This window comes from Parabacteroides sp. AM58-2XD (assembly GCF_003463685.1).
Taxonomy (GTDB): domain Bacteria; phylum Bacteroidota; class Bacteroidia; order Bacteroidales; family Tannerellaceae; genus Parabacteroides; species Parabacteroides segnis.
In genome coordinates this window covers 1-49,756 of sequence record NZ_QSDP01000047.1, presented here as the reverse complement: position 1 = coordinate 49,756, position 49,756 = coordinate 1, and the positions used below count along the sequence as shown (strand labels likewise).

Genomic DNA, 49,756 nt, shown 5'->3' with positions numbered 1-49,756 from the left:
ACCAACCATAATAACTTCATTTCTTTCATTTAACAAAAAAGTATGCAACATTGTATTTGACGGCAAATGAGAATTATTCACTGAAAATACATTCGCTTTATCTATAAATCATATATATCTGCGTTTTGTAATGGACTACCAACCATAATAACTTCATTTCTTTCATTTAACAAAAAAGTATGCAACATTGTATTTGACGGCAAATGAGAATTATTCACTGAAAATACATTCGCTTTATCTATAAATACCGGATAATAGAAAGTATTTGTTTTAAGCATAAACTCAACCATATCCAATTCTTCTCGTTTAGGTGCGAAAATAAAATAATATTTCATTTTCGCACCATATATATTCGTCGTACTTATTATCCTATTCCATAAATACAACTCATTCAATGCACAAGGAGAACAAACTGTTGAATCGGTATAAATAATCAACTTCATTTTACTGTCATCAAAATTTTCCAAAACAGTATCCTTACCATTCATCAAACACTCCATATTACCCAAAGGCAATTGCACAGGACTTGATTGCATCAATTCTAAATCCTTATTCAATGCTTTTTTATTGCCACAAGACAAAATTGAAAACATAATCAAAGATGATAAAAATACCCATTTACCCATTGTTACATTTTTTATTCCCATCATTTAACATGGCTTATAACAAGAACCGGATTTGAATCCGACGTTATATCCGGAAACTGTTTTTGGAGCGCTGTAAAAGAGAGGATAAAACCCGGATAAAGGACACCAATAAAAGAATTATTCCCGCAAAACTGAGACTTCACATACATATCAATATCATCGACAATTTCGCTTTCTTCTGTTACCAGCCAATGTTTTCCTGTATTCTTATCATAAAATACCAACATATTTTTCTTCATGTCTGTTACCGTCAACGACATCAAGGATTCTGTCTCCACATAATCATTTTTCGTATAAACAAGCCCTTTATGTTTATCAAAATCCAACACAGGTTCAGACCGGAGATCTTCAGGTATGACCCGATCCGTCTTTATCTTATATTTCACCGACATGGAATTTGCCGTGATATGATAAATACGGTCAAAATCCTCCGTGCCCATCAAACCGACCGTGGCATCATCAATCCGGCGAAAATACTTCGGATAAAGCCTCCATAAAGAAATTTATCGTCTATGGTTACCAACTGTTCCTTGAATCTTCCTTCCTTATCGGCCCGCCACACCCCCCGGCGATTACCCTTCATAAAATCGGGTGTATAAAACAGATATTCGCCATTATCCAATACCGCAAAATCTCGTATGATATCATCAACCTGGATACTCCTTAAATAAGTACCCTCCTTGGAATAGACCTGTATACGTTTCGATGAATTATCGTAAAGGCTTATTTCTTCATTTGATGGATTGACATCAAATCCTTGAAGCGTTATATATTCGGTTGGTCCGGGACCCTTTTGAGAGATACTATTAAGTATATGGCCGGTTTCATCCATTACATAAAGCATGTTTTGTTGGCTATCCAATATATAATAGCGATGATTATGATATCTGATATCCCCTATCATGCCGATTAACACATCATCCGAACGGATGGGGAAATAAGTAACTGAATCAAACACTTCCGACAGGACAAGAGGAGTGTTTTCACCTCCTCCCTCAAAACCTGCCTCTAAGATAATTGTGCCAGCATCTTCCTTTACATCTTTCGTGCCACTACAAGCAGTAAATAAAAATAGGACAAATAATAATATTGTTGATTTTCCCATTACAACCCATTTTATTCATCATATGAATTTCTCACCACTCTCCTTGCACATTCAGAATTCTCTAACAGGAAATTACAGGCATCCATATCCGTTCCATTTACACAACAGATCATTGATTTCCAATTACCTGACACAAACACTGATGGCTTTTCAGAAACAGCCAATCCACCAGATACATCTGAATTATACCAGACTGTAGCCGACTTAAAGTTTTTGTAAAAACCCTTTCCAAGTTCACCACTTGCAAGAGCTTCCAAATTTTTCTTCATCAAAGAAGAAGAGTTAACTATTCCTGACTGTTGAGAAAACTGATAACCATTTAATATAGCTACACCAACTAATGTCACTAAGGACATAACAACTTTCAATTTCGCATTCATGATATATTGATTTTTTAATTCATTTATAAAGAGGACTTATTCATACAAACCCCTTACTTAGGTTATTTTAATTAACATTGTTTAAGACACACCTACATGAGATATGAAAACAATCTTGACATCTTTCTCCCGATTTCTTTTTTTCCTAAAAATCCCCTATATTTACCAAAACATCTTTTTAACCCTCCGGCATGGTTCCTTCCCCATCCGTCCGGCACAGGTATGCCACCGCGATGAAACAAGCAACCTAAGGTAACGGCACAAGCATGCCATTCCGCCGAGACAAGAATCACAAATAAACAGAACCAACTACTCTCCCGACAATACAAAATAGAATGAAGAAAAAAAAGAGAATCAAACGAAGAAACATACAAACATTCAAATCTTACTTAATATTTTTAGAAGCACACAACGACCGCAACGAATTGTTGCACGAAACAGCCGAGTTCTTGCTCGAGAATAAATCGTTGACGAAACGCGAAAAGGCATTCAAACACCACTTCTTCGCCCTCTATGCACTCGAACTGGCAGGGGCTTGCGGATGCAGCGAAGTGTTACCCGACCATTTGCGCATCGACAATCCGGCGAAGACACAGTTTCTGATCGAACTAATGAGCGCACTGCGGCGGTACGGGATATTAGGCAACATGACCATCAAACAATTGGCCAGGATACTGAGCTGTATCCTTTGTTCGGAATACAGCACAGACGGCATGGCAAATCGACTGAAGGAAGTCCATCCGGATTATGAGTTCGTGCACAATGCCATCAAACAACTGATAACCGACATGAAAAAAAAAGATTCTGCCAAATAAAAATACTCACCCCGGGAGAGTGGTTTGTCCGTTTTAAACTCCATTTTTGCACAACCCTATATCATCCATATCACATAACCTGCTGTAAAAAAGCTATTAAGACCAGCAAAAACAAGGAAGACGTTCTTCTACCAACGACTCGTATCTTTACTGAAAAATTAGAAAAACATCTTACTCTCTTATATATATTCTTATATAATAATGAAAAGGCGTCTCAAAAAGTGTCTTAAACCTGTCTCACCGGGACTTTTTTATTCTTATAAGAAGCTGAAAAGCAGATATATAGAAAGAGAAAAGGCCGTCCAGAAACTGTCTTAAAGCGTGTCTACTAATATTTGTTAACAGTAATTTTAAAATAACAGACTTATGCAAAACATTGACAATCCAAAACAAAACCTGTTTCGATGGGGATTTCTCAAAGTTCCTAACGCCATCCTGAGCAAAAAGTATGCCGACACGCCATACTCCCGAATGTACGGAGAATTATATACCTGCCTCTTGTACCATGCCAATCGACACGACGAAGAAAATACCGTCAACTCGTACACAATCTACGGCAAACGGGGCGAATGGATCACAACCTACCGCACTATCGAAGAGAAAACACAAATCTCACGCTCACGGCTTAAAACGCTGTTGGACAACATGGAGGCAGATGGTGTGATCTCTGTCCGACGGATGCGATATTTCACCATCATCACCATTACCGGCTACGATGACTGGATGAAGGTACCCACCGCCGGCAGCAATCCACCACCGGCAACACCTGCTCGGCAGCACCTGCCGGAACATCGCAAAGAGAATTTCAGACCGATTTACCAACGTTTCACTTAAATACAAACAACGATCATGACAAAAGAAACAATCAACAAACAGCAACTACCCTCTCCCCTTGATGCTTACCCCGCAACAGTAGAAATGGAACGCGCCGTCGTCCTGGCCATCCTCGTGCAAGGCAATGCCATCGCCGACGTGGCCGAACGACTGCTACCCGACATGTTCACCCACCCCGATTACCGCCTAGTTTATCGCGCCATGACAGCCCTCTATGACCGCGAGGCAGACATCGACATGCTGAGCATCGAAAACGAAATGCGCCTGCTCGAACCCGAACAGACTGAAAAACTCGGCGGGCTGGGATTCATTGCCGACCATCTGCTGACGGTGCGCAATGCCTCGCACATCCGTACCTATGCCGCTGCCGTGGTGCGCTGCTGGGTACTACGTCGCCTGTGTGCCGACATGAAAGAACATGCGATCCAAGCACATGAACCGACAGTCGACGTAGTGTCGCTGCTCGGCAAAGTGCACAAGGGGGTACAGAAGCTGGAAGATTTCTTTGCCGTCAGCAGCACCACGCACGCTGCCGGCGAAGTGAGCCGCCGCATCCTTGACCTGATTTACGACGAGCAAGCCCAACGGGCCAAGGGCGAAATGCAGCAACTGACGACAGGCATCGATGAATTTGATCGCCATCTGGGTGGGCTCTTTCGAGGCGAACTGTTGGTGCTGGCAGGCCGTCCCTCGATGGGAAAACGGCATTGGCACTGCATACGGCACTAGCGGTGGCACGCAAAGGGAAACGGGTATGCTTCTTCAGCCTCGAGATGACGGAACGCCAGTTGGTGAGCCGCCTGCTCTGCATGCTGAGTGGAGTGGAACCGGACAAGCTCCGTTTCAAACAACTGGAGGCTACCGACCGGGAAAAACTGGAACGGGCAGCCGAAGAACTGGAACGACTGCCGCTGTTCATGAACTATTGCAGCGGCTGCACTTTCAAAGAGATCCGGGCGAAGACGATGGCGTTGCACCGACGCGCACCGCTCGACCTGATCATCGTGGATTACCTCAACTTGATACAGGTGAACCCGGCCGGACGAGGCGAGGTACGCGACACAATGGATCTGGCACTGGGGGACGTATGCCGCAAACTGAAGAACCTGATCATGGAGGCAAACGTGGCGGGCATCGTGCTGGCGCAACTGAACCGTAACTGTGAATCGCGCACCGACCATGTCCCGGTAATGAGCGACCTACGCAACTCAGGCGAGATCGAGCAGATAGCCGACAGCATCGCGTTCGTATACCGGCCGGAGCAATACCGAGAATATTACGATAAACAGACGAAGGAAGATATGCGAGGCGTGGGGCAACTCTTCGTCGCCAAAAATCGCAACGGAGCAACGGGCGAAGTACGCTTCCGCTACAACAACAGTTTGACACAGATTCTGCCTTACAAGAGGAACGCCTAGATACAAAAAAGAGGTCTATTCTCTCGAACTGACCTCTTCATAAACCTTAACTATGAAAAAATTTACGTTTTTGATTTCGCTAAATTTTTCTTGGTATAAAGATATGGTATATTTATTGAAGTACCAAATAAAAAAATTTTTTTTAACAATCATATAAAAATATACTGATATGAACACCGAACAATTGAAAGCCGCCAACCCGATAGAGCAGGTGGCGGCACGTTATACGACCCTATACCGGGCAGGTAGCAATTATAAAATACTATGCCCCTTCCACGACGACCATCATCCCTCGCTCATGCTCCACGTAGGCAAGCAGTTCTTCAAATGCCATGCTTGTGGGGCAGGCGGTGATGTGATCAAGCTGGTGATGGGATTGGAAAAGTGCAGTTTTACCAAAGCAGTAAGCATTATGAGCAGTAAAACTGTAACACACCCTCTACCCCCTCCCTTATCCCCCGACAAAAAGAGAAAGGATACTCCCGACACTAAATCGTCCCTTTCTCAAAATCACCAATTCAAAAACTTGCTTTTGCCCTACGCCTCCGGCCACTCGGAACTGTCCCCCACCTGGCTCGGCTTCGAGGTCGGGCTGGCACCGGCTTTCGTGCCTGATGCCTTCAAAGCGATGCGAAACCGCCTCATCTTCCCAATTTACGACGAGAAAGGGATACTGACAGGGTTCGGCGCACGCCGAATCGACAACGTCCCCCTTGACACGGCACACACCCAGTCTCCCAAATACATCAATTCGGCCAACAACGGACTGTTCGACAAAAGCCGGACCTTGTACGGAATCCACCGGGCGACGGAGGCAATCCGTCGGGAAGGTTTCGCATTTGTGGTGGAAGGTTATAAGGATGTGCTTGCCATGCACGCCGCCGGATTCTGCAACACGGTAGGGCTGTGCGGCACGGCGCTGGCCGACGGGCAGGCCGACATCCTTTCGCGCCATACCACCCGTCTTCATCTCCTGCTCGACGGTGACCGCCCCGGACAGAATGCCGCTGAAAAGATCGCCTCCGAACGGAAACGACTATTCAGCATACACTGTACCTCCATCCCCGGTGGCGAAGATCCCGACGAGTTGTTCCGACGCTTGGGGAAAGCAAGATTCCGCACCTATCTGCACCATCTAACGGCAACAAGCAGCTTAGCGGCACGCCGCTTGTTGGGCTATTGCCTCCTGCATCCGGCGATGGCATCTTTGCTCGAACAGATGCTCGAAGCGGACGACATGCGGTTTGCCGATAGCGATTACACTGATTTACTGCATTGCCTGGCCTTACAAGAGGAAGTTCCGGAAGAGTTGGAAGTGTTTGCCAGTTATCTGGAATCGTTACTGCCGGACTTATTCCCACCCCTGCCCGACCTGCCGGGCGTGCCGGAAGAGATGACGGAAGAAGGTACACGGGTTGTACCCGAGTCATGCTCCGGACACTCGTCACAGAGTATTACGAAGAAAAAATCATCAGTGAAGCCCGCCAATTGTGTCGGCAGGTACAATCGCATTCGACGGAACACCGCCCTACCCTCTTACACAACCTCCATAAACAACTCAACCGCCTCTCGCAAGTCACCTGCGAAGCAAAACGGACAGTGGCTGTGGATGAAAGATGGTTTTGACGGACAGAATCCAAACAACCACATACCTTCGCAAACCTCCGCCGACAATCGCAAACGGCCCATCCTTGCCGTGTCGTAGCTTTGTATCGTAATCATACAACAAACAACAAAGTTATTCACCATTAAAACTTATCTAATTATGGCAGTAAAGTATCGTTTGGTCCTGAAAAAGGACATGAGTAAAGATGCGGCAGAAGGTAGCAAACTATTTTATGCAGTAAGCAGCTCGACGGGCATGTGCGACACCAACCAGTTGTGTGAAATCATCGCCGACCGTTCGGCGGCTACTCCGGGCGATGTGAAACTGGTGCTTGACGGGGTAATCCATGTACTGAAACAGAAATTGCCGGAAGGGCAGACCGTACAGGTTGGCGACCTGGGCTATTTCCAAGCCTCACTGGGCAGCCAAGGGGCAGCAACGGAAAAAGAATTTTCCGCTAACCTGATCAAACGCCGCCGCATCCTGTTCCGCCCCGGCAAACTGCTGGTACAGCTTTCCGAAAACTTCAAGACGGAACGTTATGCCTCCGGCACAACGTCCGGCGAAAGCGGAAGCGGAAGCGACAGACCGGAGATCGAGTAGTCAAGGGACCCCCAGGTGATCGACTATGCAAGCCACTTGCTTGGGGGTCAACACCTTCCTTCCAGGTTTCCATCCGCAGTCTCTCAACCGGGAAGTCAATTCACTACTCAATTTGATCCAGCGGCGCAGCTGCACGGAAGCACATTCGGGCTTGCTGCCGGGGAAGTACAACAGGGCTAGCTCCTGATACCCCCACACACGTTCGAATTTCTCTTTTTCGTCAGTCATAACTCTTCGTCTTACTTGTTTAACAATGTATAAAGATATGCATTTACAAGTTAATAATCAAGGAATAATAAACTTAATTACATCCCCAAAAGATCATGACAAAACAAAATTTTATCAGCCTCTATCTTGCCGACGCCGATGTAGCCGGTAACAAATACCGCATTAACCCGGTCATTATCCTGGCACAAGCCGCCATCGAATCGGGCTGGGGCGAGAGCGTGCTTGCCAAAGAACACAACAACCTGTTCGGCATCACCGGCTATGGCAAGAAAAACGAATATTGGCACGGTGGCAAGGTGGAACTGAAAGAGGGCGGACTTTGTTTCCGCAAATACCGCTCGACACGTGAAAGCATTTTCGACTTCGCCCGCCTGATCCGTACCGCCTATCCCACAGCTGCCAACGTGAGCCATAAACCGGCATCGTATGCTTCCGAGATCGCTTACAGCCGTTATATCAGCGAAGTAAACGGCGACAACCGGGCGGCCTACCGCAAAATGCTGTGTAGCATCTCCACCAGTCTCCAACGGTTGATCGACCTGTACAGGACTAAACAATTCGACCAGAAATTCAACAACCCGGCAACCGGAAAACCGACTGTCAGGAACTTATTCAACACCCCTCAAATCCCCTAAAACGTATGTCAACACTCAAAATCATTTTCGATTTCCTCCTTTCCGTCGTGAAGGTTATCTTTCCCGGAAAACGCAACGGGAGGCACTGCCACCCGAATCACACCGTTCCTCACCCTCATCGCCCTAACCGCCCTACTCCTGAAGGAGACGGAAGTGGCTCTGGCAGCGGTGGGAGCAATCTTGTCGATGGTAAAGCCAGAGAAGCAAAAGACAGTACCGACGTCATCGAAATCCCTCCAGACGGAGACATCGACGACAGGCTGGCAGGATATACCCTGATTGCCACGGCTATCATCGGTTACCTGTGCAAGGTTTACTTATCAACAATCACATAAAAAGGCGATATACATTCAAAATTCGCACTATGGCACTCAGATCAGACAATTCAGTGTTCATCTGTCCGACCTGTGTGCCTTTGTTACATTATATACCAAGAAAATGATCATTGATCTTTTTATCCAGATGGCGGACAGCCTCGTTGACATGACCATTGGCCACTTCCGTGATAATGGCTCCCTCCTTTCCGGCGTATTGCCAGTGATGCGTCAAGACCTCTTTCAAGGGGACGAACTCACCGACACCGGCTGGAGTCACATTTTTGACTGTCACCGACCCGTTCTCATGGCATGAAGGTATTTTAATATCCGGATATTTCGATAAATTATCCTCTCCAATTCCGACGATATAGCTTTTACCATTACGAACCAACCAGCCTTCCAGTTTCGCCGGATACTTATTCACCTTTTCATGCCAATGCTCGGGAAGCATCTGTCCCGGCAGGAGAAAAAGATCTTGCAACATATAACCGTCATCCAATTCATTCGCATAACCGATACATGCTAATCCTAGCTCTGTATAACGGCCTGTCCCGTAATCGCTTACCCAAATCGATCCACGCGTCTTATCGGTAACGGGGTAATTGTAATATTTCATCAGAGTGATAACAGCGTCTTTGGCTGCTTCTTCATTAAACCGGCCATCGGCAGTGTAGAAATCATCATTATTGAAACTCAACGAGATTGATTCTGTTACTTCTTTTGATACCGGGTTTGCATCCTGTACTTTCGTAGCCGGCTGGTTACATGCAGCCAAAGCCATAAAAGCCAGTGAACATAAAAATAACTTTTTCATACGTATATTTATTATATTGATACTTACTCTATCGGAGTCGTACGGAAATTATAGGTGGATACGACATTGTCAGACGTACGGATGGTCAAGATGAAATCGTATGCTTTTCCTTTTTCAAACGTCATTTGATTGGTCAGTGTCATACCCGTTTTGCCGTAAGGAACAAGCGGTGATAACTTGGCTTGTCCGACAACCTTCCTTTTCCCATCCTGAAGTTGTTCCAATAACAAGAAAGCCTTTTGGGAAGCCACCTGACCGAAATTCTCAACCACGACATTGATACTCCGGCTATCCGACGCAAATACCGGCATCCGGGCAGAAAGGATAGGGTCATTATAGCTAACCCAAGGTAAACGGGCATATCCGAAAAGTAATTTGCCGGAAGTTGTTTTCCCTAACAACTTGGGCGCAAATTCTTCTGCGGTTATACCATTTCCTTTTGCATCGAAAGTAACGACCAGGTCTTTTCCTTCATTCTTCGTACTGAGCACTTTACAACCTTTACCATAATTCACCTCCGTAGATGCACCGAAACGAAGAGAGTTCAGGTCGATATCCGTTTGCGGATTAAATCCTTCTTCGGCAGCAATCTTAACACGAATAGTCTTTGTCTTCTCCGTAATCGGCTTCGTATCGAGAACAGTCAGCAATACACCCGGATTCAGGGGGATGCTGATATTTTTGGAACTGTGGTTATCGTTTGGCAAATCTTCGTTCTTCAATGTGTCGATAACAGCGAAGTTTGCCTGGATGGCACGGCCATACTTATCCTGAAAGATTTTGATTCGTTCGTATTTGAACCAGTTTTCCACTTTTCCATCTTCATGGAAAGAGACTCCCGGCAGGTAAGCCTCTCCCGGATCGGTTATCCAATTGACACCATCTTTTGAACGTTGATAAAAGGCGATACGCCCCAACCAATCATTCACAATCAAGTGGTATTGAACGTGGTCACGCCAGACAACAGGGTCTTCAAACTCCCCTTTTACCGGAGGATAAGCCCGCTTATCGGAAATCTGGTTGTAAGGCGAAAGTCCGGTCTGGCTGATCCATACACCTCCTCCACGGCAAACCATCAGATAGGAACCGTCTTCCCGTTGAGCAAAGGTCAGGTTGGAAAGACCTTCTATGATACGGCGGTCGCGTTTATCAAAATCAAACTTCTTACGAGTCCACGGACCGTTCAGGCCATCGGAAATATAATATCCGTCGATTACATAAACAACAACACGTCCGTCTTTTAACCGGAACGCTTCCGGATTATGTCCCGGCCCTATCGTATCTTTTATTATGAAAGGACCTACCGAATTTTTACATACGGCATGGTAAACTGTCGAATTGGGCCAGAACATATGTCCTTTCGGAGAGTTCTCCGGCCAGCCGCAGACGTATAAATGATATTGGTTATCTTCTCCCAGTAGGATATTTCCTCCCCAATAGGAACGAACATCATCTTCGATACCGTTATCGACATAACGTGGAACGACATCTTTGGCTCCCCAGACATCACTACTCAGTTTTCCCGCCGGCATCGGAAGAAAACGGTCTATAAACCGGGCGCCTTCAACCAGATGATCCCATTCGGCGGGACGAGGTCTTTCAGTGATCTGGGCATTTATATCCTGCATACCGAACCAACAGGCAGCTGACGCACACAATAATAAAGAATAGAGTCTCATTGTATTAAGAATTAAGCTTTTAATGCTTCAAATGTATAACTTTTATATATTGAGTGCTACGGCTTATACGAAAAAAAACTACGCAAAGGTTTGCGTAGTTTTCAACCGGATATTATTTAACGACAGGCTTTTCTTTTAATATTCCTCCTTCATTATAACGCTGGTTATTGGGTAATCCTTTTTTATTTACCCCCTCTTTCATCAGCACTTTGAGCTCTTCCAGATAAGACTGGTACACCTTGCGGGGTTCCACTCCGTATTTCTTACATAAAGAGGCGGCCATACCGACAACCTCGCCCATCATCCCTGTCGTACGCATCACACGGACCGTACCCAGTGCAACATGCGTAACACTGATATTACGCCCGGCCATAAACAGGTTATCTATATTGCGGGAATAAAGACAACGATAAGGAACCGGATACGGATGGATTAGGATATGTTTCGTTACCGCCTTAAATTCATTTCCCGGAAAATGGGCGCTGTTTGCAGGATCCTGCCAATGCAGATCAATACTCCAGGTCGTAGCAAAAGAAGCATCTTCATGGGTGACATTTTTTGTAATGTCATCTTCTTTCAGAATATAGTCCCCCATCAAACGACGGGATTCCCGTTTGCCTGCCACATAGGCCACCCAGCCCAGTTTACGGTTGCGGTACTGAGTATTCTCTTTCATCTGATTCTTCAGATAACTCCAATTGGAATAAACGACCAGCATGCCATAGTCACGAATGCGTTCAAAATCTTTAATCTGGTCCAGGTTCATTCCGGTCTCCCAGGTCCATTCACCCATCAGGACTTTCTCGCAATTCTTATCATTGAACTCCACGCCATAACTGAAATCCGGAAAAGACGAGCTTCTTCCATTGTCTACGGAATACCATTGGACAGAAGAACCCATTGTCATCTTATCGGCCTTTTCGGGAGCGATACTCTCTCCGAATTCACTCTTGGCTTCACGTCCCATACGGAAATCGGCTCCGGCCAGATAGCCTATTGTTCCGTCTCCCGTACAATCTGAAAAGAGAGGGGCTTCAAACTTCTGTTCTTTACCACTTTCGATATGCCGAGCTGTAACGGATGTTATTTTATTACCATCTTTTGTCACGCCGATTGCACGATAGTTCAGGAAAAGAGTCACATTCTTTTCATTTGCCAGCCAATCCAGTTTTTTCTGATCTTCGTAGTTTTCCGCAGGTTGGGCATTTCCTCCCTTTTCCGGACCGAATTCTTTTTGCAAACCTCCCAATTCCTTATAGACGCCTTCTTCGATACGTCCTCCCAAATGGACACGGATCTCCGAACTATTATTACCTCCAATAACCGGACGGTCGTTAATCAAAGCGACCTTGCATCCTAAACGGGCAGCCGACACAGCGGCACTCATCCCGGCAATACCGGCTCCGACAACAACCAGGTCATATTGTCCCGCCAACGGCGCTTCATCCGGAAAACCCAGCGCTTTCCGGCGGAAGGCTTCCAGTTGTTTCATATCGGACGGAGGTATCCGCCCCTCTTCCGTAGTAAAATAAATAGCATCGCAACGACCGTCAAAACCTGTCAGGTCATGCAGCTTGACCACTGTCCTGAGATTTTTCACCGACACCTTACCGGCGACCTGCCACATCCAGGCTGTACCTTCGGTTCCTAACGGTGACGCCAGCTTTTTACCTCCTACCGACAAACTGAATTTACCGGGACCTTCTCCTTTTTTCCAAGGAGAAGTCCAGTTATATGTACGGACATATACATAATATTCCCCCTTTTCAGGAAAAGTAACTTCAGTATAAGCATCGTCTACTGGTTCACCCATACCATGGGCCAGCAAATACGGCGATCCCATCAGGTCCATAAACTGCTGGTCGACTACCCAGCCTCCTTTGTTACTGAAACTTTCAGCTTCAACGAAAAGGTCGGCGGCTCTTACCGATAACAGGTTCAGGAATAGAAATAATGTAATTAATGTCCGTGTTCTCATTGATATAGGCTTATAAAATTTATTCTACTGATTATAAATAAACCATATAGTTACTTGATGCGATAAAGTTACTGTTTTTTCACATAAATCATTACATTTACCTGGCAGTTTGATTCTCTTTCTCCTTATCAATCTGTTGGACAGCCTTTGTTCTATAATCCATATAATCTTTTGTATTCAATGCCGGGAAACCGTTCTTTTCAAGATAATCACCAACTTCACCCAATGTCTTCACATTTTCTTCCAAAATTGTGCCGTCAGGGAGTGGCCCTATATTCAAAAGCAGGTTGGCATTTATCTTTGCACAATAATTCAATAAGTCCATAACCTCATCCTTCGACTTTTGTCTCTGTCGCGGAGAGCTATGATAAGCCCATCCCAATGTTTGAATAGGAATATTCAATTCAGCCGGTTTTCCTTTATTGCTTTCCCACGAATGATCAGCAGCATCCTGCACTTGCTGAGGTAAGCCGGCGCTCTTAAACACCGAAGCCAAAGAACCCATTTCTCTTTCACCTGTAATGAAATCCTCATTTCCATTTGCACCTGTTTTAAACACAACCAGTGCATGCGGCTGGATTGAATGAATCATATCATAAACTTCCTGTATATTAAAAAGATCGGAATGCTGATATACACCACCGACTGTATCAAACCAAAGCCCGGCAATCGGTCCGTATTGCGTGCACAATTCCATAATCTGCGTTTTCGCAAAGTTCAGATAATGTTTAAAATCTTCCACCTTTTTAAAAGCATACTCGTCGGGCATTTCCTTATAATGGGGACGAGCCGGATTATACATAGAACTCGGTAAAAAATAAGGATGGTGCCAATCCAAACCGATCGAATAATAAATGAACAAACCTAATCCGGCTTTCCGGCAAGCGACAGCCAATTCCTTTACAAAATCACGTTGTGCAGGATAATCCACACTATTATAATCGGTAGCTTTTGTATCCCATAAGGTATAACCATCGTGATGCTTTGCTACAAAAGTTATGTATTTCATTTTAGCTCTGACCGCCAAATCCACATAATCCTGGGCATTAAATTTCTCTCCTTTAAACTCTCTGGCTTTCTGCTCATATTCTTTATAAGGGATAGCGTCATTATACATCACCCATTCTCCTTTTCCATACAAAGAGGCTGGTCCCCAATGGATAAACAAGCCAAAACGAGCATCCTTAAACCATGCCAAAGCTGCCTCTTTAGGTGATTTTGCGTATTCGGCTTCGTATCCTTTCAGATAATACGGGATTTCTCTCCATGTCTGTTCCTGCCCTCTTAGATTCAGGCCAAAAAGCAAACAGATAATCAATACACTATACTTATTCATAACAACTCTTTTATTTTGATCAATTACCAAGCCTATTTATATTCCAGCCACGCCGTAGCTTTTGTATCTACATCTGTGGAGAAACGAATCCAACGAGCCTGGAACTCTGCCGGAAACTCATATGTCCATTTTTCTCCCGCTTTCACTTTCCGTACCATATATTCCATCCAATCCCCGTTTCCTGTCGGGTCTGCTTCAATGGTAAAAGTAATATCGTCAGTAGACTGATGCGATAAGGTTAACTTTTTCCTATCATAAAATCCAATAAGATAAGGGTCAGACGGGATATCGGCTTTTACTGACGTATCTTTCCACGGACCACCTTTTCCGAGCGGTTTACCCAACTGCCACAAATCATCAATAACACCTACCCATACTGCCGCTTTACCATCGTTGGAAACAATGACATGTTCATTATCCTTTCCTTCTTCCGGATTCACCCCCGTCAAGACAAGCATTCCACGATAGGAAGCATAATCATTTATCCGGTAATTATGAGTAGAAACGGGGCGAATCTTTGCATAACCATCTGCATTTTCGGCAGGAAGTTCATAAAATGTACCCATACAGGAAAATAAATCGCGCTCTGTTGCCACTTCGCGACAAATACGAAGTTGCCCCTCATTCGTCAAAGATGTATACGCCTTGTCCCCTAATGGCAAGCGCCATCTGCGTCCCAGGTCGTCGATAATTAATACCGAGCTATTTTCTATTGAAACAACTTGTTGCGGAATAGCAAATTTTGAGCGGATCAAACCAGCCGTTTCAGCATCATCCTTGCGAACTAACTCCAATTTATCGCCCATTTCATAATAGCCGGTTTCAACCGTATTACCATTTACAACGGTATTAGCCAACAAACCCAAAGCACGACGGTTATCTCCAAGTCCGTACAATAAACCACCGGTTAAATTTTTATCCGTAGCAGAAGCCATACCTTTATAAATCATTGCTGGTTGTACAGAACGGGTATCAGGTGTCGTATAAGAAAAACTAGCTGTTGCCAATGTATTCTTGTCTGCTTTCACACGAATCCATTCTCCTTTATCCTCTGCCGGAAATATAACACTGGCGGCCTTTCCCGGACTTACAGTTACGGATTTTATTGTTTTCCAATCGTTCGTACCAGTTTCGTCCACTTCATAGGCAAAAGTTACCGGTTGTGTTCCCTCATTCTTAATCCAACCGGTACGATTCGCCCAGCCGGCAAACAGGAAAGGCTCGGAGGCTTCATTTGCCTTTATGCTCTCTTTTGCCCAAACAGCCCCTTCGGCTGTTGCCGGACCTAATTCATCCGGTTTCGAAAAAGAGGTAAACCACAGATTGGAATTGGATTGGCCGGGACCTTCTATATTTCCTTTTGCCTTACGTTTATTCAGGAATTCTTTCTGAGCCGAGTCGTCACATCCGAAAACAAGCTGATCGTTCCAACGGGTGAAATCACCGATAACCTTCAGATAAGCAGAACGCGGACGGATACCGGCACTGTTATCTGCCGTAAACTGACCGGGGAAACGCCAGAACATGCCGTGCATCGTCATCAGATAATCAGGATTGGATTCTGTTCCGACATTCCGGATACGAGGCCATTCCGTATTCCATCCGTGCGCTCCGTCATAGCTATGACTGGCTTTCGGAAGGCGATAGAAAGACCAACCTTTCTTCGCATCACGTACTCCCAGTAAAACAGACTTATGATCCCAACCCGTAGCCCACAAAGGATCTGTCTCCGGATTCGTATTTCCATAAATGCCCCCCGGACCTGTTACTTCCGTAAATTGATTCCTCCGAACCGTTTTCCAGTCTTTGCCATTCCATTCAGCTAAAACACCAGCTTTTACATCAAACTTTTTCAATGCTTCAGCCGTACCTTCCCCATTGTTGGAAAAAACAGCAACGCCTTGTCCCGAATAGAAACCTTTTCCATGCACACCCGGCAATACATCATTCGTATCATCCTTTATACCTTTCTTTCTATTTCCATCCTGATATAATTCTTTTACTTCCAACGTATTGACATCCACCTCATAAAAACCCTCTTCCATCGTACCGTAATAGATTTTATGGGCAGGATCCGTCAAATGACGGGCATTACCGGTATGACGTCCGGGCATTACCGAATAAGGTATCACCCGAACTTTGCCTGTTTTATCAATGGCATACGGACCAATAAAAAGCTGGTTACTTTCTTTATGGACCATGCGGTTCGCCGGAGTTCCTCCTATACTCTCATCATGTATAATCTGGCGATAATCGGATGTTACCTCATACAATTTATCCGAAGAGCCATTAGGTAAATGCGGCCCATAGGTAATAACCCATAGCCGGTCTGCCCAGGGAACCACGGCTCCCGTTCCACATTCTCCTTCATTATTATAATAAGCCAAACGAGGATAAATACCGGATACCGAATCCGGAACTCTCTTAGACTCTTTTTGTGCCGAGCAACTCATTATCGATAGTACTGTCAATATGCCTATCGTACTGTTTAATTTCATCTTCATTTTATTTCTGTTATAAAATTAGCAATAAAGGCTCCTCTCAACGCTTATACGCATTAAGACAAGAGAGAAGCCAATATAAGAATTATTTATACGAATTTAATATCCGGGATTCTGTTTTAAATTCTCATTGATAAGAACTTCCTTCGTAGGAATCGGCCATAAATATTGACGATCGTTCCACATACGCTGAGACATTGGAGCTATCAGTCCGGCTTTTTCCATCGCAGAGAAATCAGGAATACCGTCTTCGTCAATCTGCGGAACATCCGGCCAAAACCATAGGCCTTTATCTATGATCTTTTCACGCAATAAGCTTACCGGATATAGCATTCCATAATTAGGACGCGTCAATGCTTTTCCTGCAATTTTCCATCTGACCAAATCCATATAACGCAAACCTTCCTTTGCAAATTCCACACGTCGTTCGTTACGGATAATCGTACGTAACTTCTGTTGAGAAGTTGTAGTAATTGCCGGATAGGCATTTATATTTGTATAATCTACTCCATATGCTCTGGCACGAACCTTGTTAATTGCATCTAATACGGATTGATCTATCTGATTCAACTCGATCTTTGCTTCAGCATACATGAGTAAAACATCTGCATAACGGATAATTATTTTATCGGGATCAACATCCTTCCCATTCTCCAGCCATGTTTCATCAATTCCTTTTTTCCATAATAATCCATTATAAGATGCAAACTGAGCATTCACACGTGCATCGTTGTTTTTCTGCATCTTACCCGTATTGTAATTCATTACCTCCACTGCATCCGGATGCGGATTATAATCAAATCCCAAATGCCGGGTTCCAAATTCAACAATCGTCGCCGTACAACGCGGATCACGATATTTAAATGGGTTTTGAGGATCAAACAAAGGTGATTCATCTATCGGAAGACCATCTGTACATTCATAAGCAGCAAGTAAATCCCATGACGGAGCAAAAGCGCCCCAACCACCCGGATTTCTTGATACCTCATTCATAACCGTCCAGTTTCCTAACGTCACTTTATATTCGATAGAACGGGGTAACAAGAAAATCGACTCTTCTGAATTTTTAGTAGTCATCAAAAAAAGTTCGGCATAGTCCGCATGCAATTTATAAAGTCCTAAATCCATACACTTTTTAGCAGCATCAGCCGCGATTTCCCAATCCCCCATATAAAGAGCAAAACGAGCCTTCAATGCCAGGGCTGCTCCTTTTGTTGCACGCAAAGAAGATACACCGGTATATTTCTCCGGCAAACCTTCTGCCGCTTTATCGTAATCTTCATAAATCTTCGGTACTATTTCCGATTTAGGAGTACGACCAAGTGTAAAAGCCTCTTCAATATCGACCACACTTGTCACGTAAACAACATCTCCGAAATAAGTGACCAGTCTGGCATAACAAGAAGCTCTTTGAAACAAAGCCTCAGCCTCATACCGTTTTATCTTTTCTTCGGAAATACCCATATCTGCCGCCTTATCCATATTGGACAAAATAGTATTCGTTCGTGCGATAGATTTGTATTGATTGGCCCATAACGTTGAAACATCTCCGCTTTGACCATTAAAGGTCCCTTTTATAATTTCAGAGGGAGTTTCCCTATAAATAAAATTATCGGTCTTATCTTCATTGTCCAATGGCCAGAATGCATCTCTATAAAAGTCTTTGATCGACATTTCTATTTCAGTCTCATTGGAGTACCAATTTTCGCTGGATGCCTGCGACAGAGGATTTAAATCTAACTCATAACAAGAGTTTAAGCCCAAACAACATCCTAATAATATGATAAATGTACGTTTCATCTTTTTATTCTTTTAAAATTTTACAGACAAACCAAATAACACAGACGTAGTAATCGGATAAGCAGAACTTCCCATCTCCGGATCCCAACCTTTCGGATATTTACTGATACAGAACAAATCATTGGCTGCCACATAAATACGAGTTTGCTTGATCATCACTTTCTCTGTCCACTCCGCTGGTAATGTGTAACCTAATGTCAGATTTTTCAAACGGAAATAACGGCCATTAAATAACCAGTAATCTGACATGGCATAGTTTATACTATTATTAGAATATGTCAGACGAGGATAAATAGCCTCGGCATTCTGTGCTTCCGTATTTTTTTCACTCCAATATTTACCGTCGATAATCGCCGGAGTATTCCCCCAGTTTGCTTGTAGCGGTTGTACCATTGCAGAGGATAGACGGGTATTTCGCCTGCCTACTCCTTGAATTGCAACAGAGAAATCAAAGCCCTTATAGCCCAGATTCAGCGTTCCTCCATATTGAAAACGCGGCAAAGATCCGCCTAATAAAACACGGTCATACTCAGGAGAAATCTTTCCATCAGGTACACCGTCAGGTCCGGAAATATCTTTATATTTAACATCGCCCAATTGTACGTTATCATTCAATTTAGGTCCTTTTAAATCCTCTTCCGTCAGCATCAGACCATCACTCAAATAACCATACCATTCGTTAAATTCACTGTCTTTCAATTTCACCTGATCTCCCAGGAATTCCGTTCCACCCAAATCTCCCATCTTAGAAACAAAGTCGGAGAAATTCGCAGAAATTCCGTAAGTCAAATCCCCTATACGGTCATTCCAAGCTAATTCGATGTCATATCCATTGGTATACATCTTACCTGTATTTCTCTGAGGATTATCAAACCCGACATAATCAGGGATTTCCAAAGCCAATAGCATATCCTTCGTCTGCTTGTTATAATAATCAGCCGTAAAGCGCAAACGATTATTAAAGAAATTAGCATCCAAACCGATATCTACCGAACTTGTTGTTTCCCAGGAGATATTTTCAACGGCATAAGCCACTGCGCCGCTGATAACTCAGGAACAACCGTTCCATTCTGATAGAACAGGACATCACTGAAGTTGATAAAAGCCTGATACGGATAGTAAAGGGCATTTCCATCTTTGTCCGTAATCCGTTCATTACCCAACGTACCATAAGAAGCCCTCAATTTCAGAAAAGATAACCAATTAATATCCGCATTCTCCATAAATGCTTCTTCACTTAACACCCAACCGGCAGAGAAAGACGGAAATACTCCCCAACGATAATCAGAATGAAAACGGGAAGATCCGTCATAACGAATATTCGCCTGAAACAAATATCTGTTATCAAAACTATAAGCTACACGGCCAAACCAGGATCTATAAGACAGCTCCGTAGCACTTCCGCTATTATCACGCAAATCCAACGGACCTACATTCAAATAAGGGAAATTACTCAATTCATATTGATCACGGGAAGCACCCAGATTCTCACCGGATGAATAATAAGTTTCATAACCAGCCATCAAATTCAAATCATGCTTACCGAAAGTCTTCATATAATTGACAATTCCTTGAATTGTTATATTATAACTGTCATTCCTCTCTTCTGATAATTTTGTTGTATTATAGCCTTCCATGTAACCGCCAATCATATTCGGATCATTTTCCAAAGAATAAGGTACCGCCTTACGGAAATGTTTCTTTTTCTCGAATGTATAATTAGGTGCGATCACTCCTGAAATTTTCAAACCTTCAAGTGGAGTTATATTAATTGCAGCACGTCCTCCCATCTGATTATACCACTCATCTTTAAAACCTCCGGAATTTACTACAGCATAGGGATTATTACCATTCTTTCCGCTCGCATATTCTCCGTTAGCCCATACAGCCGGATAAATCATAGGAGCTAAGCGCATATCAGAGAAGGGGGAATAATAAGGCTGATGATTTTTTGTCCGTTTAAAATTAAAATCCAATGTCGCACCCAAATACTTATTCACTGTAAAATCATTATTGGCACGAATCATGAAACGCTCATAATCACGATCTGCGTATAAACCGTCCACTTTATCATAGACGAATGAAGCATTCGATTTTACAGTCTTAGAACCTCCGGCTACACTAATCGTATGAGTCTGACGCGGAGCCGAACCTTTCAAAATCATCCCAACCCAATCTGTCATAGGATATTTATCAGGGTTTGTCTGGTGATATTTTTCCCAATTATTTATATCATCATCCGAATAAGCCTGGTTCCAGCCTCCGGATTTATTGTCATTATAACGTAACTCATTGGTCGTTTCCAAAAAACGTTTAACCCCTACGTATTTCGGTTGCTTGGTTGGTATCTCCAATCCATATTCAAAATTATAATCGATCGACAGACTTTTCTCCTGGGCTCGCTTAGTCGTAATCAAAATGACGCCTGCCGCTGCACGTGAACCATATATGGAAGATGACGCTGCATCTTTCAAAACAGACATACTTTCCACATCATTCGGATTCACATCATTAATACTACCGGGTACACCATCGATAATTACTAACGGACTGGTATCGCCAATCGTCGTAATACCACGAACCCGGATACTACCGGCAGCTGCCCCCGGAGCATTGTTATCACGGGTTACCGTCACACCGGCTATAGCACCCTGTAATGCAGTAGATAATTGTGTTGTCTTACGGGCTGCCAAATCATCCCCTTTTATAGCGGCTACAGAACCTGTCAGGTCTTTCTTTTCATGGTACCATAACCAACAACGATAACTTCATCCAAAACTTCAGTATCCTCTCTCAAGGTGATTGTTACGGAGTTCTTACCAATGACAGGTATCTCACTCGTTACATATCCAATATAAGTGATAACTAACGTAGCGTCAGACGCTACGTTAAGGGAGAACCTCCCTTCGGTATCCGTTATTGTACCGTTTGTCGTCCCTTTTTCTACCACGTTTGCACCAATAACAGGCAAACCTGTTTCATCATTGATAACTCCCGATACAATTTTCGTCTTCTGTTGTGCTGCATTCGTAGCCTGATTAGGTTCTGTAGAAGCCTTAATTAATACCTGACGATCAATAATCTGATAATCATATCCCGTATTATTAAATATCTGCATAAGAACTTCATCCAATGTTACATTCTTAGCATTTACACTTACTTTCTTATTTACATTTACATGGTTGTCATTAAAAAAGAAAGTAAACTCACTGTTCTTCTCAATCTCTTTCAGTATTTCAATGATACTGGCATTATTCTTTTTGATTGAAACTTTGTAATCCTGCGCATAGGTGGAGGCAGAAATACAACAGGCAACAGCCAATGAAAATAAGGTTGTGATCTTCATAATGCGAATTGTTTTTCTTAATAACGGGACACAACAATCCCTGTCATTGTTTTTTTTCATAACTTTGTATTGTTTTTAATGAATAATAAATGCAAGTCGTTGGCTTGGACTCCTTATGACGTGCATTTTCTTGAAAACTCACGGATTGGAAGGTACTTGCAGGTATCTTCCAATTTTTTTAGGTTAACTGCTCGATATGTCCATAGGCTATAGATTTAGATTATTAATTATTTGAGAACTAACACATAATTTCCATTACTTGTCTTTTGATATTTTAAAGGAGATGATTCTCCCATCATAAACAATATCCGTTCCAATGATTCATCCCTTACCTTAAATGTAAAGCGGTATTTATCCGCCAGATCTTGCTGGCACATAATCTTACGTCCGTACCATTGCTCCAGACGTGGAATAATCATGGATAGTTTTTCATTTTCGAAACTGACTATCTTCTGTTTTCGCCATGAAGTATATTTATCTGCATCGACAGTTAAAACATAGGCCGAATCTGCTTGCTGATCATATACCATCTTTTCATTCGGCGACAAAATAAACTCAGCTCTATCACCTTTTGAATTATTTATTCCTATCTTGACTTTCCCATTTAACAGGACAGTCTCCGATTTGCTTTCTATATCATAATCAAACACCTCGAAAGCTGTTCCCAGAGCCTGCACCTCCATTTCCGAAGTATGTACAATAAAAGGCTTGTGAGGATTTTTATGGATATCAAAAAAAGCCTGACCGTCTAAATGTATTTCACGTGTTTTTCCTGTAAATGCAGCAGGATAGGTCAATTTACTACCGGGTCCCAACTGTACGACCGTCCCGTCCGGCAATGATACCGATTGCATATTCTGAATACCTGACGTAACAACATAAACAGGAATATTATCTTTCTCTCCTAGATAATAAGCCATCCCTCCGACAGCCAACAACAATAAAACAGATGCTGCCACACTATAAACTTTATAGAATAAATATCTTTTTACAGAAGCATTGTCCCAAATACTTTGCCGTATACGATGCCATATCCGCATACTGTCAGCCCGGTCAATATACGCAGCATCCGGGGCATTGTTCCACTGACTGAACATTTGTGTTTTTACTGCATCCCGCTCATTCAGTGCAGTACGTTCCTCCTCTCCCAATGCATCCTGCATCAGCTTTTTTAATATATATCTTTTATTATCCTGATCCATTTCTTTTTATCTGCTTTATAATAAATACCCCCGAGCATATAGGTTACCCCTATCCGCCCATCGTTTTTTTTTAATTTTCTAAGAATAAAAGAAAAAAGGGAATCGGTTTTTACAGGAAAAGAGAAAGTAGAGTGATATTCTTCCGCAGATATTTAAGCGCTTCACTAATTTGATTTTCAACAGTCTTCTCCGATATATTCAATAATTCGGCTATTTCTTTATAGCTCTTGTTTCCTTTCCGGCTCAGGTTAAATATTTCCCGGCGGCGTGGCGGCAACTCGTTTATAAGCATGTCAATATATTCGCTCAGGTTCTTAGCCTCTATCTCCTCTTCAATATCGTATGAATCTTCCATAGCGGCGAGGACGGTCATTTTATAAAAATCTTCGTTCAAATTTTTCCGGTGTTGATTAAATATCAGGTTGCGGGTGATGATAAACATCAATCCTTTGAAATTATCGTCTTCACGCATAAAGTCACGCCCTTCCCACACTTTTATAAAAACGTCCTGCACGACTTCCTCTGCTGTATCCTGATTGGTCAGGTAAAGACGGCTGAAGTTGTATACCTGCCTCCAGTACTTTTTATATAAAGCAGTAAAAGCCTCTTTACTGTTTTGCTTCAATAATAATATCAATTCGTTATCCTCCATCTTCCACATTCAGAATGTATGCAAATATAAGAGATTTTATTTTACCCGGTAGAAAGTAAAAAATAAAATATACCCTCTTTATGGTATTTCCCATAATCAATACTCCTCTTATCTTTGTTGCATAAATAAGAACAACTAAAATATAGAATGATATGGCAAACGTAGCAAAAAAACTGACAGACCTGATTGGTAACACTCCGTTATTAGAGTTCTCCAACTTCAATGCAAGCAAAGGATTAAAAGCAAAACTGATCGGTAAACTGGAATACTTCAACCCGGCAGGCAGCGTGAAAGACCGCATCGCCCTGGCAATGATCGAAGACGCAGAACAGAAAGGACTTCTGAAACCGGGAGCGACCATTATCGAACCGACAAGCGGGAATACCGGGGTTGGACTCGCCTTCGTTTCTGCCGCCAAAGGATATAAACTGGTTCTGACAATGCCGGAAACGATGAGCATAGAACGCCGCAATTTATTAAAAGCTCTTGGAGCCCACCTAGTATTAACTCCCGGAGCCGATGGCATGAAGGGAGCTATCGCCAAAGCCGAATCATTACGTGATGAAATACCTGGTTCCGTCATCCTGCAACAATTCGAGAATCCGGCCAATCCGGCTAAACATGTACAGACTACTGCACAAGAAATCTGGCGCGATACGGATGGTAAAGTCGATATTTTCGTAGCCGGTGTAGGTACGGGCGGAACAGTCAGCGGTGTCGGTGAAGGATTGAAAGCACATAATCCGAATGTGAAAATCGTAGCGGTAGAACCGAGCGACTCCCCCGTCCTCTCCGGTGGTAAACCGGGACCGCATAAGATACAGGGTATCGGGGCCGGATTCATTCCTAAAACATATAACGGCAAATACGTCGATGAAATCATTCAGGTAGAAAATGACGATGCCATCCGTACCAGCCGTGAACTGGCACAAAAAGAAGGATTGCTGGTAGGTATCTCTTCCGGTGCTGCCGTATACGCTGCTCTAAAACTGGCGGAACTGCCGGAGAATGCAGGCAAAACAATCGTTGCCCTATTACCCGATACCGGAGAGCGGTATCTTTCTACCGTATTATATGCATTCGAAGAATATCCGTTATAAACGAGACCTTATCTATATTCTATAAACTGAAGCATATTTAGAAAATAATGAGCCAATGTGGCAATATGCCAATTTAGGAATAATTGAGCTATCAGTTTATAGTGATGGGAGTAACCAATTCCCCTCTTGAGAGGGGAGACAGGTACAACCGGTCAATAATCGGATAGTTCAAATCTGATAAATATCGAACTTCTTTCCCTTAGTTTTTCACACATAATTAGTCAAACATTTGACTAATATCCGATAAATATCTATCTTTGCGCCGATAAAAACAGCAAGTATGACAGATAGTGAATTAGCTCACGAACTTAATCTACTAGTATTAAGGACACGCATGACATTCCGCCAGACCATTCAGCGAATACTGAAAAGCAACAACGTCGATATGACCTTTGAAATGCTTCAGGTAATGCATTGTTTGTGGAAAGAACAGGGAGTCAGCCAACAATCGCTGGCCGAAAAAACAGCGAAAGACAAAGCATGCCTCACCAACCTGATCAATAATCTCGAGAAGAAAGGATGGGTTATACGGCAGGAAGATTGCAACGACCGCCGTAATAAACTGATATACCTCACCCCCGAAGGAGAAAAGGTGGCCGACAAGATCAAATCCCTCCTGAAAGACATGTACACCCAGGTCGGGCAGCAAATGAACACCAAACATATGGAAGCCTGTATGAAACATCTAAGCAAACTGAATGAGATATTTGATCAAATATAGTTTTTTACTGTTACTGTTTATAGGAAAGCCTGTTGCGACTTGTTCCCAACAGGCTTATTCTCTTACCCTCGACGAACTCTTCCGCCTGGGTACGGAAAACAACTTGCGCCTGCAAGCCTCCCACATGCAGGAAGTCGTCGCAGCCGACAAGGAAAAAACAGCGCAAACGGCCCGTCTGCCCGGTATCAGTATCGGTGCGACGACCGGATATATCGGACAGTCTACCGTCTTCCGGCAGGGACTGACGCAACCGGTTCATCCCGACCTGCCCGACTGGTCGCATAATTATAATGTAGAAGTAACTCAACCCGTCTATCGCGGAGGCAAAATACATTATAATATCAAACGTGCCTCGTTGGAGAAACAGATTGCAGCACTCAATTCGGCCAGTAGCAAAGCCGAAGTCAAACTGCTCCTGCTCCGTCAGTATATGGACCTTTTCAGTCTCTACAAACAAAAAGACGTATTTGCCCGTAACGTGGAAGAGTCCACCCGCAGACTTGAAGATATCCGCCGCCTGAAGAAAGAAGGTATCGTCACCCGCAACGACGAGTTGCGTAGCGAACTGCAACTCACCAACGACCAGCTGGCTTGCCGCGAAGCAGACGATAATATCGCAATCGTCTCCCAGCAACTTGACGTCTTGCTCGGACTGGATGAAACATTCCTCCTGCAACCCGACACGGCATTGCTTTACACGGCCGTTTCACTGGAAAGCTATGATGCCTACGTCCAACAGGCTTACCTCAACTATCCCGAATTACAGATCGCCCGCTACAACACGAAGCTGGCTGAAAACGATATATTCCTGTCAAAAGCCGACTATCTGCCCTCACTCTCGGTACGTGCCGCCAATACCCTGGCACGCCCGCTAAGCACTACGATGGAAGACGTCTTCTCCAACAACTGGAATATCGTTTTAAGCCTCTCCTACAACCTGTCATCCCTCTATCAGAATAAACATAAGATACATGAGGTAAAACAAATTGTCAATATCCAGAAAAATAAGGAAGAACAAATCCGCCAGGATATCCGTATTAATGTCAAAAGCGCCTGGATCAGGCATCATGAAGCGCTCGACCGCGTACAGGCACTGATCCTGTCGGTCAGGCAAGCGGAGGAGAACTACCGTATCGTAAGCAACCGTTACCTCAACCAGCTATCCATCCTGACCGACCTGCTCGATGCCAGCAGCGTCAGGCTTGAAGCCGAACTGCAACTGACCAATGCACGCACCGAGGCCATCTACAGTTATTATCAACTGATGCATGCGTACGGCAATTTATAACTCAATTAAAAACAGATAAATATGTCCGGACTAGATAGAAAAAGAAAACAACTGAGGAGACTGAAAATAAGGAATACCACCCTCAACACCGTATGTATCCTGCTCGCTTTCAGCGGCATATCATGGACGGTCAACTACTTCTGGAAATATGTCAACTACGAAATCACCAATGACGCCGTAGTGGATCAATATATCACTCCCATCAATATCCGCGTACCGGGTTACATCAGGGAAGTCCGTTTCACCGAGCACCAGCAGGTAAAGGAAGGCGACACCCTTCTGATCCTCGACGACCGGGAATACCGTATCAAGTTGAAAGATGCCAAAGCCGCCCTCCTCGACGCCCAGGCCTCTAAAGACATACTAAGTTCCGGCATCGAAACCTCCCAGGTGAATATCAGCGTACAGGAGGCAAATATCGCCGAGACGGAAGCCCACCTTCGGCAACTCGAACAGGACCATCGACGTTATGCCAACCTCCTGGCCGAAGAGTCCGTCTCGCAACAGCAATACGAACAGGTCAAGGCTGAATACGAAGCCATGAAAGCCCGTTACGAATCCCTGCTCCGCCAAAAGAGTGCCGCCCAATCGCAATATTCGGAGACGAGCAAGAAAAGCGGCAGTGTGAAAGCGGCCATCCTGCGCAAAGAAGCCGACCTGGAGATGGCGCAGCTCAACCTGTCGTATACAGTCGTCACCGCCCCCTTCGACGGATACATGGGACGCCGCACGCTGGAGACCGGACAGCTGGTTCAAGCCGGACAAACCCTCAGCTACCTCGTCCGCAACAACGACAAATGGATAACCGCCAACTACAAGGAAACACAAATCAGCCATATCTACATCGGCCAGCAAGTACGCATCAAAGTAGATGCCGTAGACGACCGCATTTTCCACGGCACCGTGACGGCGATCTCCGAAGCGACCGGCTCCAAATACTCCCTCGTCCCGACCGATAACTCTGCCGGCAACTTCGTCAAGATACAACAGCGCATCCCTGTGCGTATCGACCTGACAGACGTTTCGCCCGAAGACATGAACCTGCTCCGTGCCGGCATGATGGTGGAAACGGAAGCATTGAAAAGACATTGAATAATACAGCATAATGGCTACACAAACACCCCTGAATGTCCCTATCCGCCCCTGGGTCCCCCGCTGGCTGGGGATCGTTACGGCTTTTACCGTAATGCTGCTGATCATCCTGATCAACGGAGCCTATACTGGGACTATCACTGAAGTTTCGGGAACGCTGGGTGTGTTGAGCGAAGACATCAGCATGGCTTACTATGCGACATCGGCGGGAATGGCGGTTGCTTATCCGCTGATCCCGAAAGTGCGTCCGGTAGTGACCACTAAAACGATCCTGCTGATCGACCTCCTGTTGCAGGTGATCCTCAGCTTTATCTGTGCACAGGTGAACCAGATGGATATCATTATCGTATGCAGCTTCTTTATCGGTTTTCTGAAAGGTTTCGCCATGCTGGAGATCATCCTGATGATACGTCCACTTTTCAGTCCGCAGAATGTGCGCAGCGAATTTTATGCTTACTTCTACCCGATCGTGTTCTCGGCAGGCCAGGTCTCGATGGCGGTCACGGCACAGTTGGCCTATTACTACCAATGGCAGTATATGTATTACTTCGTTATCCTGCTCTTGTTGGTTGCCATCTCTTTTATCCTGATGTTCTTCCGGTATGCCAGGCGTCCCGTCTATTTTCCTTTTAAAGAGATCGATTGGAAAAGCATCCTGCTCATGGCCTCTATCCTGCTTTTCACCATCTGGTCGGCCACTTACGGGAAGACACTCGACTGGTTTTCGTCCGCTAAAATCACGGTGTATGTGTTGTCGCTGCCGGTATTAGTCTGGTTATTCCTGTTCCGGCAGAAGACGCGGAAAAATCCGTATCTGAAACTGGAAGTGCTGAACAGCAGCAAGGCGTTGATCGGCTATTTCTTCATGATGCTGGTGATGTTCTTTTCTTCCACCAGTTCGCTGGTGACCAGTTATATGAATAATATCATACGGGTAGACAGCGTACATGCCAATTTTCTGAATCTCTGGATGCTACCGGGGTTTATCTGCGGGGCGGTGATCTGTTTCTGGTGGTTCCGCTGGCAACGGTGGCGTTTCAGGATACTGATATCCGGAGGGATGCTGTGTTATGTGATCTATCTGGCTATCCTCTATTTCGGAATCACACCGGACGGGAGGTATGAAATGTTATATCTTCCGATGTTTCTCCGGGGAATGGGAATGATGATCCTGTTTATCGCTTTCGGTGTGTATGCAGTGGAAGATATGAATCCGAAGCTGATGATATATAATGCGTTCTTCCTGATATCCTGCCGTTCGGTCATAGCCCCTGCTCTTTCGTCGGCCTTCTTCAATAATATGCTTTACCGCCTGCAATTGCGGGATATGGCGATCCTCTCGGAGAATATGCACCTCGATAACCCGCTGGCGGCACAGCAATACAACCAGTCGCTCAATAATGCACTGGCACAGGGACATAGCATGACGGATGCCGTGCAACTGGCTACAAACAGTCTTTACATCACCCTGCAATCGCAAAGCCTGTTGCTTGCCCTGAAAACGATCATCGGCTACGTGCTCATCTTTGCGATTGTGGTGATGGTTATCTCCCGCTTTACGCCTTTCCACAAGACATTGAAAGTCGAGATTGTAAAGACTGGGGAAGATATGGTCTGATTAAATATAGTATTCCGCTGCGTCGACTATCCCAACGCGCAGGGCATATTTGGTTGCCTCGTGCACATTATTTACTTCCAGTTTGCGGAAAATGTTTTTGCGATGGGTGGTGATGGTGTGGATGCTGGAGAAACGCTCGGAGGCAATTTCTTTGGTTGTCTTGCCTAAAGCGATGGATTTCAGTATTTCTTTTTCTGTTGAGGTCAGTACGGGGTGCTCTTTGGGTTCACGGACTATTTTCTTTTCTGAAAGCAGGTTATGAATCCGTTGACAGATAAAACGTTCGGAATGTAAAGCCGATTGCAGGGCCGCACGTATTTCTGCTGACGGGGCATCTTTCAAGACGATGCTGAAAGCCTCGCTGCTGAAGAGGATGCGGCGGATAAAATCTTCGCTCAGTTCATCGCTGAAAAGTATCCAGGAGACCTGTTTGAAACGTTCCTGCAAGATCAGAAGTTCGTCGGCACTCGTCAAATCGAAAAGCGTGTAGTCGAGGATTACGACAGCCTGCGGATGCTGTTGGAGGAGTTGAAGCAGCTCGTGTTTGTCGGCAGCCTCGGTCACAAGGCCAAGGTCCGGCATCCTGTCGCTCAGGTAAAGGATGCCGGCTTTGGTGATATCCTGGTTATCGGCTATGATAAGCGTCCGCATCAGCGTATGGCTAAAGCCTGTTTAATGTCGTTATACAAATCGTCAACCGATTCGAGTCCGACCGACAGGCGGATTGTTTGCTGGCTGATATCCATTTCCTGCCGTTGCATTTCGGTGAAACTGCCGTAGATGGTGCTTGCCGGATGAATAGCCAATGTCTTGTTGTCGAACAGGTTCGTGGCACGGCGGATCAGTTGCAGGCGGTTCATAAAGGCAAAGCAAGCCTCACGGGAAGGGAGGTCGAATGTCAGCATGGCTCCCGGATATTTTCCGAACTGGGCAGTGCTCAGTTTATAATAAGGATTATTTTTCAGGCCGGTGTAATTGACCGACACAATACCTTCCAGCGTTTGCAGCCGGCCAGCCAGTTCCAGGCAAGTTGCTCCCTGCCGTTCGAAACGGATGGGCATGGTTTCCAGTCCCAGCGTCTGCATGTAGGCGACCTGCGGAGTCATATAAGCGCCCAGGTTCCGGTGTATCTCCTTCCGGAGGCGGGTGGTGAAAGCGCGTTCGCCAAACTGTTCATACCAATGTTTCAGTGTGATGAAATGGCTCCAGTCGAAGGTCCCGTTATCAAGTATCAGGCCTCCTATGCTTGTTGCCCCGCCGGAGATATATTTGGTGCTGGATACGATCTCGATATCTATACCGAAATCTTTTCCGTGGAAGACGGAGAAAGGAACGATCGTTGTGTCGGCGATCAAAGGTACTCCCGCCTCCTTTGCGATAGAAGATAACATCTTCAGGTCGGCCACTTCCAACTGCGGATTGGTAATCACTTCGAGAAAGATCGCACAGGTGTTGCAGTCGATATGGGCGCGGACCTCGTCGGGATCGGTCAGGTTGCAGAAACGTGCCTCGATATCAAAGGCGGCCAGCGTCGTCTTCATCAATGACCAGGTATTGCCGAACAGATGCGGGGAAGTGACGATATTGGCTTTTGCACGCCCGATCGTCATCAACGTGTTGCAAATGGCGGCCATACCGGAATTAAGGGCGGTGACACTCATGGCTCCGGTAACGGACAGCACACGATCTTCAAAATATTGTACGGTCGGATTCGTAATCCTCGAATAAGCATGGTCGGACGTACGGCCACAGAAAGCGGCTTCCATCGCTTCCGCCGATTCGAACTCGTAAGCAGCAGTGTTATAGACCGGCATTGCCAATGAGCCATAGGCGTCCGGCTTCTCGTAAGGCGTATGAAGCAAACGGGCTTCAAAACTATTTTCTTCCATTCTGTATTTTCCTAATGTAATTTTCTTTTTGCCGCTACAAATGTAGGATTCATTTAGATGCAAAATAGAATTCTCCGGTAAAATTAGCACATCCAACTGTTAAATTGTATCTTTGGATTCCTATTAAACGATCTAAAAGAGCTGTTATATGAAGATAATAACATACAATGTAAACGGCCTCCGCGCCGCTGTGGGAAAAGGCTTTCCGGAATGGTTAAAACAAGAGCAGCCCAATGTACTCTGCCTGCAGGAAACTAAACTTCAGCCGGATCAGTTCCCGGCAGATGCCTTTGCGGATTCAGGTTATAAACCCTACCTGTTTAGTGCCCAAAAGAAAGGTTATAGCGGGGTAGCTATCCTCACCCGCCAAGAACCTGATTATGTGGAAACGGGAATGGGCATAGAGAAATATGATAACGAAGGTCGTTTTATCCGTGCGGATTATGGTGACCTGTCAATTGTCAGTGTCTACCATCCTTCCGGAACCAGTGGTGATGAACGCCAGGCATTTAAAATGGAATGGTTGGAAGATTTCCAGCGTTATGTAGTGGAATTACAGAAAACACGTAAGAATCTGATTCTTTGCGGCGACTATAATATCTGTCATGAACCGATAGACATTCATGATCCGGTACGCAATGCGACCAACAGCGGTTTCCTTCCCGAAGAACGCGAATGGATGACACGGTTTCTGGATGCAGGATTTATCGACACATTCCGCCATCTCAATCCGGAAAAGCAGCAATATACATGGTGGAGCTATCGTTTCAACGCCCGTAAAAACAATAAAGGCTGGCGTATCGATTACTGCATGGTCAACGAACCGGTAAAACCGTTGCTGAAATCGGCTTATATTCTGAATGATGCCGTACATTCAGATCATTGCCCGGCGGTATTGGAGATTGGATAAAAGACAGAAAGTATATATGAAAAGGGCCGTATCAAAAGTCTTTTGATACAGTCCTTCTTCTCTTTATTCACGCCAATACTCCGGCTTGTCCATTGCGTCAGCGCATCTTACCTTTCCTCTAGGAACATCCCCTGCTTCCGAAGTAAGGGATTGATACATCCAGCAATCAGCATAGATATCTTCAATCGGATAAGGAGGCGGATAACCGGCTGCTTCTGCATTTCCTTTAAAACCATGACGGGGATAATACTCTTTATGCCCCAGCACAAAAACCATCTCCACTCCCATCTCCTTCAATATCCGATGGCCTTCCCGGATCAGCAAACCTCCGAGACCTTGTTTCTGATACTCCGGCTTTACGGCCAAAGGTGCCAGGATATAAACAGAAGGTGAAGGATTGCTCCCCTCCAATGAGGCCTTTGTAAAAAGGATATGGCCTATGGCCTCCCCCTGATAACAGGCAAGCAACGAGACGTAAGGTTCTGCTGTCTGATCTGCCAAAAGGTCTTTCACCAGTACGGCCTCGTCATCTTCACCGAAAGCGAGTCGTTCAACGTTCATTACATCGTTAAAATCGTCAGAAGTAGCCCTTCTGACTTGCACGTCGTTTAAATTCATGACTATAATATATTAAATGGTTACTATGCTCCCTTATGGGAACAGTTTTTATATGAAAAAGGATATAATAATAAGGCCCGGATGAAGATGTATATCCGGAAAATTGAAGTGGCCAGCCTATAAAGAGTTATAGGCTGTTATTAAGCACTTATAGATGTAGAAAGTAGTGTTTTCAAAAAACTGTTTTTATAATTCGGGAGCAAATATAGCAAAATAATCCGGTTAGTAACCACTCAGTGCCGGAAGAAGTATCTTTTCCATGATCTTATATCCGTCCAAAGTAGGGTGCACGCCGTCTTTGGAATATTTCTCCGGCAAACCTCCCCGCCCATCCGTCAATTGAGAATGATAATCAATATAAGTAAGACCTTTACGGTCTGCATAAGCCTTAATCATTTTATTCAGTTCGATAATTTTATCGGCAGGTTCCAGTCCTTTATGCCAACCGAAATCATAGGCGGGCAAAACAGAACAAAGAATCACATCGATATGGTTTGCTTTTGCCAACTCGGTCATAGATATGATATTTCCCAGTATATTTTCCTGAGAGATATATCCGTTGTTTTGGGCAATGTCATTGGTCCCGGCCAGGATTACAACAGCCTGCGGTTTGAGATTGATTACATCTGCACGAAACCGCACCAGCATTTGAGCCGTCGTTTGTCCGCTGATACCTCTGCCGATAAAGCCATTGTTCTTAAAGAAAAGCGAATCGTTGTTCCACCAGCCCTCCGTAATCGAATTTCCCATGAATACCACTTTAGATGGGAGTTCTACCGTTTTATTAAGTTCGGCATACCGGCCAAAATTGGCCCAATCTTTCTCCTGGCCTAAAAGAGAGGAGGCAGCCAATGCACACACAACCAGCATCAGCCATTTCTTAAAGTTCTTCATAACATGATTTTATTAAGTTACATGAGATACAAAAATAATTCTTTTATCCTTATCTTTGCCCTAAATCTAAATTAAAAACACATCATATTCCTATGAAAAACTATTTCAAAAGAAATTGTTTCTTTATTCTATTCGTCTTTTTGATGTTTCAGAGTCATTCTACTCTGTGGGCAATAGATGGTGCCGGAATAGCATTCAAGGTTAGTCTGTCAGGAAAGATTTATCATCAATTTTCTTTTTTGCTGGAAGAGGATATCCGTCCGAAATCAAACTTCAAACAGGCAGAGTGGTTTCTGACAACAGGAGAAATCAACTATACATTCAACCGGTATCTGAAAGCCGGAGTAGCCTATATGTTACTTAACCAGTACAAGGCTTCCGAAGAGTTACGGAACAGATATTATGTGTATGCTTCGGGAAAATATCCTGTCGGCAACTTTGTCCTGTCTCTTCGCGAACGATTCCAGAGTACTTATAAAACAGGCGCCGAACATCCCAAGAATTATCTCCGGACAATGCTCACCTTCTCCTATAAGATCAGTAAAACGGATTTCTCCCCTTTTGCTTATGCCGAAATATTTAATGACACCGGCTATCAGGGTAATATGCACACAGACAGGATTCGCCTCTCAGCCGGAAGCGATTATAAGATAAACAAACAAAACGCATTGCAGTTATATTACCGTTACCATATATTCAACGTATATGATCCGGTCAATTATAAACATGCAATAGGGCTGACCTACTCACACAGGTTCTAAAAAAATAACTATCTTTGCAGCCGGAATTTAATTTATAGACATGATACGGAAAGTTTTTGCTTTCCCGAGTGCTTGATAAACCTCGTAAAAAACAAGAATTATGCAGAAGACAACTGTAACAATCCCATTCATGCTGCTCGGCATCCTGTTCAATATATGTCTGGTAGCGTCCAATCTTTTAGAGACGAAAGTCGTACAGGTATTTGGCATTACTGCTACAGCCGGACTGATCGTATTCCCTATTTCCTATATTATCAATGATTGTATTGCCGAAGTATGGGGATTTAAGAAAGCGCGTTTGATTATCTGGAGCGGATTTGCTTCGAACTTCCTCGTTATCGGGTTTGCACAACTGGCAGTCATGTTGCCTGCCGCCTCGTTTTGGGAAGGGGAAGAAGGTTTTAACTTCGTCTTTGGAATGGCTCCGCGCATTGCGATTGCAAGCCTGATCGCTTTTCTGGTCGGCTCGTTCCTGAATGCATATGTGATGAGCAAGATGAAGATTGCTTCTAAAGGGAAAAACTTTTCTTTACGTGCGATCGCTTCGACATTAGTGGGTGAGAGTGCCGATTCGATGATTTTCTTTCCGATCGCTTTTGCCGGATTGATTCCCTGCAAAGAATTATTAATCATGATCGGGACACAGGCGGTTCTGAAATCCCTCTATGAGGTGATCATTCTTCCAGTAACGATTCGCGTGGTAAAATACATAAAAAAGGTGGACGGTAGCGATGTCTATGATATCGGAACTTCTTATAATGTTTTGAAGGTAAAAGATATATGAGAGTGTCAAAAGTCATACTATGGCACGCAGATGACGCAGATTAAACAGATGAGCAGAGATAAATAAATTGAATATCAATAAATAATCTGTGTTTATCTGCCCGATCTGTGTCATCTGTATGCCATTTAGTGTATTTTGACACAGCTCCAACTTACTACATTTAGCCTGCCGGAAAGTCTATCGTTTCTGTGCTTTCTGTCCAGTTCTCTACTTCGAAGCCGTCAGATGAGGTTTCTTCGGAGTATAATTCTCCTAATGTGATATTGAAAGTCAGACGGTTTCCGGCTATTAATGCATTGTCCAACAGTTTCCGGAAATGTTTTACCAATCCATTCTTCAACGTCAGCATAATAGTCAGGGGAGGATTGTCGGAAGAAGGGAAAACCATAACTGTTGAATTGGCGGACATGGACATACTATCGGTCGACATGGTCAACGGAAATGCGACAGTCTTTGTGAAGTCGCTTGCTTCAGCAGTATAATAGTCCAGCCGGGAAGCAATATTTCCAACCAGGATACGGGCAGAAGCGATACTCGCATCCATCTTATCACCATCTTTATTCGTCAGTGTTATTTTTAAACCGGCTGTGGCATGCTTCATCGTTGCCTGCATTTTATCCGTACCAACTTTGATGGGATTGACTGCATGCAGATAGTCATAGACAGGCATATAAGTTGTATCTTTATAATTATCCTGATACATAGTCATATACAAATCTGACAAATCTGCCCCTACACGTAAACCGGGCTCTCTGATAGCTGCGGCATCATAGATCGAATCGGTCTGGCTGTTTTTGGATAATCCCCAGTACAGGAAATTATAATCTCCCAAAGGCAACCTGACAGGAGCAGTAGCTTTATAAATGGAACCGTCTTTTATAGTGTAGGTTGCATTAATAGGCGACAATGTACCGTTAATGCCATAATTCCCATAATAAAGGCTGGAATCTCCGGTACAAGGATAAACCATCAGGACACCGGTAAATGATGTTGTTGAAGTGCCTGTTGAAACACTCATTTCGGCCAGCTCGGGACTTATCAGATCATCTGTGTTTACGCAATGGCAATCGTCATCCTTCGAACAGCTGCCGAAAAATACGCCCATCAATAGCGTAGAGAAAACTAACTTATTCATAATCACCAAATATTTGTTTAGATTTATGCTTATAGAAACAGCACACAAACAGTTTGGTTCTCGGAATCGGTCTTATTAACTTTTAAAATAACGGCTACAATTTATTTGAACAAATGCGACCAGTCTTCCCGTGGCAGGGGAGTATAGGTATGGATACCAAGGGTTTCCGCCGTACGGCAGTTAGGTATGGCATCATCCAGGAATAAGGTTTCTTCCGGATTGATACCGGCATCTTTCAAGACATATTCAAATATATCGGCATTGGGCTTGACCATATTCAACTCATAGGAAAGGTATATCTTTCCGAAAAAGTCTTCAGCATGATGTCCTTTATAGGCAAAGCTATTCTTCTCGGCCCATTGCCAGTGGATCTCATTCGTATTACTGAGAAGCATCGTATTGTATCTGGAACGAAGCTCCATCAATAAATCGAGTTTGTAGGTCGGTATATCATCGAGCATGGCAATCCAGGCAGCATCGATCTGTTCGTCGGTCAGGCGCTGCTGGGTAAGGTGGCGGATACCGTCTCTGAACTCGGCAGAGGTGATAGTTCCCATCTCTATCTGCATAAACAGGTCTTTACTGTTCAGGATGCAGTCGCGGACATCGGGCACACCAAAACTTTCAAAGGCCTCCACACAGCGATTGCGGGTCAGATTAATGATCACTCCGCCAAAGTCTATAATCAGATTCTTTATTCCTTCCATACTCATCAATAATAATTACCAGCGTCTGCGACGTCTGTGGTGACGCTGTTTTTGTTTATAATCACGTATTCTGCGGTAGACTACCCAGACAAATAACAAGCCGAATACAGCAAAAATCAACAGGACAATACCGGTATTCAGGTTATCGCCTTTCACACGGCTCCACATTTCCAGCACAAGCTCCGTCTCATCGCCAAAGTCACGGATCATGGCACAACGTTCCACCACTTTATGATCAGGATATTGTACCGGATTGATCCGGATACTGTCGTTTCCGGGACCGAAGAAATAGCTGAGATCAGAAAACTCCTCGATTGTCGTATCTATTTTGGCTTCCAGTATCTCCGGTGTGGCAACGGCACTTACATAACCATTGGCATCCATATTGCGCAAGGCAATGTCCGGACGGCAAAGATAATCTAAAAAATAACTGGCAGCCTTCACATTACGGGCATATTTCGGAATTGCCCAGCCATCATACCAGATATTACTACCTTCGAGCGGCACTTCATAACCCAACTCCACTCCTACGGCATCGGCTTCTTCCATTGCCCAGACGGCATCTCCGCTCCAGGTAAGGTTCAGCCAGGCTTTGTTTTTGGTCATCATTTCCTTACCGAAGTCGGCTTCCCATCCGGCAATATTGGGTTTCATACGTTTCAGATAATCCTCGGCAATAGCGATTGCTTCAGGGGAGTTGTCGTTCATCAGTTGCTCTACCGTAACAGTTCCGTCGGCAAGTTCCTTGGCATGAGCATAAATGATGGCAGTACCATAGGCATCGCGATAACTGTCTTTCATCAGGATCTTGTTCTTATACTTGGGATTCCACAGGCAATCCCAGGTCATCACTTCATCCTTTGAAACAAATTTCTTATTATACAGCAAGCCTGCCGTGCCCCACATATAAGGAACGACGTAGTCGGTTGTTTTCATTCCAGGCTGGCTCAGTTTATTGAGTTGTTCCTGGATATACGGGGAAATGTTATCCAGATAATCGGGCGTTTTTCCAAAGTTACGGTCGATGGGAAGCAATAGCTTTTTCTTCAGCATACGTTCGATGATATATTCCGAAGGACATATCAGGTCGAAATCTTCGTGACCACGCTCCACCTTGGTCAACATGATCTCGTTAATGTCGAATACCTGGTAAATGATACGAATATCCTCTCCCGTCTGCTCCTTATACCAGACCGGAAATTCATCCAGAATATCTTCATCAATATAATCCGCCCAGTTATAGATTTTCAATATCTTACTGCGCTCTTTTTCCGTACGTGCACAGGACGCAAAGACGCCCAGGCAAGCGACAAATACGCATATTATTTTAATTAGTCTGTTCATTACCCTACTCCTGTTTGACATTATTTAGCGGCTTTATCAGCCTCTTATTTATCACAATCAGCAACACCAGTACAGTGACAAAGATGATTGTGGACAACGGACGCAGTTCAGGAGTAAGTCCTCCCTTCCGGGCATCCGCATAGATAAAGGTTGAAAGTGTCTCCAGTCCTTCGTTACCGATAGTAAAGATCGTAACGGCAAAGTCGTCGATCGAAAGCGTGAAAGCCAATATAAAACCACTGATCATTCCTGGCCATATCTCCGGCATAATCACTTTGCGCAATGCCTGAAACGGAGTTGCACCCAGATCAAGCGCGGCTTCATATACATTCTGATTCATCTTTTTCAGACGGGGCATCACACTCAATACAACATAAGGAGTACAAAATGAAATATGCGCCAGTACAACTGTAGTAAATCCCTGCGAAATACCGAAACTGACAAACAACAGGAACAGGGAAACCCCGGTTATGATATCTGCATTCATCATCGGTATGGCATTTCCGAAGTTCATGATTCTACGCGAACGGCTTCTCAGGTTGAATATACCGATGGCAGCAATACTCCCCAGGATTGTCGAGATAGATGCAGCCAGCATGGCAATGGCAAATGTATTCCACAAAGCACCTACCAGCGAACGCTGCACGCCTCCGGTAAACAAGGAAGTATACAATTTTGTTGAAAATCCCGTCCAGTTACCCAGCACCTTCGCTCGGTAAATGAAAAGATCATAATGATCAGGATCGGAGAATAAAGCAGGATAAGAAGCAGCCACAGATAGGCCTTCGCCATTATTTTCGTCATCATATCACACCTCCTCCTTCATTTGAGGCATTGTCTTCCTCGTTGGTAAACAGGATCGTGACACCGATCAGCAGCAACATGATAAGAGACAGGGCAGCGCCATAGTTCCACATCCCGTTATTGATATTTTCCTGTACGGTCGTACCGAACAGTTTGATATTGTTCATTGTCAGCAACTCGGCAATAGCAAACGTCGAAACGGTCGGCATAAAGACCATCACGATACCGCTCATCACACCGGGCATCGACAAAGGAAAAATTGTCTTCATAAATACCTGGAAAGGATTGGCTCCCAAATCCTGTGCGGCTTCGATCAGGTTACGGTCCATCTTCTGCAATGTGTTATAGATCGGATAGATCATAAAGGGCAGGAAGTTGTATACCATACCGAAGATCAAGGCTCCTTCCCCCAAAGGCAAATCAAGGAAATCGAACAGGGCGACTGTTGCCAACGTACGGATCAGAATGTTCACCCACATCGGCAGGATAAACAACACGACCATCGTACGGGAAGTATTAAAACGGGCCTGACTCAATATATAGGCTGCCGGATATCCTAAGAGCAGGCAGACCAAAGTGGTAATGATCGCAATACCGATAGAATAGACAAAGGTATTCAATGCCTCGGGATGCATCATAAATTTACGGAAATTGGCGAAAGTAAATGCTCCCTCGGCATCCGTAAAGGCATATAAAACGATCAGGAGCAATGGCATCACTACGAATACCGCCAGAAATAATGCGTAAGGAATCGTCCAGTTCCTGCGCCGCATGAAAAATGCTGAGACTTTATTTATCACTTCCTTTCCTTTTAGTTATGAATAATACGTATATTCTCAGGGGCAATCCGTATACCGACCCGGTCACCATCGTCCCAGACATCTGTCGTATCGACGAAAATATCTTCGTCCCAGTCAGTAAACACTGTCAGATGATAATGGTTCCCTTTGTACAGGATAAATTTCACTTCACCTGTCAGCTTGCCGTCTTCTTCATTATCCTCCAGAATAACATGACGAAAATCGACTTCCACTTTTACAGGAGCGTCCGGTTCCATATCGGGAACTTCGTTACACTCAAAAGTGGTTCCAAGAAATTCCACATGGGTAGAATCAATCATTTTACCTTCAAACGTGTTGCAAACACGTTCTTTCTTCATGACGTGAATATCGAATGGTTTTACCAGCAATCCGACTTCCTGTCCGGCTTCGAAACAATGATAATCCTGTACCATGAACTCGTATCCTTCGGGAGTCTGCACCATCATTTCGTAATGGACTCCTTTAAAGATGGAAGAAGTAACCGTTCCGGTCAGCATGGCAGCTTCCGACGGGTCGAATATATAAATATCTTCCGGACGGATTACGACATCGACCGGTGCCTGTTCTCCAAACCCTTCATCGACACATTCAAAATCGTGTCCGGCAAAAGAGACTTGCTTATCTTTTATCATCAATCCGTTCAGGATATTACTTTCGCCGATGAAATCGGCTACAAACGAGTTGATCGGTTCGTTATAGATATCGATCGGGGTTCCTATCTGCTGGATACGGCCTTCGCTCATCACGACAATCGTATCGCTCAATGTCAATGCTTCTTCCTGGTCATGCGTTACATAAACGAAAGTAATACCGAGTGACTTATGCATTTCCTTCAATTCCATCTGCATATCTTTACGCATCTTTAGGTCAAGTGCAGCCAACGGTTCGTCGAGTAATAACACTTCCGGTTCATTCACAATGGCCCGGGCAATAGCGACACGCTGCTGTTGTCCGCCGGAAAGGGAATCAACATCACGGTATTCGTAATCGGTCATACCGACCATCTTCAAGGCCTGCTTTACCTTCTTTTCGATCACGGCGGAAGGCAGTTTCTTTAATTTCAGACCGAAAGCGATATTATTGAAAACATTCAGGTGCGGGAACAATGCATATTTCTGAAACACCGTATTGACCGGCCTTTTGTGTGGCGGTGTTTGTGTAATCTCCTTCCCTGCAATGGAGATCTCCCCTTCCGAAGCGGTCTGAAATCCGGCTATCAGACGTAACAATGTGGTCTTACCACAACCGGAAGGTCCCAAAATAGTAACAAACTCGCCCTTACGGACAAACAAATTTACATCATTCAGCACAGCCTTGTCCCCAAAGAACTTGGATACATGTTCTACACTGATAATGCAGTCGGACTTTTGCATAAATTTATCCCTTTTCCTTACAAGTTAAACATAAAATCGCTCGCTTTTATAAAAAGCGGCACAAAGGTATACATTTTAAGGGACTTTCAAAACGTCTGAACCGTTAAGAGATGGATATATAAAAGAACGTTGCTGAACTTTATTTATTTCCCTTGGGTAACAACAGATTCAGTAAAACTCCCAATAATGCGGACAACCCGATACCGGCCATTGTAAAGCCGCCAAATTCAATTGCTGCGCCACCTATGCCGAAGGTAAGGATCAGCGAAACAATAATCAGGTTGCGTGTATCGCCCAGATTCGTCCGGTTTTGTATCAGGCTGTTTATACCGACAGCCGCAATCGTACCGAACAATAACAACATTATTCCGCCCAACACTGCCGGCGGAATCGATTTCAGAAAAGCACAGATCTTCCCAAAGACAGAAAAGACAATACCTGTCACCGCAGCAATACGGATAACGGTAGGGTCCGTGATCTTTGTCAGCGAGATAGCGCCAGTCACTTCGGAATAGGTCGTTACAGGAGGTCCTCCGATCAGGCCGGCAGCAACACATGCCAGGCCATCCCCCAACATAGTACGGTGCAAACCCGGATCTTTCACGAAATCTTTACCGGTCACTTCATTGATAGCATACACATCGCCGATATGTTCAATGATCGGGGCTATGGTAACCGGAATCATAAAAATCACAGCTTCCCAGGATAATTCCGGTTTAACGAACTGGGGAAACGCAAACCAGGGAGCGGCAACAATCGGTTCAAAATCAATCATCCCAAAGACTGCTCCGGCAATATACCCCACAATTATCCCACAAAAGATAGGGATCAGCTTGATCATCCCCTTCCCGAGCAAGGATGCCAGAATAGCCGTCAGCAAAGCGATCAGGGCCAGCGGCCAGTTCTCTTTCGCCATATTCACACCGGAACCGGCAAGCGACAAACCAATCAGTATAATTACTGGCCCGATCACGACCGGAGGGAAAAGCGTTTTAATAAAACCGATGCCACGCCATTTTATCAATGCGCTCATCAGTCCGTAGACGGCACCTACAGCAACCAGACCGGACATCGTACCCGGCAAACCATATAATTCCGTCGCTTTAATGATGGGAGCAACGAAAGCAAAACTACTTCCCAGGAAAATAGGAACTTTTCCTTTTGTAACCAGATGAAAGATCAATGTACCCAGCCCGGCAGTAAAAAGGGCTGTCGAAGGATCAAGACCGACCAATAAAGGCACTAATACTGTTGCACCAAAGGCTACAAAGAGAAATTGAACGCCCACTATTGTTTTTTGAGCAGGGCTCAGTGATTTTTTGCTGTCCATTGCGAAATAAAAGATTATATTTGCACAAATATAAATAGAATAATTCAAACGCTGAATAAGAATATGACACAGAATAGCTTTCATAAAGAAACAGCCTATTTTGCATCCGGCTGTTTTTGGGGAACCCAATATCACCTGGAAAAAGTAAAAGGCGTAGAATATACGCATGTCGGCTACATGGGCGGAACAGCAAATAATCCGTCCTATCCGGAAGTTAAAACAGGGACAACCGGCCATGTAGAAACCGTTGAAGTCATCTTTGATCCTTCACAAACCAGCTTCGAACAATTGCTGCGTCTTTACTTCGAAACACATGATTTCACACAGGTAGGCGGACAAGGTCCGGACATAGGCAGCCAATACCGCTCCGTTATCTTCTATTGTAATGAAGAACAGAAGGAGATCGCGGAAAGATATATCGGTAAATTATTCGGAATGGGATTTAAAGTAGCTACAGCATTGGAACCCGCCGAGAAATTCTGGATAGGAGAAGATTATCACCAACATTATTACGACAAGAAGGGAGAAACTCCTTATTGTCATATCTATCGAAAGATATTCAATGATTGATTTTGTTTCATCCCAGGGAAACAAATATTTCTTCCGGGAGAAACAAATGTTTCATCCGGAAGAAACTAAAAATATATTATCAGAAGTTTTTCTTATCGTCAATAATATATTCGGGACGCGCTTTGATTTCATCGAACAAAATCCCGACATATTGTCCTAGAACCCCCACTGTCAGCAACTGGACACCGCCGAAGAAAATAACAGATGTCATAATGGAAGTCCAACCGCTTTCCGCATTACTGAACCCGTAGATTTTTCCCAGTGTAAACCAGGCGGCCAAAACAATACCGACCACCACAGCTATAAATCCCAAACTTGTTGCCAACCGAAGCGGCTTTTTAGAGAAATACAACATGGCCGTCGAAGCAAATTTCCACATTTTGCTGAAAGGATATTTCGTTTCACCGGCAATCCGAGCTTCCCGCTCATAATAAAACGGCACCTGCTTATAACCGAGCCAGCTTATCAATCCCCTGATATATTTACCCCGTTCTTGAAAACGGTCGAATTGATCCATAATTTTCCGGTCGATCATACGGAAGTCACCGGTATCCAACGGAAAGCTGACGTCACTCATATAATTAAGCAAACGGTAAAATGCTTTTGAGGTAATTTTTTTGAAAAAGCTTTCCCCTTCCCTTGATTTTCGTACGCAATAAACTACGTTTGCATGCTCTTTTTCCTGCAATTCCAATATACCGGGAATCAGTTCGGGAGGATCCTGCATATCGGCATCGAGTATGACGGCCAGATCAGCGTCACAGTTATTGATACCTGCCGTTACGGCCGGCTGATGTCCGAAGTTTCTTGAAAAATGGATTACCTTTACCTGTGGATCAGAGGCAGCTATACCATCCAGTAATTCCCGGGTTTTATCCCGGCTTCCATCGTTAATATAAATAATCTCAGTAGCAATAGGCACCGACTGCAATGCTTCCTTTGTACGACGGTATGATTCGGATATAACCAACTCCTCGTTGTAACACGGCACTATAACTGCAAGCTTCTTCATCTGCTTTTTATGACTTGAATGTATAAAACTTATTCATTACGAAATTAATAACCGTATAAAAAGCCATAGCCAGCAACTGGTTATAATAAGGATCGATCGACAGGTTGGCATTCAGATACATCAGCAAACCCAGTTGCATCAGGTAACAGATACCGAACACAACACCAAAACGGACGGCACTGCTCATCCAGCCCGCATCGCTATGGAACGTCCACTGCTTGTTCCAGATAAAACTGTTCAGTACCCCTGCCGCATAACCGACTATATTCGATACAATATCCGAACAACCGAGCAGCTTCATCATTATCCAAATAACGACAGCTGTTATAACGGTGTTCCCCACTCCCACTATACCATACTTAATGGCTTGTTTTACTGTTTCCATTCTTATTTATAATATCAGTGACTTCCTGTTGTGTCAGTTCCTTTACATTTGTTATTGTAAAGATGTCTGAAAGGAAATCGCCGTATTGGTTACATTCATTGATAACCTTGTCAAGGGTTAACTTGATGTCTGCACGTACCGGTATCAAAAACACCAGTTCCACATATTGCTCACCGATCGTCAGGCGCTCTATCTCGCAGTCGGCCTTCGGCAGGAAATAAGCGAACTCACGTTCTATGACTTTACGCTGATACTCCTGGAAAGGTTTACGATCCCTGGATAACATCAATACGTAAAAGCGCAATTTCTCACCTTTGCCTCCCAGCCCTGTCGAAATATATATTTGTTTCTCATCCGACAACTCCGACTCCAAAGAGATGCGGCTTTCCATCAAAGCCATATAAGCCCAGTTGCTCACATCTTCGTCCGGGTGCTGCACATAATCTTCCAGCATCCGGTAAGCTTTCACCTCGCGGGAAGTTGCCAGCATGGATAAAATATATTTCTTATAATCGGTTGTCGACTCCGGATTAGACAGACTTTCGCGGAAGGCTATATAATCCATATCGTTTAAATCCGGTTTTGCCCTTTCTTTACGAACCTGTTCGGAATACTTGAAATATTCCATCTGAAGTTCAACCGGAACGCGCTGTTCTAATATATGGAAATGTCCGTCCATCTTGCTAAAAGAGTCACGGAACTTCTTGAATACATCACCTTCTTCTTTCATAGACCTGTTTTTTTAGTTATATACTATACCCAATAAACAAGAAACTAAGACAAAAGTAAGGCTTTTTCCCGATATTTTTGGCATTACAGCATAAAAACGGGGATAAATGGCATTTTTATTTACCTTTTATCCCCAAAATCAGTTCAAATTATGCGAATCAAACGCCTGCATAGATCAGGAACCCCAAACCGACAACAAAAAACAGGAACATTCCCAAATTCAGATAACCGGAAGATCTGGCGCTCCTTTAAATTCATGCCAGATCAGGATTCCCCATAGAGCCGAAACCAATGTTGCTCCTTGCCCCAAGCCGTAAGAAATGGCAGCTCCGGCTTTTTCAGAAGCAATCATACTGAATGACTGCCCTATACACCAGATCACTCCGCCTAATATCCCGACAAAGTGGGTACGGATATTCCCTTTAAAATAACCGGTAATAGAGACAGGGGCACCTTCTAACGGTTTTTTCATCGCAATCGTGTTAAAAAGAAAATTACTAGCAAATACGCCGAGGGCAAAAATAAAAACAGCCGTATAGGGTGTCAACTTGCCTGTTGCGGGAAAGGCAAAGTTTTCCAGATCCATGGAAGCAGCAACAAAACGATAAAAGAAAGCCATAATCACGCCGGCTGCAATAGAAATAAATATTCCTTTTCCGGAAACTTTCTTCGAGCCGACTAATGCTTTTTTATAAGCCAGTCCGTTCAGAAGGATCGCAACAGCAATCAATGCCACACCTGCAAAAATAAACAATGGCTCTCCTTTAGCGGCACCAAAATAATTGATCAGGACGCCCAAAACCAAAGCCAAACCAACTCCTACCGGAAAAGCGACAGACATACCGCATATGGCTATTGCTGCCGAAAGTAATATGTTCGAGGCATTAAAAATGATTCCTCCCAAAAACGCACTGCCGATACTGACCGGATCGGCCTGCATCAGATCGGGAATAAAACTACGGCCTTCGGAACCGATACTGCCCAGGGTAAAAGCAGAGATAACGGAGAACAAAAGAACTCCGATCACATAATCCCAATAAAAGAACTCGTACCTCCATGTCCTGGAGGCCAGTTTCTGTGTATTCCCCCATGAGCCCCAACACAACATGGTCACAACACAAAAAACAATTGCCAATGTATAACTTTGTACAATAAACATATCTTTACTATTTAGAACCAGGTTGATGCATCATATAATTTTCCAGCAGGGCAGCCATTGCACCGACATCATCATAATCTGGTCCCAAATCAGTATCCAGGATCAGACTGACAGGCTGCATGGTTATTTCCTGTACGGTTTTCTTCGGCGTGCTGTTACAGGATACCAACAGAGATAATACACAGATTAACAAAAATAGATATTTCATGATATTATTGATGGTTTGTTTTCAATGGAGTATCCGAATAAACAATCGCTTCACCGAAATTGACTGAAGCATCCGGATGGGGATTCAGCCATTTAAAAGTGACGGTGTGCAGCTTTTCAGGCAACTGATATTTCCAGAACAATTCATGGCGGCGGGTAATATATGAAGCGGGCAAATTGGCTGTTTCCACTAATTCCCCATCTATATACATTTCCACACGGGCAACATACTCGTTATCCCTGGCCTGCACATTCCCTTTAAAGACAATGCCTGTTCCTTCAAATGTAACTTCACCCACTTTTGCCACTTGTTTATTAACACCTATACGGTCTACCGGATATAATCCTTCGAAAGCCTTCTCCAATCTTACCGGAACAGGTTGCTGGCAGGAAATAAAGACGTCATCTCCTTCTATCTTCCCTCCGTTCCGTTCTACTACCTGCAAAGCCTGGTTAAAACTCATCCGGTAAGTCTTATTCAGAGAGATCGTAGTATAGGCAAAGTCCATATCCTCCACTTCTTTCAAGTTTTTCAACCAATATTCCGGAATCTTGTTGTACCCCAAAACAGTCCCTAAAAATCCTGCCGCAGAAGCCGGATTACAATCGGAATCCTGCCCGCAACGGGTGGCAATATCCATCGTTTTATAAAAATCACCTTCACCATACAACAAACCGATCAGGATATAAGCACTATTAATTACAGCATCAATATTGAACGGGACAAAAACACCATCCGGGCAACCGATATCTTCGCTCCATTTCTTTTCGCATTCAAACCAGGTACGTTTCCAATCATCCGGAAACTCTTTATGCCAGCGGATCACATCGTTCATACATTGATAATAACGGCTTTCTTCCGAAATCGTTTTAAGGGCCTCGGAAACTATAAACTCTATATCATCCGAAACAAATGCGAGCGAATACATGGCTCCCACATAAACGCCACCATACCAACCGTCGCCATAATTCATGATATGCCCGATCTTATCCGAGATCTCCGAAGCAGTATTCGGCATCCCCGGCGACATCAAGCCGGCATAATCGGCTTCGATCTGATAATCCAGGTCATCTCCATGCGGATTGTTCAGCCAATGGCCGGAAGCTGGAGGCATGATACCTTGCAGGATATTATAGCGTGCAGCCTGATTGGCATGCCATAGCGTATATCCGGCATTCGCAAATGCCACCGCAAAAGAATCGACAGGTGCATCCAAGCCCAAACGGTCGAAGACATCAACAAAAGTAAGGTCCATATAAACATCGTCATATAATCCCGGAACATTCTCATACCACCATTTTATATACCCGTCCGGCCAGACAATAGGAACATAATCCTGAATCATCGTCCCGTTATAGCGGAACTCCGTCGGCCCTCCGTATGTACAACCTATCGTTTGTCCGGCCCAGCCTCCTTTGATCTTATCCATCAGTTTGTCTTTGCTGATTGTAAAATCGTCAGGAACAACACTCTTGCCAGAAGATTGCCGAGTACACGATATACTTCCTATTAATACAATGATTATCACTATCGTTTCTAATATTTTTCTTTTCATGGCATAAGATTGTTTTTATGAGTAATCAAAAATATCGACCTCATTTCTATAAGGAGCAGAAGATTGAGCCCCCACACGAGTAACAGAAATAGCTGAGGCTTTACAAGCAAATTGCACAGCATCCTTTAGTGTACGCCCTTCAAATAAAGCAATAGTCAACGCTCCATTAAAAACATCTCCTGCAGCTGTAGTATCAATTGCTTCCACTTTTACAGCAGGAATCATTTCCACAATTGAATTACAATAAACTAAAGCACCTCTTGATCCTAACGTAATGATTACGTTCTGCACACCCATTTCCAGAATAGATTGAGCAGCCTTATAGGCGGAATCCTCATCTATTATTTTCACACCAGAAATCATTTCTGCTTCTGTTTCGTTTGGGGTAATCAAATAAAGATGTTGAAGTAATGTCGCAGACAAGAATTGCGCTGGGGCAGGATTCAATATAACTCGTTTCCTTTTTTTCCAGGCTGTTTCCACTACAAATTCCACCGTCTCCATAGGTATCTCTAGTTGCATCAGAATCAATTCTGCCTGATCAATAGCATCTTCTGCATTTGCCAGATCTGAAGATAATAAATTCGCATTTGCTCCAGATGCAACCACAATACAGTTTTCCGCATGAGCATCTACGGTAATTAATGCTACACCTGAGGGATTTCTTGAATCTGAGAAAATAAAAGATGTATCTATTCCTTCTTCTTCAAATAGTTGCTGAGACTGATGTCCAAATATATCACTTCCAGTTTTACAGATAAATGAAACATGTCCACCCAACCGGGCAATGGCCACCGCTTGATTCGCGCCTTTTCCTCCTGGATTCATAAAAAATGTTCCACCTAAAACCGTCTCCCCCGGACGAGGGAGATGGTTCGTTTTTATAACCATATCAGTATTGCTACTGCCAACTACCAATATGTTGTGTTTCTGATAACTCTTCATTCATATTCTTATGTTTTTAGCAAAAATTTTCCGATAAAATAGGAGAATAAAATTCATCCCTTTTGATAACGGCGAACATTCTCGCCACAAGTTTTGCCCGTAAAGCAT

At 44.1% G+C, this 49,756-nt stretch carries 45 protein-coding genes and 4 pseudogenes; 17 read left to right on the top strand and 32 right to left on the bottom strand.

Annotated elements, in window-relative coordinates:
- Positions 1-101 precede the first annotated feature (101 nt).
- From DXA15_RS12925 to DXA15_RS12910, 4 genes are read right to left on the bottom strand one after another with little or no spacing between them, the layout of a single operon-like run.
- A complete protein-coding gene (locus tag DXA15_RS12925) occupies positions 102-650 on the bottom strand; it encodes a hypothetical protein (RefSeq protein WP_128134299.1) in 549 nt (182 codons plus the stop codon).
- Positions 647-1,090 (bottom strand): hypothetical protein, encoded by a 444-nt coding sequence (locus DXA15_RS12920; RefSeq protein WP_128134298.1) that lies wholly within the window; start codon positions 1,088-1,090, stop codon positions 647-649. The genes DXA15_RS12925 and DXA15_RS12920 overlap by 4 nt, the downstream gene beginning before the upstream one ends.
- The gene (locus tag DXA15_RS12915; protein ID WP_128134297.1) at positions 1,087-1,752 is read right to left on the bottom strand and encodes a 6-bladed beta-propeller; all 666 of its coding nucleotides are present in this window, start codon (positions 1,750-1,752) and stop codon (positions 1,087-1,089) included. The genes DXA15_RS12920 and DXA15_RS12915 overlap by 4 nt, the downstream gene beginning before the upstream one ends.
- 11 nt (positions 1,753-1,763) lie before the next feature.
- Positions 1,764-2,132: an NVEALA domain-containing protein gene (locus tag DXA15_RS12910; protein WP_128134296.1), complete on the bottom strand. Its 369-nt coding sequence runs from the start codon at positions 2,130-2,132 to the stop codon at positions 1,764-1,766.
- A gap of 335 nt (positions 2,133-2,467) precedes the next feature.
- Here DXA15_RS12910 and DXA15_RS12905 point away from each other — a divergent pair, with 335 nt between their 5' ends.
- From DXA15_RS12905 to DXA15_RS12885, 6 genes and pseudogenes are all read left to right on the top strand, one after another.
- Positions 2,468-2,947, top strand: a complete 480-nt coding sequence (locus DXA15_RS12905; RefSeq protein WP_128134295.1) for a hypothetical protein — start codon at positions 2,468-2,470, stop codon at positions 2,945-2,947.
- A gap of 366 nt (positions 2,948-3,313) precedes the next feature.
- Complete coding sequence (locus DXA15_RS12900; protein WP_128134294.1) at positions 3,314-3,781, top strand: hypothetical protein; 468 nt, start codon at positions 3,314-3,316, stop codon at positions 3,779-3,781.
- A 15-nt stretch (positions 3,782-3,796) separates the two neighbouring features.
- Positions 3,797-4,510, top strand: a complete 714-nt coding sequence (locus DXA15_RS26470) for a DnaB-like helicase N-terminal domain-containing protein (protein ID WP_369683066.1) — start codon at positions 3,797-3,799, stop codon at positions 4,508-4,510.
- Positions 4,486-5,199: pseudogene (locus tag DXA15_RS26465) on the top strand (replicative DNA helicase); the annotation flags it as partial. The gene DXA15_RS26470 and the pseudogene DXA15_RS26465, both read left to right, overlap by 25 nt.
- Before the next feature lie 169 nt (positions 5,200-5,368).
- Positions 5,369-6,904 (top strand): CHC2 zinc finger domain-containing protein, encoded by a 1,536-nt coding sequence (locus tag DXA15_RS12890; RefSeq protein WP_128134293.1) that lies wholly within the window; start codon positions 5,369-5,371, stop codon positions 6,902-6,904.
- 60 nt (positions 6,905-6,964) lie between these two features.
- On the top strand, positions 6,965-7,408 hold the full coding sequence (locus tag DXA15_RS12885; RefSeq protein ID WP_128134292.1) for an HU family DNA-binding protein: 444 nt from the start codon (positions 6,965-6,967) through the stop codon (positions 7,406-7,408).
- Here the strand turns inward: DXA15_RS12885 and DXA15_RS12880 are convergent, their stop codons facing one another.
- Entirely contained in the window at positions 7,409-7,636 is a 228-nt protein-coding gene (locus DXA15_RS12880; protein ID WP_010802715.1) for a DUF4248 domain-containing protein, read from the bottom strand.
- A 95-nt stretch (positions 7,637-7,731) separates the two neighbouring features.
- On the opposite strand from DXA15_RS12880, the gene DXA15_RS12875 reads away from it, so the two are divergent.
- Positions 7,732-8,271, top strand: a complete 540-nt coding sequence (locus tag DXA15_RS12875; RefSeq protein WP_128134291.1) for a glucosaminidase domain-containing protein — start codon at positions 7,732-7,734, stop codon at positions 8,269-8,271.
- A 5-nt stretch (positions 8,272-8,276) separates the two neighbouring features.
- Positions 8,277-8,606, top strand: coding sequence for a hypothetical protein (locus tag DXA15_RS12870; protein ID WP_128134290.1), 330 nt, complete (start codon positions 8,277-8,279; stop codon positions 8,604-8,606).
- A gap of 88 nt (positions 8,607-8,694) precedes the next feature.
- Here the strand turns inward: DXA15_RS12870 and DXA15_RS12865 are convergent, their stop codons facing one another.
- The 9 genes and pseudogenes from DXA15_RS12865 to DXA15_RS12825 all read right to left on the bottom strand — a co-directional run bounded on the left by DXA15_RS12865 (position 8,695) and on the right by DXA15_RS12825 (position 23,896).
- Complete coding sequence (locus tag DXA15_RS12865) at positions 8,695-9,402, bottom strand: hypothetical protein (RefSeq protein WP_010802711.1); 708 nt, start codon at positions 9,400-9,402, stop codon at positions 8,695-8,697.
- A 23-nt stretch (positions 9,403-9,425) separates the two neighbouring features.
- Positions 9,426-11,081, bottom strand: coding sequence for a glycoside hydrolase family protein (locus DXA15_RS12860; RefSeq protein WP_128134289.1), 1,656 nt, complete (start codon positions 11,079-11,081; stop codon positions 9,426-9,428).
- A gap of 112 nt (positions 11,082-11,193) precedes the next feature.
- Complete coding sequence (locus tag DXA15_RS12855) at positions 11,194-13,059, bottom strand: FAD-dependent oxidoreductase (protein ID WP_128134288.1); 1,866 nt, start codon at positions 13,057-13,059, stop codon at positions 11,194-11,196.
- A 97-nt stretch (positions 13,060-13,156) separates the two neighbouring features.
- Positions 13,157-14,395 (bottom strand): alpha-L-fucosidase, encoded by a 1,239-nt coding sequence (locus tag DXA15_RS12850; protein ID WP_128134287.1) that lies wholly within the window; start codon positions 14,393-14,395, stop codon positions 13,157-13,159.
- A gap of 32 nt (positions 14,396-14,427) precedes the next feature.
- The gene (locus DXA15_RS12845; RefSeq protein ID WP_128134302.1) at positions 14,428-16,893 is read right to left on the bottom strand and encodes a hypothetical protein; all 2,466 of its coding nucleotides are present in this window, start codon (positions 16,891-16,893) and stop codon (positions 14,428-14,430) included.
- A gap of 102 nt (positions 16,894-16,995) precedes the next feature.
- Positions 16,996-18,696: a RagB/SusD family nutrient uptake outer membrane protein gene (locus tag DXA15_RS12840; RefSeq protein WP_128134286.1), complete on the bottom strand. Its 1,701-nt coding sequence runs from the start codon at positions 18,694-18,696 to the stop codon at positions 16,996-16,998.
- A gap of 12 nt (positions 18,697-18,708) precedes the next feature.
- Positions 18,709-22,102: pseudogene (locus DXA15_RS12835) on the bottom strand (TonB-dependent receptor).
- A gap of 167 nt (positions 22,103-22,269) precedes the next feature.
- A complete protein-coding gene (locus DXA15_RS12830; RefSeq protein ID WP_128134285.1) occupies positions 22,270-23,244 on the bottom strand; it encodes a FecR family protein in 975 nt (324 codons plus the stop codon).
- Positions 23,245-23,353: 109 nt separating this feature from the next.
- Entirely contained in the window at positions 23,354-23,896 is a 543-nt protein-coding gene (locus DXA15_RS12825) for an RNA polymerase sigma-70 factor (RefSeq protein ID WP_128134301.1), read from the bottom strand.
- 152 nt (positions 23,897-24,048) lie between these two features.
- Between DXA15_RS12825 and cysK the strand changes: the two genes are divergently transcribed.
- The 5 genes from cysK to DXA15_RS12800 all read left to right on the top strand — a co-directional run bounded on the left by cysK (position 24,049) and on the right by DXA15_RS12800 (position 29,715).
- Positions 24,049-24,996 carry a cysteine synthase A gene (gene cysK, locus DXA15_RS12820; protein ID WP_128134284.1) on the top strand — a complete coding sequence of 316 codons (948 nt, stop codon included), beginning with the start codon at positions 24,049-24,051 and terminating at the stop codon, positions 24,994-24,996.
- 280 nt (positions 24,997-25,276) lie between these two features.
- Positions 25,277-25,717 carry a MarR family winged helix-turn-helix transcriptional regulator gene (locus DXA15_RS12815; protein WP_007658207.1) on the top strand — a complete coding sequence of 147 codons (441 nt, stop codon included), beginning with the start codon at positions 25,277-25,279 and terminating at the stop codon, positions 25,715-25,717.
- Entirely contained in the window at positions 25,695-27,005 is a 1,311-nt protein-coding gene (locus DXA15_RS12810) for a TolC family protein (RefSeq protein WP_128134283.1), read from the top strand. Before DXA15_RS12815 ends, DXA15_RS12810 begins: the two co-directional genes overlap by 23 nt.
- A gap of 21 nt (positions 27,006-27,026) precedes the next feature.
- Positions 27,027-28,097 carry an HlyD family secretion protein gene (locus tag DXA15_RS12805; RefSeq protein ID WP_128134282.1) on the top strand — a complete coding sequence of 357 codons (1,071 nt, stop codon included), beginning with the start codon at positions 27,027-27,029 and terminating at the stop codon, positions 28,095-28,097.
- Between the two features lie 13 nt (positions 28,098-28,110).
- The gene (locus DXA15_RS12800) at positions 28,111-29,715 is read left to right on the top strand and encodes an MFS transporter (RefSeq protein WP_128134281.1); all 1,605 of its coding nucleotides are present in this window, start codon (positions 28,111-28,113) and stop codon (positions 29,713-29,715) included.
- Here the strand turns inward: DXA15_RS12800 and DXA15_RS12795 are convergent, their stop codons facing one another.
- Both DXA15_RS12795 and DXA15_RS12790 read right to left on the bottom strand, forming a co-directional pair.
- A complete protein-coding gene (locus tag DXA15_RS12795) occupies positions 29,716-30,366 on the bottom strand; it encodes a response regulator transcription factor (RefSeq protein ID WP_128134280.1) in 651 nt (216 codons plus the stop codon). It lies immediately after the preceding gene.
- Complete coding sequence (locus DXA15_RS12790; RefSeq protein ID WP_128134279.1) at positions 30,366-31,604, bottom strand: PLP-dependent transferase; 1,239 nt, start codon at positions 31,602-31,604, stop codon at positions 30,366-30,368. The genes DXA15_RS12795 and DXA15_RS12790 overlap by 1 nt, the downstream gene beginning before the upstream one ends.
- Before the next feature lie 148 nt (positions 31,605-31,752).
- Here DXA15_RS12790 and DXA15_RS12785 point away from each other — a divergent pair, with 148 nt between their 5' ends.
- Positions 31,753-32,514 (top strand): exodeoxyribonuclease III, encoded by a 762-nt coding sequence (locus DXA15_RS12785; RefSeq protein ID WP_128134278.1) that lies wholly within the window; start codon positions 31,753-31,755, stop codon positions 32,512-32,514.
- Between the two features lie 63 nt (positions 32,515-32,577).
- Here the strand turns inward: DXA15_RS12785 and DXA15_RS12780 are convergent, their stop codons facing one another.
- Positions 32,578-33,132 (bottom strand): GNAT family N-acetyltransferase, encoded by a 555-nt coding sequence (locus DXA15_RS12780; RefSeq protein WP_128134277.1) that lies wholly within the window; start codon positions 33,130-33,132, stop codon positions 32,578-32,580.
- A 222-nt stretch (positions 33,133-33,354) separates the two neighbouring features.
- On the bottom strand, positions 33,355-34,026 hold the full coding sequence (locus DXA15_RS12775) for an SGNH/GDSL hydrolase family protein (protein ID WP_128134276.1): 672 nt from the start codon (positions 34,024-34,026) through the stop codon (positions 33,355-33,357).
- 92 nt (positions 34,027-34,118) lie between these two features.
- Here DXA15_RS12775 and DXA15_RS12770 point away from each other — a divergent pair, with 92 nt between their 5' ends.
- Together DXA15_RS12770 and DXA15_RS12765 are read left to right on the top strand one after the other, a co-directional pair.
- Positions 34,119-34,787, top strand: coding sequence for a DUF2490 domain-containing protein (locus DXA15_RS12770; RefSeq protein ID WP_128134275.1), 669 nt, complete (start codon positions 34,119-34,121; stop codon positions 34,785-34,787).
- Positions 34,788-34,887: 100 nt separating this feature from the next.
- Positions 34,888-35,571, top strand: coding sequence for a queuosine precursor transporter (locus tag DXA15_RS12765; RefSeq protein WP_128134274.1), 684 nt, complete (start codon positions 34,888-34,890; stop codon positions 35,569-35,571).
- Positions 35,572-35,731: 160 nt separating this feature from the next.
- On the opposite strand, the gene DXA15_RS12760 is transcribed toward DXA15_RS12765, so the two are convergent.
- The 7 genes and pseudogenes from DXA15_RS12760 to DXA15_RS12730 form a co-directional block, all read right to left on the bottom strand.
- Positions 35,732-36,706 (bottom strand): FimB/Mfa2 family fimbrial subunit, encoded by a 975-nt coding sequence (locus DXA15_RS12760; protein WP_128134273.1) that lies wholly within the window; start codon positions 36,704-36,706, stop codon positions 35,732-35,734.
- 101 nt (positions 36,707-36,807) lie between these two features.
- Complete coding sequence (locus tag DXA15_RS12755; protein WP_128134272.1) at positions 36,808-37,413, bottom strand: HAD family phosphatase; 606 nt, start codon at positions 37,411-37,413, stop codon at positions 36,808-36,810.
- Between the two features lie 15 nt (positions 37,414-37,428).
- Entirely contained in the window at positions 37,429-38,757 is a 1,329-nt protein-coding gene (locus tag DXA15_RS12750) for an ABC transporter substrate-binding protein (RefSeq protein ID WP_128134271.1), read from the bottom strand.
- A 4-nt stretch (positions 38,758-38,761) separates the two neighbouring features.
- A pseudogene (locus tag DXA15_RS12745) lies at positions 38,762-39,564 on the bottom strand (ABC transporter permease).
- The gene (locus DXA15_RS12740; protein ID WP_128134300.1) at positions 39,561-40,334 is read right to left on the bottom strand and encodes an ABC transporter permease; all 774 of its coding nucleotides are present in this window, start codon (positions 40,332-40,334) and stop codon (positions 39,561-39,563) included. Before DXA15_RS12740 ends, DXA15_RS12745 begins: the two are co-directional and overlap by 4 nt.
- A 38-nt stretch (positions 40,335-40,372) precedes the next feature.
- Positions 40,373-41,755 carry a polyamine ABC transporter ATP-binding protein gene (gene potA / locus DXA15_RS12735; protein ID WP_128134270.1) on the bottom strand — a complete coding sequence of 461 codons (1,383 nt, stop codon included), beginning with the start codon at positions 41,753-41,755 and terminating at the stop codon, positions 40,373-40,375.
- A 139-nt stretch (positions 41,756-41,894) separates the two neighbouring features.
- Positions 41,895-43,085: a uracil-xanthine permease family protein gene (locus DXA15_RS12730; RefSeq protein WP_128134269.1), complete on the bottom strand. Its 1,191-nt coding sequence runs from the start codon at positions 43,083-43,085 to the stop codon at positions 41,895-41,897.
- 63 nt (positions 43,086-43,148) lie between these two features.
- On the opposite strand from DXA15_RS12730, the gene msrA reads away from it, so the two are divergent.
- Entirely contained in the window at positions 43,149-43,655 is a 507-nt protein-coding gene (msrA, locus tag DXA15_RS12725; protein WP_122328587.1) for a peptide-methionine (S)-S-oxide reductase MsrA, read from the top strand.
- Positions 43,656-43,734: 79 nt separating this feature from the next.
- On the opposite strand, the gene DXA15_RS12720 is transcribed toward msrA, so the two are convergent.
- The 7 genes and pseudogenes from DXA15_RS12720 to rbsK form a co-directional block, all read right to left on the bottom strand.
- Entirely contained in the window at positions 43,735-44,667 is a 933-nt protein-coding gene (locus tag DXA15_RS12720; RefSeq protein ID WP_007658236.1) for a glycosyltransferase family 2 protein, read from the bottom strand.
- Between the two features lie 7 nt (positions 44,668-44,674).
- Complete coding sequence (locus tag DXA15_RS12715) at positions 44,675-45,052, bottom strand: GtrA family protein (protein WP_007658237.1); 378 nt, start codon at positions 45,050-45,052, stop codon at positions 44,675-44,677.
- A complete protein-coding gene (locus DXA15_RS12710; protein WP_128134268.1) occupies positions 45,027-45,782 on the bottom strand; it encodes a hypothetical protein in 756 nt (251 codons plus the stop codon). Before DXA15_RS12710 ends, DXA15_RS12715 begins: the two co-directional genes overlap by 26 nt.
- A 157-nt stretch (positions 45,783-45,939) precedes the next feature.
- Positions 45,940-46,940: pseudogene (locus tag DXA15_RS12705) on the bottom strand (GRP family sugar transporter).
- 7 nt (positions 46,941-46,947) lie between these two features.
- The gene (locus DXA15_RS12700; RefSeq protein ID WP_233567244.1) at positions 46,948-47,148 is read right to left on the bottom strand and encodes a hypothetical protein; all 201 of its coding nucleotides are present in this window, start codon (positions 47,146-47,148) and stop codon (positions 46,948-46,950) included.
- Between the two features lie 4 nt (positions 47,149-47,152).
- Positions 47,153-48,703 (bottom strand): ADP-ribosylglycohydrolase family protein, encoded by a 1,551-nt coding sequence (locus DXA15_RS12695; RefSeq protein WP_128134267.1) that lies wholly within the window; start codon positions 48,701-48,703, stop codon positions 47,153-47,155.
- Between the two features lie 15 nt (positions 48,704-48,718).
- Complete coding sequence (gene rbsK, locus DXA15_RS12690) at positions 48,719-49,648, bottom strand: ribokinase (RefSeq protein WP_128134266.1); 930 nt, start codon at positions 49,646-49,648, stop codon at positions 48,719-48,721.
- Between the last annotated feature and the right edge of the window lie 108 nt (positions 49,649-49,756).

Bases quoted from the DNA above. Each gene is read 5' to 3' on its own strand.
- DXA15_RS12925 (WP_128134299.1), bottom strand. From the start codon at position 650: ATGATGGGAATAAAAAATGTAACAATGGGTAAATGGGTATTTTTATCA.
- DXA15_RS12915 (WP_128134297.1), bottom strand. From the start codon at position 1,752: ATGGGAAAATCAACAATATTATTATTTGTCCTATTTTTATTTACTGCT.
- DXA15_RS12910 (WP_128134296.1), bottom strand. From the start codon at position 2,132: ATGAATGCGAAATTGAAAGTTGTTATGTCCTTAGTGACATTAGTTGGT.
- DXA15_RS12905 (WP_128134295.1), top strand. From the start codon at position 2,468: ATGAAGAAAAAAAAGAGAATCAAACGAAGAAACATACAAACATTCAAA.
- DXA15_RS12900 (WP_128134294.1), top strand. From the start codon at position 3,314: ATGCAAAACATTGACAATCCAAAACAAAACCTGTTTCGATGGGGATTT.
- DXA15_RS26470 (WP_369683066.1), top strand. From the start codon at position 3,797: ATGACAAAAGAAACAATCAACAAACAGCAACTACCCTCTCCCCTTGAT.
- DXA15_RS12890 (WP_128134293.1), top strand. From the start codon at position 5,369: ATGAACACCGAACAATTGAAAGCCGCCAACCCGATAGAGCAGGTGGCG.
- DXA15_RS12885 (WP_128134292.1), top strand. From the start codon at position 6,965: ATGGCAGTAAAGTATCGTTTGGTCCTGAAAAAGGACATGAGTAAAGAT.
- DXA15_RS12880 (WP_010802715.1), bottom strand. From the start codon at position 7,636: ATGACTGACGAAAAAGAGAAATTCGAACGTGTGTGGGGGTATCAGGAG.
- DXA15_RS12875 (WP_128134291.1), top strand. From the start codon at position 7,732: ATGACAAAACAAAATTTTATCAGCCTCTATCTTGCCGACGCCGATGTA.
- DXA15_RS12870 (WP_128134290.1), top strand. From the start codon at position 8,277: ATGTCAACACTCAAAATCATTTTCGATTTCCTCCTTTCCGTCGTGAAG.
- DXA15_RS12865 (WP_010802711.1), bottom strand. From the start codon at position 9,402: ATGAAAAAGTTATTTTTATGTTCACTGGCTTTTATGGCTTTGGCTGCA.
- DXA15_RS12860 (WP_128134289.1), bottom strand. From the start codon at position 11,081: ATGAGACTCTATTCTTTATTATTGTGTGCGTCAGCTGCCTGTTGGTTC.
- DXA15_RS12855 (WP_128134288.1), bottom strand. From the start codon at position 13,059: ATGAGAACACGGACATTAATTACATTATTTCTATTCCTGAACCTGTTA.
- DXA15_RS12850 (WP_128134287.1), bottom strand. From the start codon at position 14,395: ATGAATAAGTATAGTGTATTGATTATCTGTTTGCTTTTTGGCCTGAAT.
- DXA15_RS12845 (WP_128134302.1), bottom strand. From the start codon at position 16,893: ATGAAATTAAACAGTACGATAGGCATATTGACAGTACTATCGATAATG.
- DXA15_RS12840 (WP_128134286.1), bottom strand. From the start codon at position 18,696: ATGAAACGTACATTTATCATATTATTAGGATGTTGTTTGGGCTTAAAC.
- DXA15_RS12830 (WP_128134285.1), bottom strand. From the start codon at position 23,244: ATGGATCAGGATAATAAAAGATATATATTAAAAAAGCTGATGCAGGAT.
- DXA15_RS12825 (WP_128134301.1), bottom strand. From the start codon at position 23,896: ATGGAGGATAACGAATTGATATTATTATTGAAGCAAAACAGTAAAGAG.
- cysK (WP_128134284.1), top strand. From the start codon at position 24,049: ATGGCAAACGTAGCAAAAAAACTGACAGACCTGATTGGTAACACTCCG.
- DXA15_RS12815 (WP_007658207.1), top strand. From the start codon at position 25,277: ATGACAGATAGTGAATTAGCTCACGAACTTAATCTACTAGTATTAAGG.
- DXA15_RS12810 (WP_128134283.1), top strand. From the start codon at position 25,695: ATGAGATATTTGATCAAATATAGTTTTTTACTGTTACTGTTTATAGGA.
- DXA15_RS12805 (WP_128134282.1), top strand. From the start codon at position 27,027: ATGTCCGGACTAGATAGAAAAAGAAAACAACTGAGGAGACTGAAAATA.
- DXA15_RS12800 (WP_128134281.1), top strand. From the start codon at position 28,111: ATGGCTACACAAACACCCCTGAATGTCCCTATCCGCCCCTGGGTCCCC.
- DXA15_RS12795 (WP_128134280.1), bottom strand. From the start codon at position 30,366: ATGCGGACGCTTATCATAGCCGATAACCAGGATATCACCAAAGCCGGC.
- DXA15_RS12790 (WP_128134279.1), bottom strand. From the start codon at position 31,604: ATGGAAGAAAATAGTTTTGAAGCCCGTTTGCTTCATACGCCTTACGAG.
- DXA15_RS12785 (WP_128134278.1), top strand. From the start codon at position 31,753: ATGAAGATAATAACATACAATGTAAACGGCCTCCGCGCCGCTGTGGGA.
- DXA15_RS12780 (WP_128134277.1), bottom strand. From the start codon at position 33,132: ATGAATTTAAACGACGTGCAAGTCAGAAGGGCTACTTCTGACGATTTT.
- DXA15_RS12775 (WP_128134276.1), bottom strand. From the start codon at position 34,026: ATGAAGAACTTTAAGAAATGGCTGATGCTGGTTGTGTGTGCATTGGCT.
- DXA15_RS12770 (WP_128134275.1), top strand. From the start codon at position 34,119: ATGAAAAACTATTTCAAAAGAAATTGTTTCTTTATTCTATTCGTCTTT.
- DXA15_RS12765 (WP_128134274.1), top strand. From the start codon at position 34,888: ATGCAGAAGACAACTGTAACAATCCCATTCATGCTGCTCGGCATCCTG.
- DXA15_RS12760 (WP_128134273.1), bottom strand. From the start codon at position 36,706: ATGAATAAGTTAGTTTTCTCTACGCTATTGATGGGCGTATTTTTCGGC.
- DXA15_RS12755 (WP_128134272.1), bottom strand. From the start codon at position 37,413: ATGGAAGGAATAAAGAATCTGATTATAGACTTTGGCGGAGTGATCATT.
- DXA15_RS12750 (WP_128134271.1), bottom strand. From the start codon at position 38,757: ATGAACAGACTAATTAAAATAATATGCGTATTTGTCGCTTGCCTGGGC.
- DXA15_RS12740 (WP_128134300.1), bottom strand. From the start codon at position 40,334: ATGCGGCGCAGGAACTGGACGATTCCTTACGCATTATTTCTGGCGGTA.
- potA (WP_128134270.1), bottom strand. From the start codon at position 41,755: ATGCAAAAGTCCGACTGCATTATCAGTGTAGAACATGTATCCAAGTTC.
- DXA15_RS12730 (WP_128134269.1), bottom strand. From the start codon at position 43,085: ATGGACAGCAAAAAATCACTGAGCCCTGCTCAAAAAACAATAGTGGGC.
- msrA (WP_122328587.1), top strand. From the start codon at position 43,149: ATGACACAGAATAGCTTTCATAAAGAAACAGCCTATTTTGCATCCGGC.
- DXA15_RS12720 (WP_007658236.1), bottom strand. From the start codon at position 44,667: ATGAAGAAGCTTGCAGTTATAGTGCCGTGTTACAACGAGGAGTTGGTT.
- DXA15_RS12715 (WP_007658237.1), bottom strand. From the start codon at position 45,052: ATGGAAACAGTAAAACAAGCCATTAAGTATGGTATAGTGGGAGTGGGG.
- DXA15_RS12710 (WP_128134268.1), bottom strand. From the start codon at position 45,782: ATGAAAGAAGAAGGTGATGTATTCAAGAAGTTCCGTGACTCTTTTAGC.
- DXA15_RS12700 (WP_233567244.1), bottom strand. From the start codon at position 47,148: ATGAAATATCTATTTTTGTTAATCTGTGTATTATCTCTGTTGGTATCC.
- DXA15_RS12695 (WP_128134267.1), bottom strand. From the start codon at position 48,703: ATGAAAAGAAAAATATTAGAAACGATAGTGATAATCATTGTATTAATA.
- rbsK (WP_128134266.1), bottom strand. From the start codon at position 49,648: ATGAAGAGTTATCAGAAACACAACATATTGGTAGTTGGCAGTAGCAAT.